The 57,671-nt window shown below is 36.6% G+C and carries 56 protein-coding genes and 1 riboswitch (2 of these 57 cut by a window edge); of the genes, 21 read left to right on the top strand and 35 right to left on the bottom strand.

Going from position 1 to position 57,671, the window contains the following annotated elements; all coding sequences use genetic code 11:
• Nucleotides 1–577: the 3' end of a translocation protein TolB gene (locus tag AC2CGN_RS20395; protein WP_484515900.1), read on the top strand. The gene continues 638 nt to the left of window position 1, outside the view; 577 of the gene's 1,215 nt are visible here — the last part of the coding sequence; its start codon lies beyond the left edge, outside the window; its stop codon occupies nt 575–577.
• 195 nt (nt 578–772) lie between these two features.
• Here the strand turns inward: AC2CGN_RS20395 and AC2CGN_RS20390 are convergent, their stop codons facing one another.
• The 4 genes from AC2CGN_RS20390 to AC2CGN_RS20375 all read right to left on the bottom strand — a co-directional run bounded on the left by AC2CGN_RS20390 (nt 773) and on the right by AC2CGN_RS20375 (nt 4,954).
• Nucleotides 773–1,144: a hypothetical protein gene (locus AC2CGN_RS20390; protein WP_484515898.1), complete on the bottom strand. Its 372-nt coding sequence runs from the start codon at nt 1,142–1,144 to the stop codon at nt 773–775.
• A 470-nt stretch (nt 1,145–1,614) separates the two neighbouring features.
• The gene (locus tag AC2CGN_RS20385) at nt 1,615–1,917 is read right to left on the bottom strand and encodes a hypothetical protein (RefSeq protein ID WP_484515896.1); all 303 of its coding nucleotides are present in this window, start codon (nt 1,915–1,917) and stop codon (nt 1,615–1,617) included.
• A 938-nt stretch (nt 1,918–2,855) separates the two neighbouring features.
• Nucleotides 2,856–3,491 carry a hypothetical protein gene (locus AC2CGN_RS20380; protein WP_429983065.1) on the bottom strand — a complete coding sequence of 212 codons (636 nt, stop codon included), beginning with the start codon at nt 3,489–3,491 and terminating at the stop codon, nt 2,856–2,858.
• Between the two features lie 281 nt (nt 3,492–3,772).
• A complete protein-coding gene (locus AC2CGN_RS20375; RefSeq protein WP_429988102.1) occupies nt 3,773–4,954 on the bottom strand; it encodes an MFS transporter in 1,182 nt (393 codons plus the stop codon).
• Nucleotides 4,955–5,321: 367 nt separating this feature from the next.
• On the opposite strand from AC2CGN_RS20375, the gene AC2CGN_RS20370 reads away from it, so the two are divergent.
• Nucleotides 5,322–5,507, top strand: a complete 186-nt coding sequence (locus AC2CGN_RS20370; RefSeq protein WP_286924823.1) for an SE1561 family protein — start codon at nt 5,322–5,324, stop codon at nt 5,505–5,507.
• A 62-nt stretch (nt 5,508–5,569) separates the two neighbouring features.
• Here AC2CGN_RS20370 and AC2CGN_RS20365 read toward each other — a convergent pair whose 3' ends face one another.
• Nucleotides 5,570–6,367 carry a YwqG family protein gene (locus tag AC2CGN_RS20365; RefSeq protein WP_484515893.1) on the bottom strand — a complete coding sequence of 266 codons (798 nt, stop codon included), beginning with the start codon at nt 6,365–6,367 and terminating at the stop codon, nt 5,570–5,572.
• 971 nt (nt 6,368–7,338) lie between these two features.
• Here AC2CGN_RS20365 and AC2CGN_RS20360 point away from each other — a divergent pair.
• Nucleotides 7,339–8,874 (top strand): fumarate hydratase, encoded by a 1,536-nt coding sequence (locus tag AC2CGN_RS20360; protein WP_484515891.1) that lies wholly within the window; start codon nt 7,339–7,341, stop codon nt 8,872–8,874.
• Between the two features lie 335 nt (nt 8,875–9,209).
• Nucleotides 9,210–11,114 (top strand): heavy metal translocating P-type ATPase, encoded by a 1,905-nt coding sequence (locus AC2CGN_RS20355; protein ID WP_484515889.1) that lies wholly within the window; start codon nt 9,210–9,212, stop codon nt 11,112–11,114.
• Nucleotides 11,115–11,160: 46 nt separating this feature from the next.
• Here the strand turns inward: AC2CGN_RS20355 and AC2CGN_RS20350 are convergent, their stop codons facing one another.
• Both AC2CGN_RS20350 and AC2CGN_RS20345 read right to left on the bottom strand, forming a co-directional pair.
• The gene (locus AC2CGN_RS20350) at nt 11,161–12,102 is read right to left on the bottom strand and encodes a YihY/virulence factor BrkB family protein (RefSeq protein ID WP_484515887.1); all 942 of its coding nucleotides are present in this window, start codon (nt 12,100–12,102) and stop codon (nt 11,161–11,163) included.
• A 24-nt stretch (nt 12,103–12,126) separates the two neighbouring features.
• On the bottom strand, nt 12,127–12,453 hold the full coding sequence (locus AC2CGN_RS20345; RefSeq protein WP_286924815.1) for a YtxH domain-containing protein: 327 nt from the start codon (nt 12,451–12,453) through the stop codon (nt 12,127–12,129).
• Nucleotides 12,454–12,747: 294 nt separating this feature from the next.
• Here AC2CGN_RS20345 and AC2CGN_RS20340 point away from each other — a divergent pair, with 294 nt between their 5' ends.
• Nucleotides 12,748–12,969, top strand: a complete 222-nt coding sequence (locus AC2CGN_RS20340; RefSeq protein ID WP_283869628.1) for a DUF1128 domain-containing protein — start codon at nt 12,748–12,750, stop codon at nt 12,967–12,969.
• 61 nt (nt 12,970–13,030) lie between these two features.
• On the opposite strand, the gene motB is transcribed toward AC2CGN_RS20340, so the two are convergent.
• Nucleotides 13,031–13,804, bottom strand: coding sequence for a flagellar motor protein MotB (gene motB / locus AC2CGN_RS20335; RefSeq protein ID WP_429988105.1), 774 nt, complete (start codon nt 13,802–13,804; stop codon nt 13,031–13,033).
• Complete coding sequence (gene motA, locus AC2CGN_RS20330; protein ID WP_429983071.1) at nt 13,788–14,591, bottom strand: flagellar motor stator protein MotA; 804 nt, start codon at nt 14,589–14,591, stop codon at nt 13,788–13,790. Before motA ends, motB begins: the two co-directional genes overlap by 17 nt.
• A 194-nt stretch (nt 14,592–14,785) precedes the next feature.
• Between motA and AC2CGN_RS20325 the strand changes: the two genes are divergently transcribed.
• The 3 genes from AC2CGN_RS20325 (at nt 14,786) to AC2CGN_RS20315 (ending at nt 17,043) form a co-directional block, all read left to right on the top strand.
• Nucleotides 14,786–16,021 (top strand): aminopeptidase, encoded by a 1,236-nt coding sequence (locus AC2CGN_RS20325; RefSeq protein ID WP_429983072.1) that lies wholly within the window; start codon nt 14,786–14,788, stop codon nt 16,019–16,021.
• Between the two features lie 140 nt (nt 16,022–16,161).
• Nucleotides 16,162–16,296, top strand: a complete 135-nt coding sequence (locus AC2CGN_RS20320) for a hypothetical protein (protein ID WP_283869632.1) — start codon at nt 16,162–16,164, stop codon at nt 16,294–16,296.
• Between the two features lie 177 nt (nt 16,297–16,473).
• Complete coding sequence (locus tag AC2CGN_RS20315) at nt 16,474–17,043, top strand: beta-class carbonic anhydrase (RefSeq protein ID WP_054771975.1); 570 nt, start codon at nt 16,474–16,476, stop codon at nt 17,041–17,043.
• An 87-nt stretch (nt 17,044–17,130) separates the two neighbouring features.
• Here AC2CGN_RS20315 and AC2CGN_RS20310 read toward each other — a convergent pair whose 3' ends face one another.
• Nucleotides 17,131–17,718, bottom strand: a complete 588-nt coding sequence (locus AC2CGN_RS20310) for a GNAT family N-acetyltransferase (protein ID WP_286924811.1) — start codon at nt 17,716–17,718, stop codon at nt 17,131–17,133.
• Between the two features lie 140 nt (nt 17,719–17,858).
• Entirely contained in the window at nt 17,859–18,686 is an 828-nt protein-coding gene (locus tag AC2CGN_RS20305; RefSeq protein WP_484515883.1) for a polyphosphate kinase 2 family protein, read from the bottom strand.
• Nucleotides 18,687–18,884: 198 nt separating this feature from the next.
• Between AC2CGN_RS20305 and AC2CGN_RS20300 the strand changes: the two genes are divergently transcribed.
• Nucleotides 18,885–19,598, top strand: coding sequence for a hypothetical protein (locus AC2CGN_RS20300; RefSeq protein ID WP_484515881.1), 714 nt, complete (start codon nt 18,885–18,887; stop codon nt 19,596–19,598).
• A gap of 19 nt (nt 19,599–19,617) precedes the next feature.
• Here AC2CGN_RS20300 and map read toward each other — a convergent pair whose 3' ends face one another.
• Nucleotides 19,618–20,373: a type I methionyl aminopeptidase gene (gene map, locus AC2CGN_RS20295; protein ID WP_286924808.1), complete on the bottom strand. Its 756-nt coding sequence runs from the start codon at nt 20,371–20,373 to the stop codon at nt 19,618–19,620.
• Between the two features lie 198 nt (nt 20,374–20,571).
• Nucleotides 20,572–21,132: an energy-coupled thiamine transporter ThiT gene (thiT, locus tag AC2CGN_RS20290; RefSeq protein ID WP_484515879.1), complete on the bottom strand. Its 561-nt coding sequence runs from the start codon at nt 21,130–21,132 to the stop codon at nt 20,572–20,574.
• A 118-nt stretch (nt 21,133–21,250) separates the two neighbouring features.
• A riboswitch (TPP riboswitch) is annotated at nt 21,251–21,358 on the bottom strand.
• A 125-nt stretch (nt 21,359–21,483) separates the two neighbouring features.
• On the opposite strand from thiT, the gene AC2CGN_RS20285 reads away from it, so the two are divergent.
• The 7 genes from AC2CGN_RS20285 (at nt 21,484) to AC2CGN_RS20255 (ending at nt 28,533) form a co-directional block, all read left to right on the top strand.
• Nucleotides 21,484–21,816, top strand: a complete 333-nt coding sequence (locus AC2CGN_RS20285; RefSeq protein WP_484515877.1) for a magnetosome magnetite crystal formation protein family — start codon at nt 21,484–21,486, stop codon at nt 21,814–21,816.
• A 245-nt stretch (nt 21,817–22,061) separates the two neighbouring features.
• Nucleotides 22,062–22,187, top strand: a complete 126-nt coding sequence (locus AC2CGN_RS20280) for a hypothetical protein (RefSeq protein ID WP_286924805.1) — start codon at nt 22,062–22,064, stop codon at nt 22,185–22,187.
• A gap of 227 nt (nt 22,188–22,414) precedes the next feature.
• Nucleotides 22,415–24,181 carry a helix-turn-helix domain-containing protein gene (locus tag AC2CGN_RS20275; protein ID WP_484515875.1) on the top strand — a complete coding sequence of 589 codons (1,767 nt, stop codon included), beginning with the start codon at nt 22,415–22,417 and terminating at the stop codon, nt 24,179–24,181.
• 111 nt (nt 24,182–24,292) lie between these two features.
• Nucleotides 24,293–25,606 (top strand): GntP family permease, encoded by a 1,314-nt coding sequence (locus AC2CGN_RS20270; RefSeq protein ID WP_429989533.1) that lies wholly within the window; start codon nt 24,293–24,295, stop codon nt 25,604–25,606.
• Nucleotides 25,607–25,651: 45 nt separating this feature from the next.
• Nucleotides 25,652–26,395 (top strand): (Fe-S)-binding protein, encoded by a 744-nt coding sequence (locus tag AC2CGN_RS20265; RefSeq protein WP_429989532.1) that lies wholly within the window; start codon nt 25,652–25,654, stop codon nt 26,393–26,395.
• Nucleotides 26,386–27,810: a LutB/LldF family L-lactate oxidation iron-sulfur protein gene (locus AC2CGN_RS20260; protein ID WP_429983081.1), complete on the top strand. Its 1,425-nt coding sequence runs from the start codon at nt 26,386–26,388 to the stop codon at nt 27,808–27,810. Before AC2CGN_RS20265 ends, AC2CGN_RS20260 begins: the two co-directional genes overlap by 10 nt.
• Nucleotides 27,811–27,813: 3 nt before the next feature.
• A complete protein-coding gene (locus AC2CGN_RS20255) occupies nt 27,814–28,533 on the top strand; it encodes a LutC/YkgG family protein (protein WP_484515872.1) in 720 nt (239 codons plus the stop codon).
• A 131-nt stretch (nt 28,534–28,664) separates the two neighbouring features.
• Here AC2CGN_RS20255 and AC2CGN_RS20250 read toward each other — a convergent pair whose 3' ends face one another.
• From AC2CGN_RS20250 to AC2CGN_RS20210, 9 genes are all read right to left on the bottom strand, one after another.
• Nucleotides 28,665–31,745 (bottom strand): SbcC/MukB-like Walker B domain-containing protein, encoded by a 3,081-nt coding sequence (locus AC2CGN_RS20250; RefSeq protein ID WP_484515870.1) that lies wholly within the window; start codon nt 31,743–31,745, stop codon nt 28,665–28,667.
• Nucleotides 31,742–32,899, bottom strand: a complete 1,158-nt coding sequence (locus AC2CGN_RS20245; protein ID WP_429988115.1) for an exonuclease SbcCD subunit D — start codon at nt 32,897–32,899, stop codon at nt 31,742–31,744. The genes AC2CGN_RS20250 and AC2CGN_RS20245 overlap by 4 nt, the downstream gene beginning before the upstream one ends.
• Before the next feature lie 172 nt (nt 32,900–33,071).
• On the bottom strand, nt 33,072–33,974 hold the full coding sequence (locus tag AC2CGN_RS20240; RefSeq protein WP_484515868.1) for an SGNH/GDSL hydrolase family protein: 903 nt from the start codon (nt 33,972–33,974) through the stop codon (nt 33,072–33,074).
• 33 nt (nt 33,975–34,007) lie between these two features.
• Nucleotides 34,008–35,237 (bottom strand): aminopeptidase, encoded by a 1,230-nt coding sequence (locus AC2CGN_RS20235; RefSeq protein WP_484515867.1) that lies wholly within the window; start codon nt 35,235–35,237, stop codon nt 34,008–34,010.
• A 5-nt stretch (nt 35,238–35,242) separates the two neighbouring features.
• Complete coding sequence (locus AC2CGN_RS20230) at nt 35,243–36,388, bottom strand: DEAD/DEAH box helicase (protein ID WP_429983087.1); 1,146 nt, start codon at nt 36,386–36,388, stop codon at nt 35,243–35,245.
• Between the two features lie 216 nt (nt 36,389–36,604).
• A complete protein-coding gene (gene cuyB, locus AC2CGN_RS20225) occupies nt 36,605–37,306 on the bottom strand; it encodes a cysteate racemase (protein WP_484515865.1) in 702 nt (233 codons plus the stop codon).
• A complete protein-coding gene (locus AC2CGN_RS20220) occupies nt 37,303–38,535 on the bottom strand; it encodes a carboxylate--amine ligase (protein WP_484515863.1) in 1,233 nt (410 codons plus the stop codon). The genes cuyB and AC2CGN_RS20220 overlap by 4 nt, the downstream gene beginning before the upstream one ends.
• A 68-nt stretch (nt 38,536–38,603) precedes the next feature.
• Nucleotides 38,604–39,590 (bottom strand): C39 family peptidase, encoded by a 987-nt coding sequence (locus tag AC2CGN_RS20215; protein WP_429986160.1) that lies wholly within the window; start codon nt 39,588–39,590, stop codon nt 38,604–38,606.
• A gap of 264 nt (nt 39,591–39,854) precedes the next feature.
• On the bottom strand, nt 39,855–41,351 hold the full coding sequence (locus AC2CGN_RS20210) for a class I adenylate-forming enzyme family protein (RefSeq protein WP_484515860.1): 1,497 nt from the start codon (nt 41,349–41,351) through the stop codon (nt 39,855–39,857).
• Nucleotides 41,352–41,596: 245 nt separating this feature from the next.
• On the opposite strand from AC2CGN_RS20210, the gene AC2CGN_RS20205 reads away from it, so the two are divergent.
• Nucleotides 41,597–42,211: a metallophosphoesterase family protein gene (locus AC2CGN_RS20205; protein WP_484515907.1), complete on the top strand. Its 615-nt coding sequence runs from the start codon at nt 41,597–41,599 to the stop codon at nt 42,209–42,211.
• Nucleotides 42,212–42,252: 41 nt separating this feature from the next.
• Here the strand turns inward: AC2CGN_RS20205 and AC2CGN_RS20200 are convergent, their stop codons facing one another.
• From AC2CGN_RS20200 to AC2CGN_RS20175, 6 genes are all read right to left on the bottom strand, one after another.
• Nucleotides 42,253–44,004, bottom strand: a complete 1,752-nt coding sequence (locus tag AC2CGN_RS20200) for a protoglobin domain-containing protein (protein ID WP_484515859.1) — start codon at nt 44,002–44,004, stop codon at nt 42,253–42,255.
• 315 nt (nt 44,005–44,319) lie between these two features.
• A complete protein-coding gene (locus AC2CGN_RS20195; RefSeq protein ID WP_286924787.1) occupies nt 44,320–44,901 on the bottom strand; it encodes a DUF305 domain-containing protein in 582 nt (193 codons plus the stop codon).
• 172 nt (nt 44,902–45,073) lie between these two features.
• On the bottom strand, nt 45,074–45,259 hold the full coding sequence (locus tag AC2CGN_RS20190; protein ID WP_484515857.1) for a cysteine-rich CWC family protein: 186 nt from the start codon (nt 45,257–45,259) through the stop codon (nt 45,074–45,076).
• Between the two features lie 73 nt (nt 45,260–45,332).
• Nucleotides 45,333–45,530 (bottom strand): gamma-type small acid-soluble spore protein, encoded by a 198-nt coding sequence (locus tag AC2CGN_RS20185; protein ID WP_429986165.1) that lies wholly within the window; start codon nt 45,528–45,530, stop codon nt 45,333–45,335.
• 15 nt (nt 45,531–45,545) lie between these two features.
• Nucleotides 45,546–45,755 (bottom strand): hypothetical protein, encoded by a 210-nt coding sequence (locus AC2CGN_RS20180; protein ID WP_286924784.1) that lies wholly within the window; start codon nt 45,753–45,755, stop codon nt 45,546–45,548.
• 43 nt (nt 45,756–45,798) lie between these two features.
• The gene (locus AC2CGN_RS20175) at nt 45,799–46,032 is read right to left on the bottom strand and encodes a hypothetical protein (protein WP_286924783.1); all 234 of its coding nucleotides are present in this window, start codon (nt 46,030–46,032) and stop codon (nt 45,799–45,801) included.
• A 119-nt stretch (nt 46,033–46,151) separates the two neighbouring features.
• Here AC2CGN_RS20175 and AC2CGN_RS20170 point away from each other — a divergent pair, with 119 nt between their 5' ends.
• Nucleotides 46,152–46,646 (top strand): L,D-transpeptidase family protein, encoded by a 495-nt coding sequence (locus AC2CGN_RS20170; RefSeq protein WP_484515854.1) that lies wholly within the window; start codon nt 46,152–46,154, stop codon nt 46,644–46,646.
• 53 nt (nt 46,647–46,699) lie between these two features.
• Here the strand turns inward: AC2CGN_RS20170 and AC2CGN_RS20165 are convergent, their stop codons facing one another.
• Complete coding sequence (locus AC2CGN_RS20165; protein WP_376781210.1) at nt 46,700–47,467, bottom strand: DUF2935 domain-containing protein; 768 nt, start codon at nt 47,465–47,467, stop codon at nt 46,700–46,702.
• 165 nt (nt 47,468–47,632) lie between these two features.
• Between AC2CGN_RS20165 and AC2CGN_RS20160 the strand changes: the two genes are divergently transcribed.
• Nucleotides 47,633–49,306: a ribonuclease J gene (locus tag AC2CGN_RS20160; RefSeq protein ID WP_286924780.1), complete on the top strand. Its 1,674-nt coding sequence runs from the start codon at nt 47,633–47,635 to the stop codon at nt 49,304–49,306.
• Between the two features lie 48 nt (nt 49,307–49,354).
• Here AC2CGN_RS20160 and AC2CGN_RS20155 read toward each other — a convergent pair whose 3' ends face one another.
• Complete coding sequence (locus tag AC2CGN_RS20155) at nt 49,355–50,035, bottom strand: restriction endonuclease subunit S (RefSeq protein ID WP_286924779.1); 681 nt, start codon at nt 50,033–50,035, stop codon at nt 49,355–49,357.
• Nucleotides 50,036–50,213: 178 nt separating this feature from the next.
• Here AC2CGN_RS20155 and AC2CGN_RS20150 point away from each other — a divergent pair, with 178 nt between their 5' ends.
• Nucleotides 50,214–50,603, top strand: a complete 390-nt coding sequence (locus tag AC2CGN_RS20150; RefSeq protein WP_286924778.1) for a helix-turn-helix domain-containing protein — start codon at nt 50,214–50,216, stop codon at nt 50,601–50,603.
• A gap of 26 nt (nt 50,604–50,629) precedes the next feature.
• Here AC2CGN_RS20150 and AC2CGN_RS20145 read toward each other — a convergent pair whose 3' ends face one another.
• Together AC2CGN_RS20145 and AC2CGN_RS20140 are read right to left on the bottom strand one after the other, a co-directional pair.
• Nucleotides 50,630–51,427, bottom strand: a complete 798-nt coding sequence (locus AC2CGN_RS20145) for a DUF7225 domain-containing protein (RefSeq protein WP_484515851.1) — start codon at nt 51,425–51,427, stop codon at nt 50,630–50,632.
• Between the two features lie 378 nt (nt 51,428–51,805).
• Nucleotides 51,806–52,684, bottom strand: a complete 879-nt coding sequence (locus AC2CGN_RS20140) for a radical SAM/SPASM domain-containing protein (RefSeq protein ID WP_429983100.1) — start codon at nt 52,682–52,684, stop codon at nt 51,806–51,808.
• 191 nt (nt 52,685–52,875) lie between these two features.
• Here AC2CGN_RS20140 and AC2CGN_RS20135 point away from each other — a divergent pair, with 191 nt between their 5' ends.
• On the top strand, nt 52,876–53,241 hold the full coding sequence (locus AC2CGN_RS20135; protein ID WP_484515849.1) for a hypothetical protein: 366 nt from the start codon (nt 52,876–52,878) through the stop codon (nt 53,239–53,241).
• 88 nt (nt 53,242–53,329) lie between these two features.
• Here the strand turns inward: AC2CGN_RS20135 and AC2CGN_RS20130 are convergent, their stop codons facing one another.
• The 3 genes from AC2CGN_RS20130 to AC2CGN_RS20120 all read right to left on the bottom strand — a co-directional run.
• Entirely contained in the window at nt 53,330–54,733 is a 1,404-nt protein-coding gene (locus AC2CGN_RS20130; protein ID WP_484515847.1) for a SpoVR family protein, read from the bottom strand.
• 47 nt (nt 54,734–54,780) lie between these two features.
• The gene (gene yhbH / locus AC2CGN_RS20125) at nt 54,781–55,938 is read right to left on the bottom strand and encodes a sporulation protein YhbH (RefSeq protein ID WP_429986169.1); all 1,158 of its coding nucleotides are present in this window, start codon (nt 55,936–55,938) and stop codon (nt 54,781–54,783) included.
• Between the two features lie 164 nt (nt 55,939–56,102).
• Nucleotides 56,103–57,671, bottom strand: partial view of a PrkA family serine protein kinase gene (locus AC2CGN_RS20120; RefSeq protein WP_429984018.1) — the 3' portion only. 327 nt of this gene lie beyond the right edge of the window; only the last 1,569 of its 1,896 coding nucleotides appear in the window; the start codon falls outside the window, past its right edge — the gene reads right to left on this strand; its stop codon occupies nt 56,103–56,105.

Below are 57,671 nucleotides of genomic sequence, written 5' to 3'. Positions count from 1 at the left end.
CTTTCTATTAACACCAACTGCGTCTTGGTCTAATGATAGCAATACATTAGGTGTACTTTCATCAGTTGGAGATCACTTTCAAGTTATAGGGAAAATGCTTGGGTATGAAAAATGGATAAAGTGGGCTCCTACAAGAAATCAACTAGCCTTCATATCGGGTGAAGGAAGATTTTTTGTTGTAAACAAAAGTACAGCCGTTACCGAGATTCCTACATTGAATAAACAAAAGGACTACACACCTAAAGGATACGTAGATCTAGATTTAGAATGGCTTTCTCCAGATGAAATAATTGTTGCTCGGGCGAAAGAGAACAAAGCGTGGAAAGTGGGACCGGTTCCAACTATGTTTACAGCGTTGTATGTAATTAATCTTGAATCAGGAGAACAAAAGCAGCTTACATTTCCAAACAATAAAATAGATAATACACCTCAAGTAGTTGGTTCAACTATTACTTGGTATCGAACATCCGAAAAAGAAGACCAAGGAGATGTTTGGATTAAAGATAGTATGGATGCTCAAGAACATCGGTGGTTAAAAAATGTAGACTCTCCACCAACCTTTTTCTATAAAAAGTAACTGGAACAAGGAATTCCGTTAGCTAAAAAAATCATTAATGCAAGGTCTAGGCCAAGACTTTAATGATTTAACAAGAGAAGATAAACCTTATGAGATTCTCTCGCTAACCTAATTTTCCAAAATGCGGTAATGTTAAAATACAGAGTTAATTCTACACTTGTAGATTAGCTCTGCAAATTTGTTTGATACTGTAGCCTAACTAATTTTTCTTGCTTTAATAATTTGGAGTATTTCATTTTCAAATTTTAATTTGTGAAGCTTGTGGATGAATATTTCAAACACCGTATAAGTTAACGTATGAGTTTGAATATAAATAATAACATCGTGAAAACCATTTTCTTTCGCTTTCATAATAATTTCTTTAACTTCGGGGAGATCCCTTACTTCACTATAAAATACTTGCCATATATTTTCTTGATCTTCACATACAATAGGACGTGTAGCAAAATATTCATATTCACTCAAGAAGTTCTGAGATATCTCTACTGGTTTTAGATCTGCTATCTCCTCCTTCGAAAGTATATAAACCCCATTATCATAATAAGAATATTTAAACTGCCTAGTCATAAACTTCATCCTCTCTTGTTTTTCAAAGGAATTATATTCAACTAAATTTCAAAAAACCACACACAAGAGAATGAATTACAAAATATCTACACAGCATAGAATGTTCTGCTGAATAAGTATAAAAAATCGTAATTTAAAGTTTGATGTTATGAGAGCTGAGTAAGAATAATTACTAATAGACAATAGACAGTATGTGAATACACCCTATTGCTAAAATGTTCGGTATTGTACGTAGTCAGGAATTTAATTTTTCGGTAATAAGCTTATCGAGGTATCCCTCGATAAGCTTATTACCGAATTAAAAACCCTCAAAAAGCCTAATACCAAGGGTTTCCTTTAAAATTAAATTTGATTAATTTTAAATCAGAAAAATGTTTCGGTAATGTAAGTAGATATAATCCATTAATTTCGGTTATGTAAGTAGTTCTGTTAAGAGATAAACAAAAAAACCGTTGTATATATACAACAGTTTAACTTGTCTTTTGTTTTGATATTGAGTCCACCACGGTTTCAATTTCAACATAAGGGCTAAGGCGATATTCAATAGCGAAATGTGTTCTTTTAAAATCAAAGTCGATTTTCTTTATAGATTGAAGGAGAATTGACCGCTTTTCCTCATTACTATAAAGATGAAAATCTTGTTTAAACCTACCTATTAATTCTAAAGTTAAAGCATCTTCCTCTAAAAGCTCCTCTATTCTGGAGAGGGTCTTTATATATAGCGACTTTGCCTGTTGTTTAAATTTAAGTTGATAGTTAATAGCTTCATTCATCACATCATAGTGCTCTTCATTTCGATGTAACGAACTCTCTTTATATCGAAGATTTTGAATATCATTTGCTAATTCTTGAATTGTTATTTCGGTGAGTCTCTTAACATTTGATTACTCACAGTAAACGCCTCCTTTAACTATTATTACCATTGACATTACCATACCATGAATACTACATCAAACATAATTTACAACTATAATTAAATGAATTTTCATAAAAACTTTATGCGCGTCAGATGACCGTAAACTGTCCCTAAGACCACTCGTTCAAGACGCTAGCTTAGTGGATATCTCTTACTACTCGGTTGCTTAGAAGATATATCAGTCTCATGTTACACGACTTGAAGCGGTTCATTCATAAATGAAGGGCAAGTTAAACCTTCAAGCATGAAGCTGTCAGTATCACCTTCGATATACTTTAGGAACAAGTCTTCTGCACTAGGTGGGTTTATAATGGAGAAGGGCAATTTGATAGAGGGGTAACATTAATAAAGAGCGGTTTTTATTTACCGCCCTTTTGCTTAAGTAGTTATAGTCGCCTATTGTATTGTGTCTGCAAAAAGTACTCAACACAGGTGGAATGTGAGGCTAAGCTTGTGTTGAAAAAAAGGTCAAAAAGGACGTCTCAGAATTTGAGACGTCCTTTGTTCACTGATGCACAGCTCAAGCTGCCTGGTGGATGATGGACGGTCCAGAAAAATCAACACCTTAACCAAAAACCCAGGATTTAAAAGATTTTTATGCTTTAAATTTTTAACTTTGAGCTAAAAAGCTTTGAAACGTGAACTTTGTGTTTTTAATTTTAATCTTTGTGCTTTTATTTTAGATTGTTTAAAGTTCCTTTGTAATAAGACATGTTTAAGGTTTCAACTCGCACACATGCCTTGAAGCGCGAGCGATTTTTCGTTTTCCATTTTCGCTAGACCATGCATATTACATTAAGCTTGTACTTCAATAAAAGTTGTGGCATTTGATTCTGATAGCACAGCGTCTACCTCTGATTCAAATTCCTCAATTCGACTATTTAATGCTTCAATTTTCTTTTTAACATTCATCGGATCAATTAACTCATATTCGTTTCTTTTCATAAATGTCTCTGTATGTAGTTTTACCTCTTCTGGTGATTGTTTATCTTTATTACCTAATATATTGATTAAATATGTTTCAAGCTTTGCAGGTAGCGCATCATTTTCTTTAGCAACCATATTGATTGCTGAACGGTATTGCTGCTGCATCACTTCTAATAATTTCTTTTCAAATTGAATAGACTGCTTTCGTTCTATAGCCTCTGCCACAGTCATTTCCTCTTTCCCTACAGTCACCTTTGTTTTAGCATTGGATTCTACAACTAAGGATTTAATACGGTTGCGATAGTCAATTAAACTGACTACTTTATCGTATGAGGATTGCATCTGTTTTTCATATTCTTGAATCTCAACACCATTAATCTTGCTATTGCTTTTACGATTAGCTAAAACTGCACTAACTTCATTTGTTGCTGCTTCTATACGATGATTGAGCATCTTTAATTCTGTTAATGCCCGGTGAATGGACAATTTTTTATATTCAGTCATGTTTTATTCTCCCTATAAATTGTAATCAACGCGCAATGTTCTTCTATTATATCCAGTTAGCTAATTAAAGTACAAATATTACCTTTATTTTAATATTTGATTTTATGATTCCTTATCTGTATAATATCAATCTAGGTGCCAAACCTAAGTGATTCGGACGGAACATCCTTATCACGCAAAAAACGCCAATACAGCACGGATTTGCTGGGCGTTTTTTGTTTTATGAGCGGGAAGATGAGCCCCGCTCTTTTTCTTTGTAATTTCCTCTACCTGTTTTTTACCTATATTGTCGCAGAACGCTTATTTTTACTTCCACCAAATATCATTAACACGATGGCTACCACAAGTAATAGCATTGCCACTAATAATAAGAAGCTATAATTCTTTACATATTCTATATATACCCCGCCAAGAAACGGTCCTGTTAAACTTCCAATGCTTAGAGCAATACCACACAATAGATTTCCAGTTGGCAGTAATTCCTTTGGTGTTAAATCAGCCATATATGTAATTCCTAACGAAAACATCGAGCCTACCAATGTACCTGTAAGGAAAAATGCGATGGCTACGGCAATTTGTGAATGCTCTAAAAAGCTTGCAATTCCAAAAATAACAGCTCCGCCAAAAGAGCCTATCATCAATACCTTTCTACGCCCAACCTTATCACCCATTGCGCCAAGAGGCACCTGTGTTAAAATTCCTCCAAAAGTAAAGACGGATAAAATAATAGGAATCATACCAACCTCAAAACCTTTACGTAAAGCATAGACTGGGAACAAAGCATTTAAAGAAGATTCTAAAAACCCATAAACAAATGGACCTAAAAACGCAATCCATCCAAAAACAAAGGCCATTTTATAACGCTGCCAGCCTCTTGCATGTATATCTCCCGTTAAACGCTCTGGTTTCTCATTTTTCAATAAAAATACAAACGACCATGCCAATAAGCACAGAATCGAGGAGACTATAAACGGCAATGCTTCTGTAATTTGAATAAGCTTTACCATTAACGGTCCGACTGCAAAACCTGTACTAAAGGACAAGCCGTAAATAGCCATGCCCTTTCCTAAGCTTTTATGATCTGCTGTGCTAGTAATCCACGTTTGTGTCGCATAATGCAATGCATGATCTCCTACCCCAATAAGTAATCGAAGGATAAACCAAAAGGTCACACTTTTCCATAGAGGAAATGCGAGGAGCGATAGAAACACCAATGCCCCACCTATTAAAATAATTGGTTTATAGCCCCATTTTCTTAGAGGCTGCTCAATAAACGGGGAGATTAATAAAGTTCCTATGTATAAACCTGTTGCATTCAATCCATTCAATGCAGAGGATACACCATCCCGCTCGAAAATAATTGAAATTAGTGGTAATAGCATCCCTTGTGAAAAGCCCGATATTGAAACTATTAACACTAGAATGGCAAATCTTTTTTTGCTGTAATCTGAGAAGTACGTCATCATTTCCTCCAACATCAAGTGATTCTTCCAAAGAACAGCATACCAAAAAGCCTTAGCGCTCACCACATGTGATTTTACGCTAAGGCTTAACGAATACTAATTTTCATTTAATTGTATAAACACGAATTTCAGCATTTACTTTCGCCGAGAACTTGTTTAAACTCCCTCCTTTTCGAGTTAGAGTTCGAAAGATTGTGATGATCACTCCTTTACGATTTCTTAATACAACTTTAACACAGGTATTCAATATTGTAAATATTCTGTCTATTGTTTTTTTAAATTAATCGTTAAGTCCTAGGTGTTTACCTAAACATTGAAATTTAGACCTAAATCAGCTACGATGAAGGGGATGAAATGAGGTGTACGAATGTCTAAGCCAATAACTGATAAAAAGCAGCAAGTGAATTACTTAAGAGAACGTCTTGAAATATTTTTAGAAGTATTAGATGCAATTGATCCTGAAACAACTGAATTAGAGGACATTGATCGTTTAATACAAATGATGGATGATTTAGAAGACAAAATGGAGCAATTTAACGTTCGTGAACAATAGCCCAAGCATAGAATAAGTTTAGCGCGAAAAATCAACGTTTGATTTCTCGCGCTTTTAGCTGTCTAATGACAGTCCCAGTTATACAAAACCTTACTAAAATCCTTCTTTTGAAGCTCCTCCTCCGTGATGAAAAAATTCCCTACACCACAATCGCCCCACATTATATGATCACCGACACTGTCAATTTGTAGCAACAAAACTGTAGATTGTTGGTAATCCCCATATGCCCTTGGATCGTCCTGTGTGAAAAATGGATAGCCACCAATTTTATGACCATCACCACTTAATGTTTCGTAAAAAGCATCCTCTAGAGCATCATCTTCTATATTATCTAAAATACTTGCGTAATGGTCATCACTTCTAAAATCATCTATTGATAAAGGTTCATAGGTGGGTTCAAAGGTCAATGCCATCTCCTTTTCAACAGGAAAGTACATGTCATCCTTTTTCGCTTCCAGAAACGAAAAATCTTGAATTAATTGTGATGCATCATTGATGATCCGTTCATGATAAATAACACGAAAGCCTTTTTGGTTTTGACCATTACCAAAGTCCATTCCTAATACATCGTCAAAGGAATCAATAAAAAATTGTAAAATTCCCTCCTCAGGGAATTTCGATAAATGATTAGGTACTTCTTCAAAATTAATTTGCGCTAATAATTTTAATGGCTGTCCATCAGAATTTTTAGGATATTCCATCGACAATGGAAAATATGGATTACCTGCAAACTTACTTTCAAATAATGATGTTTTTCGCATTGTTGTTTCAATATTTATAACCGGCTGTAATGTTTCTTCTATAGTTTTTCTATATACTTCAAATGCTTCAGGTAACATAAGAGCACTCTTTTCAGACACTAAATTCCCTCCTAAAGTTGATTTATCCTTATTATAGAACAAACGTTCCTGTTTATCAATCTAATTCAAGAGAAAAAATACTAGGTTAAATGCATTTCATATACATAACCTGTTTCGTATGGAATTTGATTAGAGACTCGGATTTTTAATCAAGTCTTCCTGAGTTTTGATCACCTTCACTCTTTTTTGATCAGGTACTCCTTATTATTGATCACCTTCTCCTTATTTTTGATCAGGTTCTCTAGATTGTTGATCACCTTTACCCTTTTTTTGATCAGGTCCTCCTTATTATTGATCACCTTTTCCTTATTTTTGATCAGGTTCCCAAGATTGTTGATCACCTTCACCCTCTTTTTTGATCAGGTACTCCTTATTATTGATCACCTTCTCCTTATTTTTGATCAGGTTCTCTAGATTGTTGATAATCTTCACCTTTTTTTGATCAGCTCCTCCTTATTATTGATCACCTTTTCCTTATTTTTGATCAGGTTCTCTAGATTGTTGATCACCTTTACCCTTTTTTGATCAGGTACTCCTTATTATTGATCACCTTCTCCTTATTTTTGATCAGGTTCTCTAGATTGTTGATCACCTTCACCTCACATTTGATCAAGTTCCTAGATTGTCGATCACCTTCACCTTTTTTTGATCAGACCCCCTAGATTGTTGATCATCTTCACCTTTTTTTGATCAGACCCCCTAGATTGTTGATCATCTTCACCTTTTTTTGATCAGCTCCTCCTAATCATTGATCACCGTCACCTTTTTTTGATCAGACCCCCTAGATTGTTGATCACCTTCACCCTTTTCTTAATTAAATCCACCAGATTGTTGATTACCTCCCCCTCCCTTTTTTGATGACAACACCCTTTAATTCCTACCTCTAAAAGATGGGCTCTTTTTTTCATTAGTTGAAAAGAGTATAATGTAACGTGGAAATAATCAAATTTTCTATGGGGGGCAATACAAAAATGAATGTACAAACTTTGGAGAAAAGTCTATACAATTTAATTACTGAAACATCTACGAACCTACCGAAAGACGTGCGCCGTGCTATTAAAAAAGCCAAAGAGGCAGAGAATGCTGGCACTCGTGCAGCAATGAGCTTAGACACAATTGCAAATAATATTATTATGGCAGAAGATAATGTATCACCTATCTGTCAGGATACAGGTCTACCAACATTTAAGATCTACACTCCTGTAGGCGTTAATCAATTAGAAATCAAAGCTGCTATTAAAAAAGCAATCAATGATACATCAGCTGATGCAAAGTTACGTCCGAATGCAGTTGATTCATTAACTGGGGCAAATAGTGGTAATAACCTTGGAGAAGGTTTACCTGTTATTAAATTTGAACAATGGGAAAATGACTACATTACGATTAAATTAATTCTTAAAGGTGGCGGCTGTGAAAACAAAAATATTCAATACAGCCTTCCTTGTGAACTAGATGGTCTTGGCCGTGCTGGTCGTGACTTAGATGGCATCCGTAAATGTATTTTACACTCTGTCTATCAAGCTCAAGGTCAAGGCTGTTCAGCTGGTTTCATCGGTGTAGGTATTGGTGGAGACCGTTCTTCTGGTTACGACTTAGCGAAAGAACAATTATTCCGTCATGTGGAAGATACAAATCCAAATGCTGATCTTGCCAAATTAGAAGAATATGTTGTAAAAACAGCTAACACATTTGGTATTGGCACAATGGGCTTTGGTGGAGAAGCAACATTACTTGGCTGTAAAATTGGGGTTATGCACCGTATCCCTGCATCATTCTACGTATCAGTCGCTTATAACTGCTGGGCTTATCGTCGTATGGCTGTGGACATTGACCCACAAACTGGTGAAATCATTAAATGGCACTATCAAGAAGGCGAAAAAATTACATTTAAAGATGAAGTTGCAGCAACGACAGAAGATACGACTACAGATGTAGTGGAACTTACTGCACCGATTACCGAGGAACAAATCCGTACTTTAAAGGTTGGAGATGTTGTATCTATTACTGGTCGTATGTATACAGGTCGCGATGCCATTCACCATCATTTAATGAGCCATGATGCACCTGTTGATTTAAATGGACAGGTTATTTACCACTGTGGTCCTGTTATGGCTAAAGACGAAGAAGGCAACTGGACAGTAAAAGCTGCTGGCCCAACTACTTCTATTCGTGAGGAGCCATATCAAGGTGACATCATGAAAAAATTCGGTATCCGTGCTGTTATTGGTAAGGGTGGTATGGGACCAAAAACACTTGCTGCATTACAAGAGCATGGCGGTGTATACTTAAACGCTATCGGTGGAGCGGCTCAATACTACGCTGACTGTATTAAAGGTGTAGACGGCGTTGATTTAATGGAATTTGGTGTACCAGAAGCTATGTGGCACTTAAATGTAGAGAACTTCACTGCTGTAGTTACAATGGACTCCCATGGTAATTCTTTACATGCTGATGTAGATAAATCATCTTTAGAAAAACTTGCTTTGCATGCAGAAAGAGTATTCTAATAGCAAAGTGAAGCATCCACTGCTGTAAAAATTAACATCATAATAATCGAATGCGGTATTTCTCCAAAGGTGAGACATTTTACCGCACCAATTTGAAAAGCACAGAATATTCCTAGTGAATAGACTGTGCTTTTTGTTTGCTTAAACTTTATATTTTTTTATTGCCAGATAAAAATTCATTTTAAAACTTCTGGCTTTCTTTTCCCAAAAACCTTTGTTATAATAATTCTAAATTATAAAGGAGTTAAATGAAATTGTTTTTCATTTAAAAACTTTACGAAATCATTATATTATAAGGTTTTTGATATTGATTTTCATTATCAGGAGGGATAAGAATGGAATACTCTAATCGAGAAAATATAAATCTAATTGAGAAAGTGAAGGAGCATGCTGAATTACTTGCTGCCCTTATAGCAGGCTTGTTTATCTTACTTGCATGGCGTTTAGATACTAGCGGGCAAACTACGGCTTCTGTTATTTTGTATATTGTTGCATTTTGCGTTGGGGGATTTGCTAAGGCAAAAGAGGGTATTGAAGAAACAATCGAAGATAAGAAATTAAATGTTGAATTACTAATGATATTAGCAGCAATTGGTTCAGCAGCAATTGGTTATTGGACTGAAGGTGCCATCCTTATTTTCATATTCGCAGTAAGTGGTGCTCTTGAAACGTATGCCATGAATAAAAGTAATCGTGAAATTTCGGCACTTATGAATTTACAACCTGAAGAGGCTTGGCTTGTACGTGGTGGCTTTGAACCAATGAAAGTCTCTGTCTCCACATTACAAATCGGAGATCACCTACTTATAAAACCTGGTGAACGAGTACCCGCAGATGGTGTCATATTTAAAGGGCAATCTTCTATCGATGAATCAGCAATTAGTGGCGAACCACTTCCAGTTGCAAAACGTGAAGGCGATGAAGTATTTGCAGGTACGGTTAACTTAAATGGCGCTATTACAATGGAAATGACAAAGCCGAATTCAGAAACATTGTTCCAAAAAATTATTCAGCTTGTACAAAGTGCTCAAAGTGAGAAATCTCCTTCTCAACAGTTTATTGAAAAATTTGAAGGGACTTACGTAAAATTCGTTTTACTTAGCGTGGCGTTAATGATGTTCTTACCTCACTTTTTATTAGATTGGGATTGGTCTACAACATTCTACCGTGCAATGGTGCTATTAGTAGTTGCATCACCATGTGCTCTTGTAGCATCTATTATGCCTGCTACTTTAGCAGCTATTTCAAATGGTGCCAAAAACGGCATCCTATTTAAAGGCGGCTTACATTTAGAGCACTTAAGTGTATTACGTGCAGTAGCAGTTGATAAAACAGGAACATTAACACAGGGGAAACCTGTTGTGACCGACTTTATTGTTCGTGAAGGCATAGAACGAGAAGAGGCATTGTCTGTCCTAGCGGGTATCGAATCACAATCAAATCATCCGCTAGCACAAGCAATCACTTCCTTTGCTAAAGCCGAGGGAGTAATCATCTCTTCTCAAGTGGCAATTAAAGATATTCCGGGTTGGGGTATAAAGGGTTATGTAAATGATATGGAGTATCTCGTTGGGAAACCTGATTTTGTGGGCGCAGAAGAAGCAAATTCCTTTGCAGATGGAGCTACAGCAAAATTAGCTACAGAGGGTAAAACCGTAATTTTCATTCGTGATAAAGACGGTATTGTCGCATTAACAGCCCTTAAGGATACTGTTCGTGATGAAGCAAAAAAAGCTGTCGCATTACTTAAAGAGCTTGGTATTAACGTCATCATGCTAACAGGAGACAACGAGAAAACAGCCAAGGCAATTGCTAAAGAATCGGGTGTGACTGAATATGTTGCAGAATGCCTTCCTGAAACAAAGGTTACTGAGATGAAACGACTACTTTCGCAGCACCAATTTGTAGGAATGGTCGGGGATGGCATTAATGATGCACCAGCATTAGCAACAGCCACTACAGGTATCGCTATGGGAGAAGGCACGGATGTAGCCTTAGAAACCGCAGATGTCGTCCTTATGAAAAATGATTTATCGAAAATTGCTTATGCAGTACGCTTATCCCGTAAAATGCAGCGTATCGTCAAACAAAATATCTTTTTCTCTATTGGCATTATCGTGTTATTAATTGCCTCAAACTTTTTACAAGTTGTTGATTTACCATTAGGTGTAATTGGACATGAGGGTAGTACCATTTTAGTTATTCTAAATGGCTTACGCATGCTTAATAAAAATGTTTAAATAAACAGCCTCGTAATCACTTTTGTGATACGAGGCTGTTTTCATGCTAGCTATCCATTAGTGTATTTTGTTTGAGATATTCCTTTTGTAAAGCCTTTTTCTGCATAGTTGCATTGAGAACTCCACCAAAAATCAATATAATACCTGTGAAATATAACCAGAGCATCAAAATAATAACTCCACCAATACTTCCATATGTAGCAGAATAATTTGCAAAATTACTAATATAAAACGAGAAAGCATACGTTACAGCTAACCAAGAAAAGGTTGAAAACAAGGCTCCTGGCCAAACGCTCATTAACCTCAAGCGCGGGCTTGTATTAGGAACAAATCTGTAGATTGCCATTAATACAAGAAAAATTAAAAGAGGTGGCGTCGACCATCGTAACCTATGCCATATTGTTTCAAACTGCTCCTCAATACCAACAATGGAAAATAGGAAATGTCCAATTTGCTGTCCAAATACAGGTAATAAAAGTGCTACAGCGAATACAAAAACAAGGGCTATCGTGAAAATAAGAGACAGTCCTCGATCCAGTATACTCCCCCTACTCTCTTCTGTCTCATAAGCCTTATTTAACGCTCGAATCAATGCATTAATGCCTTTGGAGGCAGACCATAATGTACCCAATACCCCAATGGATAATAAACTACTATTACGATTGTTTAAAATTTCGTTTAATGTATTCTCGATCAGTCTATATACTTCATCTGGCATGACATTCACTAAAAACGAATACACCTGCGTCGTTTCTAAATTTAAATATGGTAGTAAAGTGACTAGGAAAATCAGTAGTGGGAAGAAAGATAGTAAAAAGAAATAAGCCAACTGGGCAGCAAGAGCTGATATTTCAACCCGTTGTAAGCGTAGTAATAAATCTTGCAGAAAGCCCCTAGAGGTTGTCATATCTACACTATCCTCATCTGGCTTAACAAATGATTTCACCACACCAATTGCTGTATGTATGGACGTTTTATTCTTTTCCATACAATTCCCCTCCTATCAGACAAGCTATTCTTTATGAGGTAAAGAAAAGGCTGATTTTGTATCATTTATCATTTCCTGAATTGTGGAAGGTAGCTCCTTAAATTCATCCACTTTTTCAGCTATTGTGTTGACATTTTCTGATACACTTTCACAAAGTACTTTTGCTGCCAATACCTTTTCCTCAACTAAAACCTGTAATTCATCGCGATTAGCCGCATAATACGAAATTGCTTCCTTCATCTTTTGTGTAGAAGCTATTGTTTTTTCGCGAGTAGTACGATCCAGCATACTTAACGCAGCACCAACTACCGCGCCTGTTACAACAGAAATTAATAATTTACTTTGACCCATAATAAAAACCCCCTGCGTTTGTGTAAATGTATATTCCCTAAAATTTCTTCAGTAAACAATAAACAAGCTTATAGCCATTATCTATAGTTGATTTTCGTTCCCACTAAGCATTTTCCATAGATACATTCAGCTTCATAATCACCTTATCCTAATCCTTAGAGCCAATAAACGACTTACTGCCCTTATTCTACCCAATAACAGTCTATTTTTAAAGCAATGCCCAAATACAGTGTTGACATTTTTTTTATTCAATGAAATGATATGTGCGAGGATGACGAAAGGAAGGTTTCAAAAATGGATTTATCGGTACCGTCAAAAGAGAACGTTATTTATATGGTTGACCAAATGAAAGACAAGCTACGTATGGTAAATGTTGATGCCATGAAATCAGAAAACTTTGATGAAGCAAATTACGAAGACTTAGTTTATTTATACGAAATGGTGATGAAACGGGAATCCTTTAGCCCAAGTGAGATGCAGGCAATTGTTGCTGAATTAGGATCGTTACGCAAATAATAATTTTTAGAGAGAAAAAGCTATTAGCAAAGGATCAAAGCCTTTTGCCAATAGCTTTTTTCTATTGTGTACTTTTTGCTTCTGAACCATCCTCAGTAACAAATGGTAGTATTAATACTTCAACTCGGCGGTTTTTCGCACGCCCTTCTGCAGTATCATTTGGCGCAATAGCTCGGTTTTCGCCGTAGCCTTTAAAACTGAAATTTGTAGGATCTAACTTCGAATTGCTGATCAGTAAAATATTAAGGAAGTTTATTGCTCGCATTCCCGATAATTCAAAGTTAGAGGAGAAGGCAGGTCCAGCTGGAACATTATCAGTATGACCAGTAATAACTATATTACGCGCTGGATCCGATACTAATACGTCCGCAAGCTCCTTAGCAATCGGTTTATATTCTGGTTTAATGGTTGCTTTACCTGAATCGAATAGAATACTATCACGAATTGTTACAAGCAGACCTTCATCCGTCATTTCTGTTGCAAATTGACCTTCCATCTCATGAACAGCAATAAAATTTTCAACACTATCTTTAATTTTAGCTAGCTCCTGCTGATCCTTTAAATAGGCTGAATTCTGCTGTATTTGTTGTGGCGTTTTATCACTTTCTGCATTCGGAGTTTCTACTGGCGAAGGCTGCTCTAAAAAGCTTGTACCGCCATCGAATACCTGATTAAAAACTGCTGACATTCTTTGCAATTTCTCTTGATCTACGGAACTAGATGCAAATAGTATAATAAACACAGCTAATAGCAATGTTAAAATATCTGCATATGGTACTAACCAGGACTCATCAATATGATCCTCATGCTTTTTTTTCTTAGCTTTCTTTGCCAAGACCACCCGCCCCGCTTTCACCCGAAATTTGACGACGTTCTTCCATCGTTAAATAAGAAGCAAGTTTTTGTTCAATAACACGTGGAGCCTCCCCTTCTAAAACCGAAAGAATCCCCTCAATCATCATTCTTTTTTGTTTAACTTCTACGGCAGATTTACGTTTAAGCTTATTTGCAAATGGGTGCCATAAAACATAACCAGTAAAAATACCTAATAATGTAGCCATGAAGGCAGCGGAAATAGCGTGCCCCAGTTTTTCGATATCATTCATATCTGCGAGTGCGGCGATTAACCCTACTACCGCACCAAGTACCCCTAAAGTCGGGGCATATGTACCTGCTTGAGTAAAAATTGCAGAACCACTAGCATGACGATCTTCCATTGCTTCAACCTCTTCCGTTAAAACATCACGGATATAGTCAGCATTTTGCCCATCAATTGCTAATGTAAGCCCATTTTTCAAAAATGGATCTTCAATCTCTGAAGCCTTACTTTCGAGTGCCAATAATCCTTCACGACGAGCTAAATCTGCCCATTGTGAAAACATCTTAATAATTTCTATATCATCCGCTAATTTAGTTTCTTTAAAAAGAATCTTAAATAGCTTTGGTACTCGCTTCAATTCCTTCATAGGGAAGGCGATTGTTACAGCGGAAATAGTACCGAAGATGATAATTAGAATGGCTGCTGGGTTATAAAATGCACCTAAGCTTACTCCCTTTAGCACCATCCCTGTTAATAGCGCTATAAACGCAAGTATTAACCCTACAATCGACGATATATCCATTCTAGAACCTCCAAATCTACTATTAATGTTATTTTCGTCTATTTTCCATATTTTTAAATATATAATATAGTATAAATGTATTTCACTAATTTTTCGATGTAATAAATGCTTTTTATTCACTTTAAAGCCATATTTGATTATATTGAATTAAGAATAGTACACTAAATTGTCTTTTTTAGGAAGGAGCTAAGAATTTGTTATCATCTTTTAACACAAAATTACTAAAATATGCCGAATTAGCTGTGAAAGTAGGAGTAAATATCCAAAAAAATCAGTACCTCTATATAAGCTGTTCGACCGATAATTTAAAACTAGCACAAATAATTACTAAATTAGCTTATGAAAATGGTGCAAAACAGGTATTTGTTGATTTATCTGACGATGAGCTCGTACGTACCCGCTACGAAAAGGCCCCAAAAGACTCATTTGATTTTTTCCCACCATGGAAGGTTCAGGAGCGTGAGTGGCTTGCAGAGAACGGGGCTGCCTTTTTAAGTATTACTTCTCATAATCCCGACTTATTAAAGGGTATCGAGCATGAAAGAATTATGGCTTTCCAAAAAGCCTCAGGAAAAGCATTAGCTAATTATTATAGTTGGTTACAGGCAGATAAATTCAGTTGGACAGTTATTGCCGCTCCCTCAAAACAATGGGCAGCAAAGGTATTTCCTCATTTGTCAGAAGACCAACAAATGAATGCTCTATGGGAAGCGATTTTTGACGCTACACGTATCAATCTCGAGGATCCAGTTGCTGCTTGGCTAGAGCATGATCAGCAATTACATAGCAAAGCTGATTATCTAACTAGCAAACAATATAAAGCATTACACTATTTGGCGCCAGGGACAGATTTGACGATTGCCTTACCGTCAAAACATGTATGGACGGGCGGAAGTAGCGAAAACATACAAGGGCAAACTTTTATGGCAAATATGCCGACTGAGGAAATTTTTACTGCACCTCTTAAAACAGGTGTAAACGGTTATGTATCAAGCACTAAGCCTTTGAGCTATGGCGGAAATATTATTAATAATTTCAAGCTAACATTCAAGGATGGCCGAATTGTTGACATAGTAGCTGAGCAGGGCCAGGAAATTTTAACCTCTCTTATCGAAACAGATGAGGGTGCACATTATCTTGGTGAAATAGCATTAGTGGCACATAAATCACCTATTTCACAATCTGGTTTATTATTTTACAATACATTATTCGATGAAAATGCCTCTAATCATTTAGCTATAGGTAATGCCTATGCCTTTTGCATTGAGGGTGGCAAAGAAATGTCCTCTGAAGAATTACTTGCAAAGGGACTTAATCATAGTTTGACACATGTGGACTTTATGATTGGCTCTGAGCAAATGAATATAGAAGGAATCACTAAGGACGACCAAAAAGAACCTATTTTCCGCAATGGTAATTGGGCAATTTAAGTGATTCATTCCTACTAATTTTTTTCTAGGTAAGGGATGTTATTGATGTCATAAATTATCCTTAGATTTTCCTAGTAACCTATTGTATAATTAATTTAGATAATATACTTGATTATTTCTAGTAAGGAGGAACTTTTATCATGTTTTTAACGACTGTACTAGGCTTTTCAGCCGTTTTATTAATCGCTACAGGATTCTTCATCCATTATCTACAAGTTGGTTTAGATTCTAAATCTTCAGTAACTGTAGATCCAAAACCAAAAGAAAAATATTAATGTCATAAAAACAGCTACATTCTAGTAGCTGTTTTTTTATGAACTTTTCTTTTGAATCGCTAAATAATTTACTAAACTTCTTTCTTTTTCGTAAAAATTGCGTGAATATTGTCATTATTATTTGCATATTTAAAGATTTGCTCTAAAATATTTTTGTAGGGAAGGGAGCAAACTTTCATGACAATGTTACAAGATATTCTAAAATTTAATGTAGATTTTGTTCAAGAAAAAAAATATGAGCCTTTTATTACAACTAAGTATCCTGATAAACGCATCGTTGTCTTATCTTGTATGGATACTCGTCTTGTTGAGCTATTACCTAAAGCGATGAATTTACGAAATGGTGATGTAAAAATTGTTAAAAGTGCAGGCGCATTAGTTAGTCATCCTTTTGGTGCAATTATGCGTAGTTTACTTGTAGCGGTTTATGAGCTACAAGCAGATGAGGTGTACGTTGTTGGGCATTATGACTGTGGTATGAGTGCAGTTGATCCTGAAGCAATGCTTAGCAAAATGGTGAATCGCGGAATTAGCCCAGAAACTATCAAGATGATGGAATACTCTGGTCTAGATTTAAAGGAATTTTTACGAGGCTTTGGCGACGTAGCGACAAGTGTAAAGAAAAGTGTTGATACTATTCGCAATCACCCATTAATGGTTAAGGATGTTCCTGTCCATGGATTAGTCATTGATCCAAATACAGGTCGACTTGATTTAATCGAAGATGGTAGTCTTTATCAAGGCTAAACACCATTTTCACATCCAAATAAAGGATTAATAGTCAATGCAGATAAAAAGAGTCTATCCTTCATTGTTTGAAAGATAGACTCTCTTTTATTCATCCTCTAAACAAGCATACATGTAATGATCTACCCATTGACCATTGATGTACAAAAGCTTCCTTAACAATCCTTCACGTTGAAATCCTGATTTTTCTAAAACTCGAATAGAAGCATTATTTTGTGTTGACACATAGGCCTCTACACGATGTAAGCCTATTTGGTCAAAAGCAAAACGTACGACCATTTTAACAGCCTCTGTTACAATCCCTTTCCCAATATAAATCTCATCCATCGCATAGCCAACAAAAGCACTTGAGTAAGGTAAACGTTTGACTGCGTAAAGCGCAATATGCCCAATTAGATTATTAGTACCTAGCTCGTAAATACCAAAAGTAAATTCTCTTTTTGAATCCATTAAGTATAGACTTTCTTGAATTTTTTTATATTGAGCATCAACTGTATAATATTCAGGTCGTTGTAACGGCTCGTATGTAGACCAAAAGTATTTATTACGGCTTACGAGACCAGTTAAACTTTGTGCATCTTTTTCTTGGAATGTGCGAATGTAGCATTTCTCTCCTCGAATTGATACCACATTTCCACCCTTTTTCCTTAATAAATTCCAAATTTTAAGCACCATTTCTCCACACTAGCCTTCCGATAATTGTCTTACTTGGACCATGCTTCACTCAAAAATAAGTTAGTCACTTTATTGTATGTAAAAAAAGATGCTGCTACAACTAAAACAGCTCGTATTGTTTGCACAGCATCTTACCATCATTATTTTGTTTTCTTCTTATTTTTCGATTGATCATTTAGTGTTTCAAGGCTTGAAGATTCCTCATCTTCTAACTGAGCCTTGTCTAAAACATTTGTTACATGAAGCCCCCGCTTTTGTGCTTCGCGTTCAATATGCGCAATAGTTTCTTGTAGCACCTGCACACGTGCATATTTTTTATCGTCCCCTGCAACTAAAATCCATGGCGCATTCTTTTTGTCTGTTTTCTCAAACATATCATTCGCTGCTTCTACATACTGAAGCGACTTTTCGCGATTACGCCAATCTTCTTCTGTTAATTTCCAAGACTTATAAGGGTTTTGCTCACGTTCAGTAAAACGTTTGAGCTGCTCTTCATCTGAGACATGAAGCCAAAACTTAATAATTATGTAATCCCCTGCTGTTAAGATCTTTTCAAAGTTATTAATTTCCTCATAAGCTCGAGACCATTCATTCTTTGTTGCAAAGCCTTCAATTCGTTCCACTAAAACTCGTCCATACCAAGAACGATCGAAAATAGCGATTTGTCCATGCTGTGGAAGCTTTCTCCAAAATCGCTGTAAATAGTTGTAGCGTAGTTCATGGGGCTGAGGAGCAGAAATCGGATGTACCACATAGCCTCGCGGATCAACACGTTCAATTAGACGTTTGATGGCCCCTCCCTTACCTGCTGCATCCATACCTTCAAATACTAAAATTAGCCCAATTTTATTTTTTAATAAAAATTGTTGTGCATTTAACATTTCATATTGGAGTACTTTTAATTTCTTTTTATACATTTTTTTATCGAGTTCAATAGATAAATCTAAATCGGTTAAATTTTGAGCCATTAAATTTCACTCCTTCTATTTGGATTAATCCTATTGTACTAAAGAAACATTTAGATGCCTATACAAATGGTAAATTGTAGATAATTTCAGCAAAACAACGCGATACATTGTTGGGAATTTCCGTTATAATGGGAAGAGTGCAGTCCTATACTTATTTGTCTTTTCCCTATACAATTTAATATGAAGGGAGAGGAAAACATGCCTCAATTTTTTTTGATGACAATCACTTATATTGTCTCAGTCATCCTAACCTTTTCATCCTTTTTCATGAAAATAAATGGTCAATCTTCGTTAGACATCTCTAATCGTTTTCCTGTTGTATTTGCACCTTTTAATGTTAGTCATGTAATTTGGATCGTCATTTATATGTTACTTGGTTATTGGTTAGTCATGAATTTTAAAAAGACAACAATTAAACAGACTGTTCTTTTTAGCAGCATATGTATATTGCAGATTTCCACGGTAATCGTGTGGCATCAGGAGTTATTTATCGCATCTCTTGGCAGTACATTACTTTTAGTCTTCTGTTTGTTTTCGCTGTACAATACATATCCTCTTTGCGACAAGTCATTGACAGGACGCATCCCTTTCTCTATTTACTATGCATGGTCGACATTTATGTTGATGACAGATACAAGCTTTACATTAACAGCTTATGGATGGAACGGCTTTGGTCTTAGCAATCCTCTATGGGCAGTCATCTTATTGACAATTGGTGTTGCCATCGCATTACATATGCGCTTCCATCATTTCGATATTATGTATCCATCTGTTTTTATTTGGGCTTATATTGGAATCGCGTTACATAATGGTTTAGAAGAGCTACTTGTAACAACAGCTGCATTATTTTTATGTGGTGTACTATTAGTCGGTATACTTTTCATAAAAAAGAATCCTGCCACCCAAAAATAATTGGGTAGCAGGATTTTTATTATGCCTCATCTAATGAAGTTAGAATAATTGGTTTGTCTTTTGTCACAATGATCGAATGTTCAATTTGGGCAACAAGTGATTTATCTGGTGTAACAAATGTCCAGCCATCACCAGCTTCAACAATATGCTCTGCCTTTGCTGAGATAAAAGGCTCAACCGCAAGTACCATGCCCTCTTTCATAATGGTAGAATCCCATGCATCATAATAGTTTAAAATATGATTTGGCTCATCATGTAAGGAACGACCTAAGCCATGACCTGTTAGGTTCATAATCACCGTTAAGTCATTGGCATATGCTTCACGCTCAACTGCTTTTCCAATTTGATTTAATTTTGACCCAGCTTTTACTTTTGTCATTGCGCGATCGAAGGCACTTTTTGCCACACGACATAGTTTTTCTTTATCCTCATAGCCTACACCCACGACAAATGAAATTCCTGTATCTGCAAAGTAGCCATTTAAAGAACCAGAAACATCAATATTAACAATGTCTCCCTCTTGAATTACGCGTTTTCCTGGAATACCGTGAGCTACTTCCTCGTTGACACTGATACATGTATATCCTGGGAAGTCATATTCTCCTTTAGGTCCAGAAATCGCACCTGCCTCAGTAAACATACGACCGGCAATTTCATCGAGTTCAAGTGTTGTTACACCAGGTTTTGTCGCAGCCTTCATTGCTTCACGAATTTCGGCACAAATACGACCGATTTTTTTAAAGGCTTCAATCTCTTCTTGTGTTTTTACAATCATTTATAACGTCCCTTTCATCTAATATCTACACTTTAATATAACATAACTTGTTTGACATAAAACGCTAAACGCTTTAAATATTGTATGCCCTCATAAATTGCAAAGTGCTGAAATGTAACAATATTTTACAGCGAGTAAAATTTATAATAGCCAAATCTAAATACAAAAAACCCTCCACTACTGTGAAGGGTAGAGTATTTATGATTTTCGTTGCATTAATTGTGGTGCTGCTGTAAATAATAGAACACCGACAATGGCAGTTAAAACTGTTGCTGGTAACATATATGTTCCATTATAAATAATTGAATAAATCCATGCATTTTGATCGCCAGCATACTCTGAGAAAAATACCGCGCCAGCAACGGTATGTGCTGCATAGCGTAAAAAACCTGCCAATACAGTTCCTACAATAATATATAGCGCCATTTTCGTTTTGTTTAGATTATTGGCAGCCTCAAGCACTGGTCGACGAACAATTGCTACCAAGCCGACTACCGTAAAGGCAAAGCCATAATCGAGTAAGCCCTGAAACCAATGCACAATTGTAGCACCAAACATTGTTTGCATAACACCAATAAGAAAGCCCGTTGTCAGTCCAGGCAAAAGCCCCCAACGGAAGGCTATTAAAATTATTGGTACCATCACTAGACTAACAGAGCCACCTTGTGCCCATACTTTAAAGGAAATCTGATCTAGCACAAGACCAATTGCTGCAAATATCGCAATCTCCACAAGCATTAAAAGTCTTTTTTTGTCCATTTTATTCTCTCCTTTGTTCCGATGTAGGATACAAGAGCAGGAATAGAAATCAAATTACTTTTTGACTCTATCTGGCAAAAAAAAACAATGCCAGGACAGAGCCTCACATCGTACAAGTGTCGGTTTCTATCCACATCCCTACGCAAGTGTTAACTTACAGGTTCAAAGAGTGAAGGCATTACGTGCCCAGTCTCAGCTGACATCATCAGCTCCCCTTGTGGTCGTTACATCTTTTTTATTTGAACAACCTCATTGTACGCAAATACGGATATGATTACAACTCTAATTTCACAATATTTTTTGAAACTTTGCTGTTTTTCATGCGTAAATATTAAAAAAGGAGGTACAACTATGGAGAACCAAAAAATTTTATCTGCCTTTAGTTATCTTAGCGTCTTTTTCGCACCCTTTATTGTGCCGTTAATTGTTTACTTTGTTTCTAAAGATAGTGAAGTAAAAAGACACTCTATTCGAGCACTTATTTCGCATTTAATCCCAGTCGTATTTGGTATCATCTTCTTTGCTGTTTTTGTCTTCTCAACTATATCCTTTAACACTTTTGACCCTGGATCAGGTAGTAATACATTTATAATCGTTTGGTTTGCATCATTTGCCATTTACTTACTCGTCTCATTAGGGATTGTTATTTGGAATATCGTGCAAGCGGTTCGTGTTATTCGTTAATGTTTCATTTCTAACATCAATTTCGCCTTGGCGTAATTGTGTCTGGATTTTAAATTGTGCCTGCACAATTCATTCCTTTGAAAATCCGTGACATCCGCCGGAGGCTTTATCTTCGTTCAGTAGGTGTTTGGACACCCATTGAAAAGAAACCAAAACCGCATTCATCTCACCACCTATAGAGGTAGGAGTCTTCTGCTGAATGAAGATAAAAAGGTAGAACTAATAGTAAAAGGAGCTGTTATTTTATGAAAGTATCTAAAGTTGTCAAAACCGCCGTAAAATTAGCACCTATCATTATACCCATTGTAAAAAAAGTAATTGCCGCGAAGAAAGGAGCCCCTTATTCTTCCAAAGACAGCTATAAAAAATAATACCCCTAAACTCATTTTAAGGTAAATATCTAAATTAAAAATCTGCTCTCTTTTACTGGTAAGCGTCATTCCAATCCCTTAGGATTTGAAACGCTTACTTTTTTATGGCAGATTTTTTTATGCCTCAAATAACTGTATTCTTATACTTGGTATAGCAGATTTATATTAAAATAGGGTTTAGCACTACAGATGAGGGGTTGTTTATAATAAATAGCGAAAAACAATTAATGAGCTTGGTTAATGCAGCACAGGTCCTAACTTCAACACTCGATATTAACCAAGTATTAGAAAAACTGATGAGTGAGGTGCTCCATGTAATTGAAGGTGCTGATGCAGGGGTATTGTTTATGTTGAATACAGAAACTAATCGTCTTGTTGCCAAGCATGCCATTGGCTATGACCTGGCTTATTTAAAAAAGATTCACCTTGCCTCAAATGAAGGGATGACTGGAAAGGTATTTTCCCAAAAACAAGCGTTTAGATTCCACTCTAGCAGCGATGTTACAGAAAGCATGGCGGATTTATTTCCACAGTATGAAGAAAACTATACAAAAGCAGTTGGTGATTTTACTTACCCCAAAAGTGCTGTTTGTGCTCCACTTCTTGATAAAAGTAACTCATGCATAGGGGTATTAACAATCGTCAATTTTTCAGGAGATACACAGTTTGAAAATAGCGATTTAACGATGTTACAAGCATTTGCAAACCAATCCTCTATTGCGATAGAAAATGCAAAATTATTTACTCAAAACGAACGCTCTAAGCGCATTTATAATGCTTTAACACGGGTTTCCTTAACACGGGGTCGACTAAGCGATATGATTGATACGCTTGCATCATTACTTGGCCAGTCTGTAGCCATTATGACAGATTTTTACGATTTACTTATCGCATCTTCGCCTACAACTAAGTTTGCTACTGACATTTTAAAAGAACAAAAATCAATGCATCTTGATAAAGTTGTACAGCAATGTGAACGACATCAAGTATACATACCAATCAAAGATGAAACTTATGTAAGTTATTTGTTTCCTATTCATACAGAGCGAGGTGTTATAGGAGTACTATTAATCGTTATGAATCATCATTTACAGATGGACCCTTTAGATTTATTTGCAGTGGAGCAGGCAAGTGCACTATTTGCCTTACAGTTAGCAGAGGAAGAAAAGGAGCTAGAAAATTCCTTTAAATATGATGGATATTTGCTACAACAGCTTTTAAGCTCAAATTTCAATGCCTTTTATAAACGTCAAGAAGCTCATCAAACTTCTCATTACTTATGTGCTACTCTACAACTTGATGGGAGTACATATCATGTTGCTCAAACAAAAAGAATGCAGCACCAATTTAGTAAACTTCTATATCGTTTAACTCGCTTATTTTCCTTACCAGTTTTTATCTCGGAGCATGATTTACACTATCATTTTTTATTTATGAACAATTTGCGAGTTTCAGTCGAACAGTTTAAAGAGCGTATTCAAGATTTTTTTGTACTCCTCGAAAAGGACTCGACAAAGTACAATTCACTATCGTTTATAGTTGGTCTCGGAAGACACTTTGACACAATTGAAAACATTTTCAGTTCTTATCGGGACTCCACAAAGTGTATTGACTATTTGCAGACATTAGAACAGGCACCATTCATCATATCCTATGATAAGCTTGGGCCTTATACACTTTTTTTAAATAATGACCCACAGGAAATGGCTGAGTATGTAGGACTGAAGCTTGGCCCAATTATTGAATATGATAATCAACATAAAACCGATTTGTTATATACACTAAAGCTATTTTTTGAACATAATCAAAATCGAAAAAAAACAGCCGAGGCTTGCTTTGTACACCTAAACACCATTAAATATAGACTCCAGACGATTTTTTCATTAATAGAGATTGACGAGCAAAATGGCAAAACTATGTTCGAATTAAATCTTGCTATCTATATGTTTTCATACTTACAAAATATAAAATTAGCCAAAACAGACAAAGGATAGGTCTTATCTTTGTCTGTTTTCACATAGTATTTTCATAGTATTCATTGTTATACTAAACCCTACTTGTTGAATTTTCTGAATATTTTTATTAAGCAGGAGGGCTGTCTAGGTATGGAAATATGGAGTTTATTTACAATTATTGCATCGCTGGCTTTATTAATATTTTTAGCATTACGTGGCTTTAGTATCATTATTATTGCCCCAGTAGCCAGTTTAATCGTCATCATTTTAAATCAAATGCCTATTTTAGAGTCATTACAAGGCAACTATATGAGCGGGTTTATAAATTTTATGAAAAACTACTACCTCATCTTCTTATTTGCCGCAATTTTCGGAAAATTTATGGAGGAAAGTGGTGCTGCACGTTCAATAGCTGAAAAACTTTTAAATATTATGGGTCGTCATAGTAAATTTAACGCGCTAATGGCAGTCGTAATCATTTGTGCTTTTTTAACATTAGGTGGCATTAATACATACGTCGTAATTTTCGCCATTTTACCTATTGCTAAACCATTATTTAAGGCTATGAATATACCTTGGCATTTATTTACGGGAGCATTTTTCTTCGGAATGGCAACATTTACAATGACCATGCTACCTGGTTCACCATCTGTACAAAATATCATTCCAACAAAATATCTAGATACAACAGCTACTGCAGCACCTGTTGTTGGGATTGTTGCTACAATCACCATCATTCTTTTTAATTGCTTCTATTTAAAAAGACAATTATCTAAAACAGAGGCACGTGGTGAAACATATGAAAATATGAAAAATCCTGAAAAACAAGATTCAAAAGCATTTGAGGCAAGTGAGAAAAGATATCCGCCATTTGTCTTAAGTATTTTACCACCCATCTTCTTAATTGTTACGTTAAACGTTTTTAAGGTTGATATCCTTTATACATTGATGCTTACTGTGCTTCTCTCTATTATGATTTTTTGGAAATTCATAGACAACAAGCTCCAAGCAATTAATGTGGGTGCAACAAATACCGTTCTACCAATTGTCAATACAAGCGCTGATGTCGGGTACGGTACAGTTATTGCAGCAACTGCAGGCTTTGGTGTAATTACAGAAATGCTTGCCAATATCCCTGGAAGTCCTTTAATTTCTCTTTATGTCGCTATTGCAGCACTTGCAGGGATTACAGGTACTGCCTCTGGTGGACTTGGAATTGCAATGGAAACACTTGCTCAGACCTATTTAGATTTAGGGGTTGATCCAGAGGCACTTCATCGCGTTGCGACAATTGCCTCCGGTAGTTTAGATTCATTACCGCACAATGGTGCCGTTATTACTGTATTGGCTGTTATAGGATTAACACATAAAGATGCCTACAAACATATATTTTTTGTTTCAGTAATTGGGCCCATTATTGCAGCAATACCGGCATTAATTACTGCGATCATACTTTATTCTTAGGTCCATACGCTCGATTATTAATTAAACCGTAGGAGATGAACAAACATGAAAGTCTCACTTTTCGCAACATGTTTAGTAGATATGTTTCAAACAAATGTGGGCAAAGCAACTGTAGAACTTCTAGAACATCTTGGCTGTGAAGTCATTTTTCCAAAGGAACAAATTTGCTGTGGACAACCTCCTTATAACGCAGGCTATGTTAATGAAGCAAAGGAAGCCATGAAAAATATGATAAAAGCATTTGATGGTGCTGAATATGTCGTCTGCCCTTCTGGTTCTTGTGCTTATATGTTCCGAGAATATGAAAAAGTTTTTGTGAATGATGTTGAATGGGCATCTCGTGCAAAACAATTAGCTGAAAAAACGTATGAGTTAACACAATTTATCGTAGAGGTTCTTGGTATAACAGATGTGGGTGCTAGCTTCAACGGAAATGTGACCTATCACATGTCATGCCATATGACACGTTTACTTGGAGTAAAAAGCGCACCTTTAATGTTACTAGAAAATGTTAAAGGCTTAACATATACTGAGCTTCCTAACAAAACAACTTGCTGTGGTTTTGGTGGAACTTTCTCTGTAAAAATGACACCAATTTCAGAGCAAATGGTTGATGAAAAGGTACAACATATCATTGAAACTGGTGCCACTTATTTAGTTGGTGCGGATGAAGGCTGTTTAATGAATATTCGTGGACGTGCAGAACGATTAGGTGCCCATATACAGGTACTTCATATAGCTGAAATTTTGAATTCTCGAAAAGCGGAGGTGCATACATCATGCCAATGAAGGTCGGTAATGAATCATTTAATAATCGTGTTGGTGAAGGCATTCAAAATACTTTTATGCGCAGTGCCGTTTCGGGTGCACAAGATCGTTTGGAAACAAATCGTCAATTAGCTACTGAGGAGCTTGGTCATTGGGAGGAGTGGCGTTCTCTTGGTGAAGAGATCCGTCAGCATGTACTTGCAAATCTTGATTATTATTTAACGGAGTTAAGTGAGCAGGTTGCTGCACGAGGTGGGCATGTTTTCTTTGCGACTACTGCTGAAGAAGCCCAAGCTTATATTGCTAATGTCGCTAAGGAAAAAGAGGCTAAAAAAATTGTCAAATCAAAATCGATGGTAACAGAGGAAATAGACTTAAATCATTATTTAGAAGAGCATGTTGGCTGTCAGGTTGTTGAAACTGATTTAGGGGAATATATTTTACAACTAGATAATGATTTACCCTCACATATCGTGGCACCCGCCTTACATCGAAAGAAAGAACAGGTGCAGGAAAGCTTCCAATTTCATCACCAATATGAAGGCTCTGAACGTCCTGAGGAGCTAACAAAGCATGCCCGTAAAATGCTGCGTGATGATTATTTATCAGCTGATATCGGTATTACGGGTTGTAACTTTGCGGTGGCTGAAACTGGTTCTGTTTGCATCGTAACAAATGAAGGAAATGCTGACTTATCAACAGCACTACCAAAAACACAAATTACCGTAATGGGGATGGAAAGACTTGTCCCAACATTTGAAGAGCTCGAAGTACTAGTCAATATGCTAACAAGAAGTGCAGTGGGCCAAAAGCTTCCTAGTTATGTAACTGTTTTAAGTGGACCTCGTCAAGATGGTGATGTAGATGGACCAGAAGAGTTTCATTTAGTTATTGTTGATAATGGACGGTCTGAAATTTTAGGTAGTGAATTTCAAGCAATCTTACAATGTATTCGCTGTGGTGCATGCGCTAATATTTGTCCTGTTTATCGACATGTAGGTGGTCATTCATACGGTTCAATATACTCCGGACCAGTTGGGGCAGTCTTATCACCTTTGCTGGGTGGCTATGATGACTATAAGGAGCTACCATTTGCTTCAACACTTTGTGGTGCTTGTACAGACGTTTGCCCAGTAAAAATTCCGTTACATGAATTACTGCATAAGCATCGACAAACCATTGTAGAAAAAGAAGGTCGTGCCCCTATATCAGAGCGCTTCCTTATGTCTATTTTCGGAATTGGTTCCTCATCAAGTGGTATGTATAAATTCGGATCTAAGGTTGCATCGAGTGTTTTAAAGCCATTAACAAAAAATGACCAATTATCTAAAGGCATTGGTCCATTAAAAAGTTGGACAACTATTCGTGAATTCCCTGCACCTAAAAAAGAGCGCTTCCGTGACTGGTTCGAAAATAGACAAAAAGGAGATGAGTGAGGAATGGTAGGCAAAATTCAAAATCGCGAGACATTTATTCGTCAATTATCCTCTAGACTTCAACGATTATCTACTCCTGTGCATGTAGAGCGTCCTCAGTGGCGGTATTCACCACAACATAAAACATTACAAAACTTATCTCAGGATGAGCTGTTGGTCACATTACAAAAACAATGCACACGTATCAATACGAACTGCGTCGTCACATCCTCTGCTGATTTAGCTATGACACTGGAAAAAGTCATTGACAATTATGATGGTGGGCCAATTATGACTTGGCAGGATGAACGATTTGACGCATTTGGTCTGACAGAGCTTTTTTCAAATACATTACCTAAAAAACAAATCGAACTACATACTTGGGACCCAACAATCGGCAGAGATAATATAGCACTAGTAGAGAAGGCCAATATAGGAATTACAATTAGTGATATTACACTTGCGGAATCCGGTACAGCTGTACTTTTTAGCAATCCACATCATGGTCGTACTGTGAGTTTCTTACCTACCAAGTCTATTATCCTAATACCAAAAAGCTCGATTGTGCCTCGAATGACACAGGCAGCTATACAAATTCGGGAGCGTCTACAAAATGGAGAAACTCTCGCCTCTTGTGTTAATTTTATATCTGGTCCTAGTAATTCTGCTGATATTGAAATGATTTTAGTCGTTGGAGTTCATGGTCCAATTTACATGACCTATATCATTATCGATGATTTATAGAATCCATTTCGTCTTGACGTAATTGTAGCCGCCGCTGCCGCTACGCTTTCGCGCAAAAAACATCTGCCGCTGTCGATATAAAAAACATTTGCTAAATGAAGATAAAAAAAGAGGCGTATCGTTTTACGCCTCTACTTCACTTCAAAATAAGTTTGACTATGACCATTCATTGTTTTTTCAACATGTAACACAGCTGGCATTGTAGCTTTTAACTCTGCAACGTGAGAAATAACGCCAATCATACGTCCAGAATCCTGTAAATCAATCAATGTATCAATTGCTTTATTTAAGGCTTCTTCATCAAGTGATCCGAAGCCCTCATCGATAAACATTGTTTCAATATGAATATTCCCCTGAAAGCTTTGAATGACATCTGCCATACCAAGGGCAAGACTTAATGATGCATTGAACTTTTCTCCACCCGATAATGTTTTCACATCGCGTAATTGATCTGTGTAGGCATCATAAACATCTAGCCCTAGACCACTTTGCTTAGCATGCTTTTCTAATCGATCAGAACGTCGAAGCTCAAATTGTCCATTGGATAAATGCTGTAAACGTACATTTGCTGCCTCTGTGATTTTATCTAAATAGTTGATTTGGATATAACGCTCAAAGGATAACTTTTTCGTATTCTGACCATTTAACATGGCATAGAGTTCCTTCACTCGTCCTGCTTCCTTTTCAAGTAAACGAATCTCTTGTGCTGTTTCTTCGATTTTTTCAACAAAGTCTTCACATGCTTTTGCAAATCCTTTCATTTGCTGTAACACTTTAAATGCTTCCTCATATGTTACACGGTATATCTCTAGCTTTTCTTCCATTAACGCTAAATCTTGCTTCTCCTTTCCTTGAAGATGTTTAGCTCCTTCAGTAATTTGTACCTGCAATGTGTGTACTTGTAGCGTATAATCACTACAAGCCTTCCGTAGAGCCTCTACTTGAAACTCACTACGCTTCGCAGCGGCAAATTCTTCAAAATTTTCAAAGCCTGCGATTTTCATACTTTCTGAAAATTGCTCACGCCTTTCATCCATTTTCTGCTTGAATTCCTCGAAAGCCTGTTTGGTTATTTCAACAGCCTTTTTAGCACCATTTACCGCTTCCTTTGAAGTTTGTAGGCTTTGTTGGCTGGTATGCCAAGCAGTTTGTAATACGACCTTCTGTGAAGCGATAGCCGCAATTGCCTGCTTTAACGACTGTAATGTCTTAATATTTTCAGGGATATGCTTTTGCTGTTCCTCCACAATTGCCCGTTGCTTTGTTAATTCCTGCATCTGGTCAGCTAAATATCGCTCTAACTTTATGTGCTTTTCTTGTAGCAACTCCAGACTTCCACGTTGTTGCTTTTGTTTCAAGCGTACATCAACTAATTGCTGATTGACTATTTTTAAAAAGGTAATTTGTTGCTCTACATATTGTAAGGAAACTACTATTTGCGCTTGATTAGTTTGATCGATATGATTAGTCTCCAGCTGCGCTAGTGCCTCTTGTAAAAGCTGCTTAGTGGAGTTCAATAAAGCTTCTTTCTCCAAAAACTTACGCTCATTAGTTGTTGCCTTTACCCGTAAAGCTTCCACCTGGGCTAACTCAATACTCTCCAATTGTTCTAAATGTGTTTTGAAGTGTGTTGTACTACCGCAAACTGGGCAAGGCTCCCCATCTTTAAGCTGCCGAGCTAAGATACTTGCTTGGCTAGTAATCCATTGCTGTTCTAGCTTTTGAAGAGCTTGTTTACTTTCTTGGTTACGGACATTAGCAGTCATTACATCCTGCTCAATTGTCTCAACTGCTTTTGTATACTTTTCAACTTGCGCTAGTAATGATACTTGTTCCTTTAGCTTGGGCAGTTGCTCTAAATAACTTTCATATGGTTCTAGCTGTTTTTCATATTGCTCAATTGTTGTTGTTAATTGCTGTAATTGCAGTTGTTCTTTTTCCAGCAATGCAACATTATCTGCTAGTGACCGTTTGGCTGTAACGACATATTGCTCAGCTAGTTGCATTTGCTGAAGATTATGCTCATATGCCTCAAATTTCGGTAATAATGCTTGGAGCTGTATTTCTTGCTGTAGTATGCGCTGTCGTTCAGGCTCTTTTGCCTCTTCAGCGTTAAACTTTTCTTGTGCAACTATCAGCTGAGCCTCTGCATTTTGCTGTTCCATCAACGCTTGTTGATAGGATTGTTCTTTTCTATTTAACTCATTGCGTAGATCGATACATTGTTGCTCAACTAACACTAGCCGTTCTGCTTTCTCTGCCAAAGCAATCTCACGTTCCTTAACAGTATATACATCCTGTTCTTGTAGCAATGCTTGCAGTTGGTTTTGACGTTTGGATTGCTCTTCAAATTGTTCATTCAGTGTTTTTGCCATACTATAATATTCTTGTTCTTTTTGATGATGAGCATAGGCTTCCTCATAGCGCTGTTGCTCTACTTGAATACATTCAATATAATAGGCATGTTCCTCTTCCAGTGCCTTTTTCACTTGATGCATGTTTTCGGTATTATCATTTATACAAGTAAATAAAAAAGAAGGTCGCTGTGGTAAGGCTCCTGCAATTTGACCAAGTAAATGCTTCTTTAATTGTTGAGCTCGTAGTAAATCACTCTCTGCTTCTTTTCGTTTGGCATCTAGTTTTTTAGTCATTGCACCGAAGCGATCTGTTTTAAATATTTTACGTAATATAACCTCTTTGTTTGTAGAATCAGAGGTTAATAGCTTGCGAAACTCTCCTTGTGGCAGCATGACAATTTGGCTAAACTGGTCCTTTGTCAGACCTATTATTTCCTGTAGCTTTTTATCTACCTCAAGTGTTTGCTGCTTTTCTACAATACCAAAATCAAGTTTACCTTCTTTGACTTCAGCCAATTCAATTTTCTTACCTGTAACACTTTTATTTTTTACTTTGATATGGCCAGGCTGACGTAAAACATGATAAATCCTGCCATCCATTTCAAAAGTGAGCTCTACCGCAGTATAAATATCATCCTCTGCGAAACCACTTCGTAGCATTGCTGTATCCTGACGATCCTCACCGCTACCTGATCCATATAGCGCATAACAAATAGCATCGAAAATAGTCGTTTTCCCAGCACCTGTTTTACCAGAAATCGCAAATAAACGATGGTCACCAAGCTGTTGAAAATCAATTATTTCTGTGTTTTTATATGGACCGAATGCAGTAATTGTTAACTTCAATGGCTTCATTTTACTGTTTCTCGCTCCTCATCTAATAATTCCTGAAGCATCTCTGTAAAAAGACGCTCTGTATCCTGATCTGGCTGTACACCAATGATATCTGTAAAAAATGAACGGAATAAATCAATGTCATCTACCTTCTCGGACTCGACTGCTTGAATTTCATGTAGTATTTCTGGGCGCATGACTTTCCGTTCGATATGCATTGCATGAGGAAATACTGTACGAATACGCTCCATCGGTGAAGCCACTGGTGTCGTATCGGTTAAACGGACAAATACATAATCTTCATTTGGCGGTAATGCTAATAAATCATCCATCAAGCCCTCTACTATACGTAAATCTCGCCTTGGTAGAAGCTTTCGTTTTGTAACAGTAATATCTCCCTGTGCATCTAGTTCAACGATTAAAAAGCCCTTCTCATGTAAATGCTCAGACAATGAATATTTCAATGGAGAGCCAGCATAGCGAATTTTTTCATTCAACACAAAATGTGCTTTATGTAAATGGCCAAGTGCCGTGTAATGAAAAGGCTTAAATAACGCCGCATCTATACAATCAGAGCCACCTATTGATAGCGGGCGCTCTGAATCACTCGTATTCGCTTCCTCCTCACCATACTTTGTTACAAAGGCATGTCCTACAAACACATGACGCTTTCTTGGATCTAAGCCCTGTCCAATGTGGTCAATAATTTTTTGCATCGCATCTTGGTGAGAACGAATTGTATCATCTTCTAAAATTGTACGAACTGACGAAGGCTCCGCATATGGCACAAGATGAAAATGTACATCGCCAAAATCATCCGCTACAATAATTGGAGCATGTTCCTTCGTAAATTGACCCTTCATATGTAATCCACTATCACGCATTAGACTACTGCCAAAATTCAATCGACCTGCACTATCATGGTTCCCGGCAACCGCCAACACAGGAATTTTTTTTTCAAGCACAATCTCTGCTAAAATATCATTCAGTAAATTAACAGCCTCTATAGGGGGCATTGAACGGTCATATAAATCACCTGCTATAATGATAACGTCAGGCTTTTCTTCATCAATGGCTTGCATAAATTGCTGTAAAATATAGCGCTGATCCTCCGTCATATAGACTCCCTGTACGAGCTTTCCCAAATGCCAATCTGCTGTATGAAATATTTTCATTCTTTGCGCCTCCAATCTATCTTCATTTTATCACGACTGTTAGAATGTTTGATTTACCTTTTATTAGTATTGTTTTATCCTTTATTTCTCCTCTTCTATTCATTGATTTGAAAGTTTTATCCGTTACCACATGAAAAAAAGAGCATCTCCATCGATACCCTTTTAATTTTTATTAAATTGCTCTCGCCTTATCTATAAATGCTGCATAACCGATAAATCCTTGTATAGTACGTGCAATAGAATCAGGTTTCTTCTTCTCTTCTCTTATTGGCATAGACTTTGTTTGTTTTTCTAAGATGTCATTAAATGAAATAGGATGAGACTTAGGCAACTCAATGGCGGAAATCGTTAATGCATCGCCTCCACTATATTCATATAGAAATGCATTGGCCATTTGACGATAGCCCTCAAAATTTGGGTGTACATCAGAAATATTCGGTAAAAAGCTTGTAGCATTTAAGCCAAAAGCATCAAACACATTTACATAAACTGCTCCAGCCTGTTCAGCCTGCTGTTGTAAAATTGTATTTAGCTTTATTAGCTGTCTATTTGTGCCTTCTTTTTGCGTAGCATGCACATTAGGATATGCAAAATAATAGCCCATTACATAGACTTTTGCTTTAGGTGCCCGTACCTTCAATTCCTCTAAAATATCTACCATATTTTTTCTGGCGATATTTAATGCATAATCTGTTTGTAGCTGTGAAAAGGCTAATGTACCAGCAGTTGGATTGACCTGAACAAGACGCAGTAAATCGTTGGCACCTGCCGAAATTGTAATGAGCGTAGCATCTGCTAAAAGGTCACTTGCTTCCTTAGATTTTATCCGTTTCAGTACATCTGTTGTTGTAAAGCCTGGGAAAGCAAGCTCCTTGGTAAAGTTACTTAATTGCCCAGTCATGCCCAACCTCATGGCAATAAAATCACTATAGCCGTGGTCAATCTCTTGATAGGGTGTTTGACCGGCTGCCAAGGAATCTCCAATAGCCACGTAATTTTCACTTTGAGCAAAGGTAGATGAAGCACCAAATATCATTGTATTTATAACTATAATAAGACTTAGTAAACGCTTCATCTGCTCAACCCCTTCCCCTTATATCAACAGAATTTAAAAAGCCCAGCTACCTTTGCGGAAAATTGGCTCCACAGTACCATCTGGTAAAATACCGTCAATATCCATCTCTCCACTGCCAATCATAAAATCCTCATGTGTGACAGAAATATTTGCACCTAACGCCTCAAGCTGTCCATTTTCTAAATCTCTGCCACCTTCTAGGCAAGTTGGATACGCCTCACCGATGGCTAAATGGTTGGATGCATTTTCATCAAATAAAGTATTAAAATATAAAATCTCAGAAGCTGAAATTGGAGACTCATGTGGTACTAGCGCTACTTCACCTAAATAGCATGAGCCCTCATCTACCTGTATAAGCTCCTGTAATAAATCATGACCTACCTGTGCCTCGGCCTTGATAATTTTTCCTTCTTCAAATGTTAGTTTAAAGCCATCAATAATATTACCTTGGTATACTAATGGCTTTGTATTGCTCACATAGCCATTTACACCTTGTTTTAATGGTAACGTATATACCTCTTCTGTCGGCATATTTGCAATAAAGACCGTATCATCTGGTGTTTTACTACCTCCAGTAAGCCATTTATGCTGCGGAGCTAATGCAATTGTTAAATCAGTACCTGGTGCTGTATAGTGAAGCTTTGCGTATTTTTTACGATTAAGTAAAGCAGCACGAGACTCTAAATTGGCAACATGTTCGCGCCAATTTTCAACTGCATTGCCCTCTCCAATATGAACCGTTTTAAAAATTGCCTCCCATAGAGCTGGCACCTGTTCCTTAGTTGATAAATTCGGAAAAACCTTCGCGGCCCATTTCGGTGATGGAACTGCAACGATAGACCATGCGATTAAATCCTTCATAACAGCATTGCGATAATTTTTCAGTGCTGCTCCTGATACTTTTTGATGTGTTGCAAGACGCTCGGCTGGAATACCTGTTAATTTATCTGGATCTGCAGCATCAATCCATAATAAAGCACCCTTGCGTTCAATTAGCTCATCACGCATCTTCACTACCCATTCAGGGAAACGATTGAATTCTTCCTCTGAGGCATGCTCGAAATAAGCTCGATCCATTACATCATCAGAAAAATTTACGTGAACACGTCCTGCTCCAGCCTTATAAGCCTCTTTCACTACTAAGCGCGCAAAATCGAGTGCTTCTACTGAAGTATACACTAATAAGTATTGCCCTGGCTGGATATTAACACCAACTTTTACTGCAAGCTCTGCATATGCTTGTAATTTTTCTTCAAACATCATATTCGTTAACCTCGCTTTTGTCCAATTGTTTTTGAATTTCCTTCTACTAGCATGCCATTATGCCATATCTTTTGTACAGATTTGCCTGGAATTTCTCTTATCCATTTTTTATACGCTTTTTCATCTCGATAAGCTAATAACGTTAATACCTCGCCATCTGCTCCAGCACGTCCTGTACGTCCTGAGCGATGCAAGTATTGCTCAATCGTTCTTGGTACATCAACATGAATAACATGTGTTAAACCTGCAATATCTAAACCTCGTGCAGCAATATCTGTAGCGATTAAAATACGTGCCTCTCCTTTGCGGAATGCATCTAATGCCTTTTTACGCTCTTCTTTTTTCATGTCAGAATGTAATGTCACAATAGGTGCAGAACGATATTGTAGCTTCGTTTCTTTCATTAATAATTGATCGATATTGTTTACAAAAGCTAATGCACGTAGCCCTTCTGTATGTGATAAGCGACGTAGGAAATCAGTTTTATCTCGCTCTTCAAGCTTGATAAAGGAATGCACAACCTTTCCAACCTTCACCATATCCTCAGGCTTTATTTTAAAGCGCACTGGCTCAAACATCATGCGACTAGCCACTAACTCAATCTCCTCAGTGATCGTTGCCGAAACCACCACTACTTGTCGCCCATATGCAGAGCCTTCGATAAAGGATTTTACAACCACACGATATTCTCGACTAAGCAACTGGTCGCATTCATCTAGAATAATTGTTTCTATTTCTTTAAGCTTTAATTTTCCTGCTCGTGCTAGTTCATTTAAACGACCAGGCGTTCCAACTACGATTGTCGGCTTTTTCTTTAGCTTTTCAATTTGACGTGCAGCATTTGCGCCACCAATTAATTGCTGAACTGTAATATCTGAGCCTGCTGTCCATTCACGGATAACCTCTACAATTTGCATAGCCAGCTCCTGTGATGGGGCTACAATAAGTCCTTGAGTTTGTTTTTTTGCACCCTTTACTTTATTTAATAAAGGAAGAACATAAGCTAATGTCTTCCCCGATCCTGTTGGCGATTCTGCCACAATATCTTTCCCTTCAAGCATGGCTGGAATCATTTCCTCTTGAATTTTCATCGGTTCTTCAAAGTTCCATTTTGCTTGTAATGCTTCATTTAATAAGTTTATAACTGACATGTTATTTCCCACCTTCTATCTGCTTGACACTAGTTTAACACACTAAGCATTTTCCTACTTCATATGTACGATAACCATTTGCTAATCGTTTCAAAAATTCAGTATGTGATACCTAATAACTAAAAAATCTGCACGCCTCTTGCACGGAATGTAAGCCTCTTGCACTTCATGGAAGGCTTGGGGCTTATCCGCGAAAAGCGAGCAGATTTTTACTAGTTAATCTACTAATTCATAGCCACATGACAAAATCGCACATTCTGCCAGAACAATTAATGAATCAATATATTTATCATTTAGTTTTAAATCTCTATTTACAATCGATAATTCTGTACAGCCTAAAACAATACGATCACAATTAAGTGCTAGCATCGCTTCTTCTATCGGTCGCCATTCCTCTGATGAGACATCCTTTCCAGCCTTAACAAAGTCGTAAATAATTGACATCACTTTTTCCTTGATTTGCTCATCTGGAACAACAGGTGTTAGACCATATTCCTCTAACGCACTTTGATACATGCGCGACGTTAAAGTGCCGGTTGTTGCTAAAATACCAACACGTTTTGCGCCTAAATTATAGGCACGCTTCGCAGTTTCTCGTATCATATGGAGCACTGGAACTGGGGAGCCTTCCGCAATTTCATCATAAAAGGTATGCGCTGTATTACACGGAATAGCTATTATATTGGCCCCGATTGTAGCAAGCTTTCTTGCATCATCTATAATTACTGGAACAGGATTTTCTTTTGTTTGATCTAATATAAAAGCCGTACGATCAGGAATGTTTGTATCATTATCAATAATTGTATGCAGATGCTCCTGATCCTTCGTTGCCTTTGTACGTCTTACAATCATTTCACCGATAAACATTGTTGCAAGTGGACCAACGCCACCAATAATACCTAAAGTTTGTTTTTTCATGAGTTAGACAGACCTTTGTTGTTAAAATATTTCTTATATTTTCGATAAAAGCTTAGATTATCGAGCGTTATGTTCAACCAACGCCTAGCATTCATATCCTTATAATTGAAAATGGAGTCAGTTGCTAGCCCTTGTCGAATCAGGCTCTTTGCTTCAATCACAAGTTGCTCATTTTGAACATATTTAAAAAGTACACCATTTGGCACAATTGTCCAAAGATGCTTGTTTTGCACATAAGTCAGCTGTAGCTTGCTACCACGGATAAAATCATCCGCAACATATTGCATTAGATTATAGCCACTTGCTGTCACATAATAATTTGAAAGCTCATTATGTAATTCAATACTTAAAAGCTTATATTGCCCGTCACGTTCATCATACTTCATATCAAACGTGGCAAAGCCCTGAAATTGGATTTCCTCCAAAAATACTTTGACTTGATTCATTAAATCCCTATCATATATCGTCATAATCGCTACATAACGACCTATTCCATCAGGAGAATGCTCCTCTAAAATGGGATTTCCGATAGCTAATAGCTTCGCTTGTCCGTCTTGCCCAACATAGGCATTGACGACACGCATATTGGCATCCTCACCTGGAATATATTGCTGTACCATCAAGTCATCTCGGTAGGCAGATTCCTTGTAAATAGCCTGGAAAATTGCATCCTTTTCCTCAGTATTATATGCAATATATACCTTTTTCTTACCTGGAAAAATACATGTAGCATACTTTGTCATATTCATTGGTTTAATGACAACTGGATACTCAAAGGGAATTTCAAATTCTTCATAGTCATTGACCGTACAAACATGCATAGCAGGATATTGAAAGCCAAATTTTGCTGAAAGCTCATACATACTCTCACGCGTTAATAGCTGGTTAGCTAGTGGCGCATCTACATAAGGTATGATAAAAAGCTCTGCTAGCTCCTCTTTATGTTGCACTATTTTTTTTACATAAAACTCATCACAGGCCAACAACAATAGTTTTTTATCAGCAAATTCCTCTGCGATTGCCTGTAAAGCCACGACAAAACGTTCTTCAATATTTAGTCTTGGTATTTCACGAAATGTTAATAAATCACTCTGTTGTATTTTCGCCATATTTGTATGATTTACTGCAAGTGGTTTTACACCATAGGATTCGTAAAATGCTCTAGCCATGCCATAAGCATTCATTTCATCTCCTAATAAAACCGGTAAAAAAGCATGGGTAATAGCCATTCTACTCAACTCACTTTAGCTTTTTTTCTTAGTGTAACATACTGCTACTTTATGATGCTGCTAAGAAACTATTTATGCAATGCTACAGCTTGTTCTCCTAGCTCTTTATAGCTTTTGAAAAATTGATCGACATTATATGTAACATAGCCTTTTAATGGGTCCATGACAACTACTTTGTTGCCTAAATGTCCTGTTAAGACGACCGCATGCAAGTTCATATATGCTTCACGCGGCATTGTTTCACCTTTATAGATCCAGCCCTTAGCTGCATTTGTGTTGGGCTTCGATAAATCCAATGTAACCCAAGTCACAACGGGCACACCCTCACGAACAAGCTGTAAAATTTCGTCCTGTGAGGCTTTACTCATATTTGTGACACGTAAATTTGCCTGTTTATCAGCTATTGCTGCCTCTGCCGCTTTAACAATTGGAGCTGCAAAGACATACATACCGTTTGCTTTATCTCTAGGATCACCTGCAAAAGCCTGATGTGGATTTGGACCAAATCGTTGCCCATCTACAGTAGAAATTTTTTGCTTCGGTAAATACGTATCAGCCATTTCAAGCTTTGTAACATTCACACCATAATAATTTAAGACGGCTGTTAACGATGTAATTTCGCAGCCATGTGGTAGCTCAGGATTTTGCATAACAACTGGTACATCCAATTCCTGCTCATCTCTTGAAAAATGTGTTTGTAGTCGATAGTAAGGCTTTGTTGAATCGTACGTAAAATTTTCAATTGTCGTATAGCCATTATTTTCAGTACTATTTTCAAGTGTAGTTGCAGCAATGGCATACTCCTGTCCCTCTATTAACTTTGAAAAGGTTGCCTCTCCCTCATCAGAGCCAATTACATCCTCTACTATTTTTCCCGTCTTCACATCAGTAACCGTTATATATAGATTCGGGATGGGTGCACCACTATTAAACTCTACCGTTAAAACTGTTAATTCACTCTTTTGTTTTTCCTGCTGCGCAAATTGATGACAGCCTGAAAGTAACATAATGATGATAATACCTATTAGTAAAAAGCGTTTATACCCCGTCCACAAGACAAATTCCGCTCCTATTCTATTTTGAAGACCACCACTTCAAATCTATATTTCAATTTGTCGTAGACTCTATTATACGCTAATTTCATAGTCGTTCCTATTCTATCTTTCTTTAATGAACCTACGTCAAAATGGTCAAGGAAATCTGTGACCAACTCGCTTTTCTACACAAGGTAACCAAAGCTAAAGGCTCCAATAGCTAAGTGTTTTTAAAGCACCATCATACACAGAGATTTCCTTTGTCCATTTTAACAATCATACTATTTAATGCGTACTTACCTTAGGCCGCAAAGTATGTTTTAAAACTTTTCCTGAGGCATTACGAGGTAGCTCTGCTAAAAATTCAATCTCATAAGGTACTTTATATTTTGCAAGCTGCTTTCGGCAATAGGCCAATATGGACTCCTCGTCAAGAGCTTTGCCTTCCTTTAATACGACAAATGCCTTTGGTACTTCTCCATATACCTCATGTGGTAGTCCAACAACCGCTGCCTCTAAAATTTCTGGTAACTGATATAAAACCTCTTCTACCTCAATTGGATAAATATTTTCACCACCACGAATAATCATATCTTTTTTACGATCAACAATGTAAAGATAGCCATCTTCGTCAAACCGGCCTAAATCCCCTGATAGAAGCCAGCCATCTCTAATCGTTCTAGCTGTTTCTTCCTCGTTTCGAAGATAGCCTTTCATTACCTGTGGACCTCTTACACAAATTTCTCCTACCTCACCCGCCGGAACAGACTCTCCAAAGCTATCTACTACACGTACCTCTGTTTGAGCCAATGGCTTTCCTACTGATCCAATTTTTGTTAAAGCGTCCATATCTAAAAGAGAGGTAGCTGCAGGTGAATTTTCAGTTTGACCATAAAGATTTTGTACCTTGACATTTGGAAATGCCTCTTTCACTTGCTTCACAAGCTCATATGGCATTGGAGCTGCCCCATAACATAATAAACGTAAACGCTTAAATGTATGTTCCATAAAGCTAGGTGTATTTAATATTATTGTATACATTGATGGAACACCGAAAAAGATTGTCGCCTCAGTCGTGGCAAGTTGCTTTAATGTATTTGCTGGTGAAAAGGCTTCTTCAATGATAACAGTACCACCTTGATAAAACATCGGCATTGCAAATACATGAAGTCCTGCACAGTGAAATAGAGGCGTGCAAATAAACATTCTATCTTCCTTCGTCATATTCATTGAGGATGACCATATCTCTGCCGTTGAGACAATATTTTGATGTGTTAGCATTACTCCCTTTGGCTTACCTGTCGTCCCCGACGTATACATAACAACAGCAGTATCACCATTCACCAATTTGACAGAACGTAGCTGTCCAGTGTAATTCTCTAAAATTTTTTCCATTTCCTTAAACCCAACAGCATGTGAAAAGGAATATGGAATATCTCCTAGTATTTCACTTAATCGCTCATCATAAATGAGTCCTTTTGCTTCTGAATGATTAAAAATAAATTCTACTTCTGGAGCGGCTAATTTTGTATTAATGGGCATAACTACAAATCCCGCTAATTGAACGCCGATATACGCAATTAAAAATAAATCAGAATTCAATGTGTATAAGGCAATTACATCGTCTTTCTTAAAACCCTGCTCTTGTAAATAAGCTGCAAAGGTTTCTGCACATTTGAAAAATTCTTGATAGGTTAGCCTTTTTCCATCATATAACGTTGCAATTCCTTCAGGTTGTTGCACAGCATAGTTTTGTAAAATATCTGTCATTAGCATTGTCATTATAAGCCCCCTGAATTTTTTATTTTTAACTTCAAAAACAAATTACCTTAATAGACCTTGGAACTACATAATTTTCAGAAAATTATGATTATATTCTATCAGGCTATTAAAAATGTGGCAATTTTTCTACCTATTCGAAAATATGAACAACATGCTTCAAAATATACTTAGACATTTTACTTTTCTATCAATTTCTGTTAGGTGTATGATATTTATACAATGTTTTTAAGAAAGGCTTGGTTAAAATGCAGTACGCACTTTTAGGAGATTTACATTCTAATATAGAAGATACAAGGGCGGTATTAGCCCATATCCAGGAAACTGCCAAAGATGCCAGAATAATAGGTTTAGGGGACTTATATGAATGTACTGTAAGTAAGAAAAAGGCACAAATAGTATCTGGTTTATCCCTTCAAAAAGCTGCCATTGTCAATAATGACTTTGAAAATTTACTAACATTTCCTTCGATTCGTGGCAACCAAGAGGAACGCATTACACATGTAACGGGCATTGAACGATTTACAGAACTACCTGAAACAATGGAAATTGAAGGGGCAGTACTAATGCATGGACATCAATTTAAATGGAGCGTGTCATGGCAGCCAACATTCCCTTCAGTTAAAAAATCACTCCTTTTCTTTGGACATAGCCATGAATCTGGTCTTTATCACGGCAATAAAAAACTATCTATTCGAATTCGCTTTGGTCAACCTATCGTGTTACAGGATAAGCAATATGGCATCAATGTTGGCTCTGTTGTTGATCATCGTGAGTGGTGTCTCTATGACAGCGAAAAACGAACAGTAACATTTATGTGTGCATCTGTACTTGAAAATGAAAGTGCTTCATCATCGTGTTAGATAATAGAAAGGGCTCTCCCGTATAGGAAGACCCCTTTGTATTAATGAATATATTGTTTTTTCTCGTTCATTAAAATGTCCTTTAGCTCTTTAAGTTTGTCGATGACTATATACGATTCATTGGTAATTTCAGTTAAGTAAGTTTCAGCCACTGCTTTATTACCTCGATTGTACTCTTGCACCGCCCTTTTTGCTAATTCATGAACATGGATAAATGGACGCTCTAATGCAATGTATGCCTGTTCGTAACTCAACAACTTTTTCCCTGTACCATAGTACCATTCTCCAAGTCGAGATTCATTTGGGGAACCAACATCTTGCTCCGTCATTTGTTCAAAGCCTAGCAATAAATTATAAATTTTCCAGCGCCATAATAAATGGTCTGTAATTGCCAGTTCAATAATATCCTCTTGGCTGATGATAAAGTTTTTCGAAATAGTAGATGAACGATAGCCATCAATCATTTTACTTAGCTTATAAATCGCAGAACCCATATCAAACACAATCACCTTACTTTTTTGCATACTTTCCGTTATATTACGATTGCGCTCTGAAATTTCTGATGATGCTTCTGCCTGTGCTCTAGTAGTTGTCGCAATTTCCTCAAAGCGTATTCCCTGCTGCTGAAGATTTTTATTTAATTCTGTAAGTGTTTGTGAAATTTGCAGTGTATCTGTAACACCCTGATGTAAATCCTGTGAGAATTGATTTGTTAAGGTGTTAATATTATTCGTAATAAGTAATAGCTCCTGAATATCAGTATGAATGGATTTTACCGATGTACTTGTATCATCTGCTAGCTTTCGTACCTCTTCAGCTACTACAGCAAAGCCTTTACCAGCCTCACCTGCACGTGCAGCCTCAATCGAAGCATTAAGTGCCAATAAATTTGTTTGATCGGCGATTCTTTTAATTAGCTCCATTAGCTTCGCTACACTGTTAACCCGATCAACTAAGCGAGCAATATCGTCTTGCATGGACTTATGACCTTCATCTGTTGACTGTAAAATGGCAGAAACTTGTTGCAGTGACTCTAAATCTCCGTTTAATTTTTCCAAAGCCTGTTTTGTATGAGTGGAGACATCCCCTACTGAAGCTGCTATTTCCTCAATACTCGCATCTAAATCATGCATGGAGTTGTCCACCGCAATGATTTCCTTTTGTTGGGTTTCTTGAAATTCAATAAGCTCTTTAATGGAGTCTAATTGTGTATTATATGTAATGATCTCGCCTAAGCCATTGACAACTGAGCCTCCTTGGATTTCAATGTATGTTTCAAGAATAATTTGCTGGTCAATCGTCACTAAACTATCATAAGACAGTAATACATCCAGCATTTTATCCTGATCACGGGATAATTCCTTCACAATCAACGGGATAATTAGTTGATTTATAAGCGTGTAGGCCGAAATCATCCAGTTTGGCAAAACACCAATCCGTGCATGAACATAAGCAATTTTCCGTCTTTTAAAGACATAGTCTAAGTCCAATTCATCATCAAACAAGCTGATAAAATGAGAGTCGAATAAGCCTTTTAAGCGCTCCACAGTTGAATGCGTATTGATAACATGATTAAATTCGGGAATTTCTAATAAACGATCATAAAAATTATCCAATATTTCCTTCCTATTATTTTCGTAAATTTTTCTTAAAAAGCTTACTGATTCTCTTCTAATTCTAGATAATGCGAGGAAATCTAGTTTTTCTTTAAAACGCTCATTTGCCTCAATGTCTGAATTTTTTTCAGCTGAAAAATAATCATAGTCTAGATTAATTTTCTTCCTTTTGAACATAGTAGTCCACTCCCCTAAATTTTAAATACAAGCATTCAAATCTATAAGTCGTTAAGCTATTTTTTCAATTCTTATCCATAACTTGGTTCTTTTCATCCATTATTAATTACCATAATTATGAATGAAAAATTAGCATATACATTTTACCAATAATACAAAAACTAGCATACAATCTCTATAAATTCTTTACACTTTCTTATTTTCTTGTACACCTTATTGACAATTTTCATTTTGTTATATTTATTTATTCAACAAAAAACGCCAAAATCATCTTTTGATCTTAGCGTTTTTTTCGATAGATTATTTTCGATAAAGTTAACAATTCTCACAATCCTGCAATGCATCTAGCAGTTTTTCCATATCACAAATCTGCTGGCACATTGTATCAATCATACATCGTAGAATAGGTATTAATTCTTGGCAAATACAGAATCTCAATACATTCTGTGCCAATCGTACCCCACCCTGATGATGAACAATCATTTCCCTTAGATAGTTGATATTAATATTATTAGAGACTGGTGGTGCACACATCGCCTGGAACATTGCTTCGGTAATTTCTTTGTAGGCACACATATATTCATACAATTCATACTCCGAATTTTGGACGATACAGCATCTATTTTGTATCGCTTCCAAGCATTCTAGCGTCTCTGTGCTTGTTTTAATAATTTCTAATGCGAGATTTTGAACAGGTATATTTGTCGTATAGCGTAAAACATTTTCTGACATCTTAATGGCAGCTACTTGATGCGGGATAATTTGTTTAATAAAATTTTCAGAGATACTACATGTAATGGTCACATAGGTCATACCCTGCATCATTTTATCGAGGATTCGTTGATATTCCTCTAAATATGCCTTTGTAACATTACTGAGTTCAATTGATTTAGCCATTAGACACACTCCTTTCAGAGTAATGTATGCCTGAAAGGTTGATGTGCGGTAGACAAATGTACCAATGAATAATCATTAGTTCCCTTTTACAAGTGCTTTTATTATTTTAGCATGTCAGGAGTATAGTATGGCTCACCAAATGTTTTTGCTACACCCTCCAATACGCCCAAACCTATTTTGTATTTTTATATGTATCCAAGCACTTTTGACAAATACATTTGCGTAATTCCTGTGGCACTGCTTGAAAGATTTCTTCAGGAAAATACACTGCCATGCACCAACAATCTTTTTGCCCATTGACTATACCGCAGTGATTTTCTTTCCCACATAATGGACAATTGTTTACTTCAACTACCATTGGGCAAATCACCTCCTTATCATTACTCTACATAATAACAAAAGAGGAGTACTACATACCCCTCTAGATCTGCTTATTGATTTTTTCCCTGAATCTGTTGCTTTACCTCTGTAACGTCTGTATCACTATACTTCGCTGTACCGTGCCCACCATTCTGTGCCAAAAGCCTTTTTGCCTCATTGTAAGATAAGCCTGCCTCTGCATTTTTTCTTTTGACATCATGAATATCGGTACCAGCAACAGTATACTTTGCTTCATTTTGATTATTCATGACTTCTATGACCTCCTATAATTCATCTGGTTGCAATTCAATTAGTTCGTCACCTTCACGTCCCACTCTTTTATTTAGTTCTTCAATCGGTATGGCGTCTACTGTTTGCATATCTTCGTGCAAATCAAAAATGCTAATCCTATCGGAATCAACCATATCAGGCTTATCCTTACTTGCTAAATGCATAAACATCTTTTTTTCATGTGGTATATTGTCTTTATCCATTATTCTCACTCCTTTAACACTAATGTGTGTAATGGTGAGAATATTATGTGTTTTTCATTTTTATACTTTTATCAACGCGATGATATTCAGAAATTTGTATAACTCTCACATGCTTTGTATGCAGTTCATGATATATTCCCCTACTATCTGTAAAGGTTATATATTGATCTCGTTCACTTCGTACCAACGCCTCTGCCTTTTCCTGAGACTCAATATGAATAAATCTCCTTACATAATGCACTTCATCAAAGAAATAGGTTATTTTATACTCTTTCATTTGGCTATAGCTCCTTGACTACTGGATTTACTGCTTATCATATCCCAATATGTACTTCTTTATCGGATTTTTTCATACCGTTAGCATATCTTATAGAAAAACATGAGGAGGTGATGGCATTGGTCCATACAGTGAAAACGGGAGAAACATTGCCTCAAATAGCGAGAGATTATCGTACATCCCTTTCATCTATCATTGCAGCCAATCCAGGAATCAATCCATATGCACTTTATATAGGACAACAAATAATCATCCCTGGCATTCCTAGTGCCAATACAATTCCCTATAAAATTGAAATATCAACAGATAATCGCTGGCTTCGATTATATAAAAATGATGTTCTGCAAAAACAGTATCCCATTGCGGTTGGTAGAATGCTACATGTTACGCCAGTCGGTAATTTTATTATCATAAATAAAGCTCCAAACCCTGGTGGTCCCTTCGGCACAATGTGGATGAGTCTTTCTAAGGATCATTATGGTATTCATGGAACAAACGACCCTAGTTCTATCGGGCATGCCGTATCACATGGCTGTATTCGCATGCATAATCAAGATGTTGAGGAGCTAGCGAGCATTATTCCAATCGGTACGAGTGTATTTATTCATCCTTAAAAATTTAAAAAGGCTATCTCTTCTTTCCGTAGTCAGATAGCCTCTTGCCCTAGTTATTCTACCTCTCTAGATTGAGTTAGCTTCGATAAATAATATTGCTCCTCCCTCAGCATATGGTCCGCCATAAGTGCTGTAAACGTTCCTAATACTTCTGCACTTAATTCCATTTCCTCTAACTCACGTAAAAAAGTTTTAAATAAAGTCATTTCTAGCTCTACTTCTTTATTAAAGCGATTTAATGCGGGAAATGTTTCTATATTAGAACGTAAATAACCAGTAAGCTCTACTGCTTTTAAATAAAATTGATCAAAATGCTGTGTAAATTCATGACTTTTTTGCTTCAGTCTTTGTTCCACCCCGTCCAAATCATCATGAATGGCTCCTGCATGTCCTGATGCATCTAAAAGCCAGAGTAAATGATGATGCAGTTCATGAAAAATAGGTGGAACTTCTCCTTTCTTAAGATAGCTTAGGACAATTTGATATTCCTCTAATTCATTGACCATATGATTTATAAAGGTTGGTGGTAGATGAATATTAATATTTCCTACTAATTGCTTTCTGAGGATATGAAATTTAAATTGCTTTAGTTGCTCTACTGCTTCATCAACAGTAACTGAAAAGGATACCGCATTATTGGCATCTATTGAATTCACATAAGCAAGCAGTTGTGTAAATTGTTGGATAAATGAACTCGCCTTTTTAATTTCCTCTGTTTCTGATGGATATAATGAATCATGAATGAATTGAGAATGATCTTTTAGTATTCTCAGCCAAAACCGATGCTCAAATACTGCATGCTGTAAGTAATTCGACAACATTACATCTCCTTTATTCTGTTCGTTGCTCTATTCTATTCTTCTTAAAAATCTAATATTAATGATTGGATGAAAGTTTGTCCCTCTAATTGTCTTTTCGTATAGGATGAAACGCTTATAGCTATACTACATAATGCTGAAGCAACAAAAAGAATTGGAGGGATACGCTTGTCCACAAAAAACAATTTATTATCTATTTTTGCTTTAGGTGGCATTAACGAAATTGGCAAAAATATGTATGTAGTACAGTATGGAAACGAAATGCTAATCATTGACTGTGGTGCAAAGTTTCCAGACGAAAGCTTGCTGGGAATTGATTTAATCATCCCTGATATTACGTATTTACAGGAACACAAAGAAAAAATTAAAGCATTGATTGTGACACATGGGCATGAGGATCATATTGGAGGAATTCCTTACCTTTTAAAAAAGTTGAATGTTCCTATTTATGCCACACGATTTACGCTTGGGTTAATCGAATTAAAACTAAAAGAGCATAAGCTTTTACGAGAAACCGATTTAATAGAAATCCATTCTGATTCATTATTAAACTTTGGACAAGTTGATGTTAGTTTCTTCCGAACAAATCATAGTATACCTGATTGTCTAGGAATCGTTTTCCATACTCCTGAAGGTAATGTAGTACACACTGGTGATTTTAAATTTGATTTAACGCCTGTTAATAATCAGTTTGCAGATATTCATAAGATGGCTGAAATCGGCACAAATGGCGTATTGGCTCTAATCTCTGAAAGTACCAATGCCGAAAGACCGGGGTTAACACCATCAGAAAAGCTTGTCGGTGATCATATTGAAGAAGCATTTTTACATGCCGAACGTAAAATTATTATTTCTACATTTGCCTCAAATGTGAATCGTATTCAACAAATTGTCAATGCCACTATCGCTACAGATAGAAAGCTTGCATTGCTAGGTCGTAGCATGGTAAATGTGGTGGATGTAGCACTTGAGCGGGGGTATTTAAACATTCCAGAGGATATGTTAATCGATGCTCGTGAAGTAAAATATCACTCACCTGAGGAAGTAGTCGTACTATGTACTGGTAGTCAGGGGGAGCCATTAGCAGCTCTATCACGGCTAGCAAGTGGTAGTCATCGTGAGGTAAAAATATTACCTGATGACACAGTAATTTTAGCCTCATCCCCTATTCCAGGAAATGAGAAGGGTGTATCACGCATTGTCGATAATTTATTTCAGCTTGGCGCAAAGGTTATTTATGGCTCCTCCAGCCATACAGGTATGCATGTTTCAGGACATGGCTATCAGGAGGATTTAAAACTAATGCTCACTTTAATGAAGCCTAAATTTTTCATTCCCATTCATGGGGAGTTCCGAATGTTACACCAGCATCGCTTGCTAGCAGAATCTGTTGGTGTCAAAAGAGGACATACCTTTATTATGAAGAACGGGGATGTTGTTGATATTGAAGATGCAAAGGCTAGACAAACCCGAAAAATTCCGTCCGGAGACACATATGTAGATGGCATTGGTATCGGTGAGGTAGAAGGCATTGTCCTGCGTGATCGTAAACAGCTTTCCGAGGATGGAATGCTAGTCATCGTTTTAACACTTAGTAAGGCTGATGGAACATTTATTTCAGAGCCAGATACAATTTCACGAGGTTTTGTTTATGCAAAAGATTTTGAGGAACTTTTAACAAAAGTTAATTTTCTTGTAAAAGAAACAGTCAATGAGCTACAAGAGGAAGGTAGACAGCAAATTCATGTCTTAAAGAGAGAAATTAAACGCGCTATTGGTCAATATCTTTTTACACAAACAAAAAGAAAACCAATGATACTGCCTATTATTATTGATATATAAAAGTCGGTGCGAGGGTTCAACTTCTCTCGCTCGCACCACTTATTTATGCTACTGAATGCTGAATGTTTTAAAAAAGTCTGTCTCCTGTATGTCCTTGACTAATTCGCCCTTAAAAATTCTATATAGCAAAAGATTGTAAAGGTGCTGAACCTGATTAAATCCATGACATACATTTTTGGCGTGCCCTTCTATCGGTACGGAGAAATGGTGGAAATACTGTGGTAACCCATCTATTTGGGTCAATAAAAAGTCTTTATTGTTTATTAAATGCTGCACTTTATTTAAAATTTGTACCATACTATATTGAATCTCGACATTCGGAATTTTAAGGGAAATTTGATGTAGATGGTACCATTCTTTATTTACACGATACCAGTTCAAAAAATGGTATAAATAATCGCTTAAAATAATCGATTCATCTGGAATAATCGCTATGAGATCCTTGGCAATCCATACTTCTTCTTCACACTGATACACTTGCTTATTGGTAGCATTTAAGTTAGTTTTCGTAAGTATGATAGTTTTCGCGGGGACTGTTGTACACTTAAAATATTTTTCATATGTACGATCAATTTTCGGTAATTCAGCAATTTTACCATTTAGTATTAGCTGCTTTAAGAATTTTGCTGAAATGAAGGGAGATCCTCTTTTTGAGAAATATTTTTTCTTCGGTACTATTTCGCCAGTCTCTATTATAGCTACCTCATCTAATCGATAACATTTAACCATGCTTGAATCCTCCAATCTAACATACATGGAAACTCATTTTTCACATGCCACTTGCCTTAATAAGAGCTTCCTTTTATCAATTGTACCATTTTAATGCAACATAATCTCTATTATACCAATATAATAGTATATGCATTTTTAAGGTTTTTCACTAGCTTTTTACATAGAGGTGATTCATATGTCAGACTTTTTAAAGCTAGTAGGTGAACAACTCCGTATTATCAGAGTGTCCAAGGGACTTAGTCAGGAAGAAGTGGCAGAAAGAACGGGAAAATTAGGTTTTAGCAAAGGTAGAGTTTCAAATATTGAACATGGGCAATCAAATATTACATTGAGTACTCTAGAAACACTAATGAAAGCGTTAGATATTGCCCCTGAGGAGCTTTTTAATTTCCAAAAATTATCTGGCGTTACTGATATTGAAGAAAAGAACCTCATGCTTGATATCCATCGTTCATTATTAAGGGAGCGTAATTTAGACGAAGTAAAATACGTAGTACGCATTACGAAGGATTTTTTAGATACGATTGATTCACAATCAAAGAAAAACAGCTCCAATGGTCAATAACATTGGGGCTGTTTTTAACAATAAGGTTAAAAATTCTTTTTTGAAATTTCTTGATACACTGTCTTAATTCGATTAATATCTACCTCATACTTATTTTCATACTTTCTAGCAATATTTTGTATTGGCTCCTTAGGTCCATAATAAATAGTATTAAAATCATCATTACTGTATTGTACAACAAAAATTTCATCAAATGCGTCAAATGTATTCTGATTTAAGGTAATAAAACCTGTGCTTTGTGCTGTGGTTTTTACACTAATTTTTTTTCCATTACTGATGACATCAAACCCATGTTGATTCGTCTGTTTAGAGAGACTGCCCATCGTAACGATTGCACATAAAAATTCACCAATTCGTCCAATTAAATGACGTAATTCTGTAGGTTTACAGCCAAGGAGACTCATTTCATACTTTAGGATCTCGTTATAATCCTCATATAATTTAACAATTTGACTGGTACTAATAATATTTAATGACTCAGGTGTAGTATTAATGTTAATAGGTTTATCATATAGAACCTTTACACCGTTTCGCCACTCTCCAACGATTAATTCACCATTCTGTTTTTGTGGCTTATGAAATATAAGGCCAGTATATGCAAAATTTTCTCCTATGTATTTGTATGTGCTTTTTGTAATGTATTGAAATAAATGCTTTTGGAAAAGGATTCCTTTGTTATACCGATTGTAACAATAGTCCGATAAAATAACACTTCCTGGATTTGTATTGAATTTTCGTTGTAACTCTTCTTTTACTTGTGCAGTTGTTACGATTTGATTCACTTTATCCGCCAATAATTCTTTAATTTGCTCATAGATGGTCATAGCGAAGATTGCCTCCTTTTTCTAAATCCTCTTTATTTTATCAAAAGGCATACCCTTATTTTGTCCATATAAAAAAATCCATTTAGCTAAAGCCAAATGAATTTAATGTTGTAAAAAACTATAATGTCTATGAAGTAACGAAGCCTAAATAATAAATGTTTATATAAAATTAGAATAACAGAGGCTCATCGCACACCCCTAGGAAAGAAAGCTATGACGAATATTCTATTAAATAAAAAAAACCTTCTACCTAGCACAAATACAAGTCAATCATGCACATATTCTTATTAATTCAGCAATTCCCCCTCAAAACACAGATTTCCTTATGCATTCGACAAAACAAACCCCAAGTCCTGAATGGGAATTATATTGTAGTTTTTATTCCATACCGAATTTTTGGCGGTATCCGCATTTTCTACAAAGCTCCTCGACCGCTTCTCTCCGTGAAAATCCATCGACAATATTATTTGCACGTTCTCCTTCCACAATTTCACCAAAGGATTTCTCATGCACATTCCCTAAATTAATGACACCCTCACCATCTAGACAGCATGGCACAACCGTACCATCCACTAAAATAGCAGCCTGGCTTCGAAGTGCATGGCAAAAACCCTTTCCTTCATCCTCAGGGGCAAGTAAGCTTGGCCATCTAAATTCATGATCCTGATTCAAATAAATATTAGGAGCAATTTTTACACCTTTACCAGGCTGCACTTTTTCTTCTATGTGATAGTCTAGATGGTATTCATTCTCTAGAACTTCCAATGTTTCACGGTTTCTACGGGCAGCAATATCAGAGACATGGTCTTTTTGTAAATTCCATAAACGGTAGGAAATAATTGTATTGTATTCTCGCGCAGCACGAACAAAATCCAATATATCTCCTAAATATTTTTCCCGATTTTCTGATCCCTCATGTCCATCAAAGCTATGTAAAGAGAAATTGATTTGACGTAAGGCTGGTTTTCCTAGTAGCTTTTCACGATTCTTTTTAATCAGCGTCCCATTTGTTGTAATATTTACTTTAAAACCTTTTGCATGTGCAGCATCAAGCAGCTGGTCAATTCGGGGATGTAACAGTGGCTCTCCCTTTACATGCAAATAAATATATTTTGTGTGTGGACGTATTTCATCCAGTATGTGATTAAATTGTTCTACTTTTATCAGACCCTTTGCACGGGCAGTTGGCGGACAAAAACTACAGGCTAAGTTACAGACACTTGTTATCTCTATATAAACCTTTTTAAATGTTCTCAAAGTTGATTCACCGTTCCAGTTCTTTAAATATTCAAATCCTTTTTTATTTTAACAAATTTAGATGATAAGGGGCAGCTTTCAGTGTTGTCTTGTCCTCTATATTATTTATTCATTGTATGGCTACATGTACAAGTAAGTTCGAAAAATATTAATATCTTAATAATGATACTAAAATGAAGGGAGTGAAAACTATGTCTGATCATAAACGTGATAATGAACACTCAAAGGATCCAGCCAAAAATCATATTACCATCAATTTTACTTTTAATATCGGGAATACGGATATCCACTTTGAACAAAGGGCTGAGGGTGGTGGGCAAATCAATAAGGATGTAGGTACTAATGCCAACCAAGGCGGTCAAAATGCAATTAACGGCAGCACTAGAAACGTAAACTCTCAATTCGCCGATGGAAATGGTCGCAGCGGTATAGCTGGGAATGATAATGATGAAGCAGGAGGACAACAAGGAATAAAAGTAAGGGATAGTCTCGTTATTGACAGCGATATCCATTCATCCTCTAACCATAGTGAAAGTAATGAAGAGGAGATTGAATAAGAATAAGCTTTAATATACTGAACAATAAAAGCTTCTATTTGTTTGTAGTATTTCAACAAATAGAAGCTTTTGGTTTGAAAGAGCCTGCTCATACATTTCGTTTATAATTCTTTGTGCCATCATAAGAATATAATACAGGCTTACCTTCAACATATGTTTCTAAATGAACAGGGCGGCCCCAAAGCTGATAAATATACGGTAGGACATTTTCTAAATAATGTGGATCTAGCTCCATTCCCTCATAGCCATGTACTAAATAAAGCTCTCCATTTCGAAGATAATCTCCATTTTTGACGACAATATAAGGAAATCCTCCATTAACACGCATAGAAACGAGCTGATCCCTTACCATCTCATGTTCCTTATCTGTAATACGGTATTCATTCCCCTTTTTCTGGAACAAATAGAGATCCTCTTGTTTTGCTAAATCCTTTGTTAAATAGTTGCGAATAAAGGAGATATCCGATTCTATCTCCCTTACCTCAAACATTTTCTCCCTACCTGAATGCGGTTGAATACCTAGCTTTTTCATATCTTCTGTTGGATGATTATAACGATTTTCAATATCCTCAAATATTTTCACACCTAGATAATAAGGATTTATAGACGTCTTTGAGGGCTGCACTACGCCCGCATTTAATTTTGCATATTCAATTGTTTCCGCTGTTGTGAGTTTAAGCTCTCGCATAATGCGCTGATGCCAATAGGAAGCCCAGCCCTCATTCATAATTTTTGTTTCTAACTGTGGCCAGAAATAGAGCATCTCTTCTCGCATCATCGTCAACACATCCCGCTGCCAATTTTCTAGCTCACGGCTATGCTCCTCTAAAAATAATAATAGATCCTTTTCTGGCTTTGGCGGAAATTGCTTTATTTTCCGACGAATTGGACTTGATTGTTTTTCCTTATTGTCTAAATTCCACAAATCATCATAAGGCGATTTTGTGGGGATAATTTCCTCTTCAAATTCTTCCTCTGTATCCCAGGATAGCTTTGGACGTAAAATAGATGGATCGATATGCTCCTGAATTGCTAAAACTGCATCCAAGAACTTTTCAACCTCATCCTTGCCATAGTCTCTTTCATAGCCAGCAATCCGTTCAGCTGTGGCCGTCATGCTCTCCACCATATCTCTTCTAGTATTAGAGAAGCGTACATTATTTTTAAAGAAATCACAATGTGCCAACACATGAGCAATAATTAGTTTATTCTGTGTTAAGGTATTTGTATCAAGCAAAAATGCATAGCATGGATTCGAATTAATCACTAGCTCATATATTTGACTTAGTCCTAAATCATATTGGAGCTTCATTTTATGAAACTGTTTCCCAAAGCTCCAATGTGAAAACCGTGTAGGCATACCATATGCGCCGAAGGTATAGATTATATCTGCTGGACAAATTTCATAACGCATTGGAAAAAAATCTAAGCCAAAGCCTGAGGCAATTTCGGTAATTTCATCAATCGCTCGATGCAGCTCATTCATCTCCATTTTTTCTGCCCCCTCCTTTGAACATATAGGCTTGAAACGTTTCTGATTTATTCCTCATCTTTTTTGAAAAAGCTCTTTAAGGCATCATACACATCGCCTTTCTTTTTCAAAATATGATACCTAAATTTCGGATCATCTATCTTTTTGTAGGTGTACATTAGTGTAGAAAAACGATTATGCTGATTCACTTCACCATATCCAAACATACTCGAAACTTCCATTAACTCGTTAACCAGCTTCAAGCATTTTTCATTATCCATTGAAATGTTCTCACCATCTGAAAAATGCACTGGATAAATATTGTAGCGAGAAGGGTTATACTTTTCTCGAATTAGCTCCAGCGCTTTTATATAGGCTGATGAACATATAGTGCCACCACTTTCTCCCTTTGTGAAAAATTCTTCCTCCGTAACCACTTTTGCCTCTGTATGATGGGCAATAAACTCAATTTCCACTGTTTCATACTTAGAACGTAGAAATTTCGTCATCCAGAAGAAGAAGCTTCTCGCACAATATTTTTCAAAGGAACCCATCGATCCACTCGTATCCATCATCGCCAGGACAACTGCCTTGGATTCGGGCTTCTCAACCTCATCCCATGTTTTAAAACGTAAATCATCATTATGAATTGGCGTTATTTCTGGTTTTCCTTGCATCGCATTGCGCTTAAGTGCATTTAGAATTGTGCGTTTTTTATCAACATTTCCCATAAGACCTTTTTTCCGAATATCGTTAAATTCGATTTTTTCAGTTTTAATATCTGCTTTTTCTTTTTGTTGTAGATTAGGTAGCTCTAGCTCATTAAATAAGACTTTTTGGACCTCTTCAATGCTTACCTCAGCCTCATAATAGTCTTGACCTGGCTTATCACCAGCTTCCTTCCCTTTACCAGCAGCTTGATTGCCTCTGCCTGGCTCGCGAGCAACTACATCCCCTACATTACTGTCTCCTTGTCCTTGCCCAACATGCTTTGAATTATCATAGTTATACCGAATTTTATATTCATCCAGTGAACGGATAGGAATTTTTATAACATCACGGCCATTGGACATGACTATACTTTCCTCACTAACTAAATCAGGCAAATTATTCTTGATTGCATCTTTTACCTTTTCCATATGACGTTGCTGGTCCTGGTGCCCTTTACGATGGAGGGACCAATTTTCCTGAGAGATGACAAAGCGTTTGTTTTCGTGTTCAGTCATTTTTATCCTCACCCATCTGCTCAAATTCGCTTTTTCTATACTATGCTAGAAATCCTCTTTCTTGAACATTTTTCGAGAAATCAATTATGTTCGTTTTTTTTAGTATGAAGATAAAAGGAGTGGCCCTTAAATTGGGACACTCCTATTACTCCTATCAAACTTGCTTATCGATTTAACAGACTACCTACATATTGCAGCAATTCATTAGCAGATGCTGTATTATAGCCATGCTCATCGACTAATCTTGCAACAACCTCATTAATTTTCTTAAGCTGTGATTCATCCGGCATTTTTGAAGATGTTGTAATTTTCACGACATCTTTTAAGTCTGCAAATAATTTTTTCTGAATCGCCTCTCGTAATCTTTCATGAGAATTGTAATCAAAACGCTTACCCTTTCGAGCATACGCAGAAATCCGAATTAATATTTCCTCACGGAATGCTTTTTTTGCATTTTCTGAAATACCAATTTGCTCTTCAATTGAGCGCATTAATTTTTCGTCAGGATTCATTTCCTCCCCAGTCAATGGATCTAAAATTTTATTTTTATTACAAAACGCCTCTACATTATCAAGATAATTGTTCATCAATGTTTTTGCCGATTCCTCATACGAATAGACAAAGGCCTTTTGTACTTCATTTTTAGCAATTTCATCGTACTCACGACGAGCAACCGCAATGTAATTCATATATTTTTCGCGATCCTCTTGAGAAATGGAAGCATGTTGATCCAATCCATCTTTCAGTGCCCGTAAGACATCTAATGCATTAATAGATGGTATCTCTTTGCGAATAATAGCCGAAGAAATACGATTAATGATATAGCGTGGATCAATACCGTTCATGCCTTCATTTGGGAACTCTTTTTTAAGCTCCTCTAAGTCAACGGAATTAAATCCCTCCACATTTTCTCCGTCGTACAGGCGCATTTTTTTTATAAGATCCACACCTTGCTTTTTCGGTACTTCTAGTCTTGTGAGAACCGAAAAGATTGCTGCGGCCTTTAATGCATGTGGCGCAATATGCACATGGGACATATCACTTTCTTTTATCATCTTTTCATAAATATGCTCTTCCTGGCTAACTTTCAAGTTATACGGAATTGGCATAACAATAATACGGGAATGTAGCGCCTCATTTTTTTTATTGGAAATAAATGAACGATATTCCGTTTCATTTGTATGCGCTACGATTAGTTCATCAGCACTAATTAATGCAAATCGACCTGCTTTGAAATTCCCTTCCTGTGTTAAAGATAATAAATTCCATAAGAATTTCTCATCAAGCTTTAACATTTCCTGAAATTCCATCATACCTCTATTTGCCTTATTTAGTTCCCCGTCAAAGCGGTAAGCTCGAGGGTCCGATTCTGAACCAAACTCTCCAATTGTGGAGAAATCAATACTACCTGTTAAATCTGCAATATCCTGTGATTTAGGATCTGATGGTGTAAATGTACCAATGCCTACACGTTTGTCTTCTGAAAAAGTTATACGTTCAATCATCACATTTTCAATACGCCCATCGTATTCTTTTTCAAGACGCATCGTATTTAAAGGTGATAAGCTTCCCTCAATTCTTATGCCATACTCCTCAAAAAATTCATTACGCAAATGATGAGGAATCAAATGTAGCGGATCCTCATGCATTGGACATCCCTTAATTGCATAAACTGCGCCTTCATCTGTTCGCGAAAAATGCTCAAGCCCGCGTTTTAACAAGGTCACGATTGT

This window comes from Lysinibacillus sp. DFXJR4 (assembly GCF_057196045.1).
The sequence above is the reverse complement of the archived record's forward strand: the minus strand, read 5'-3'. Positions and strand labels throughout refer to the sequence as shown.

Excerpts from the sequence above, each read along its gene's own strand:
- AC2CGN_RS20240 (WP_484515868.1), bottom strand. The coding sequence starts at position 33,974 with ATGAAGCGTTTACTAAGTCTTATTATAGTTATAAATACAATGATATTT.
- AC2CGN_RS20150 (WP_286924778.1), top strand. The coding sequence starts at position 50,214 with ATGTCAGACTTTTTAAAGCTAGTAGGTGAACAACTCCGTATTATCAGA.
- AC2CGN_RS20345 (WP_286924815.1), bottom strand. The coding sequence starts at position 12,453 with ATGGGTCAAAGTAAATTATTAATTTCTGTTGTAACAGGCGCGGTAGTT.
- AC2CGN_RS20310 (WP_286924811.1), bottom strand. The coding sequence starts at position 17,718 with ATGGTGCTTAAAATTTGGAATTTATTAAGGAAAAAGGGTGGAAATGTG.
- AC2CGN_RS20250 (WP_484515870.1), bottom strand. The coding sequence starts at position 31,745 with ATGAAGCCATTGAAGTTAACAATTACTGCATTCGGTCCATATAAAAAC.
- AC2CGN_RS20175 (WP_286924783.1), bottom strand. The coding sequence starts at position 46,032 with ATGAAAGAGTATAAAATAACCTATTTCTTTGATGAAGTGCATTATGTA.
- AC2CGN_RS20375 (WP_429988102.1), bottom strand. The coding sequence starts at position 4,954 with ATGACGTACTTCTCAGATTACAGCAAAAAAAGATTTGCCATTCTAGTG.
- AC2CGN_RS20370 (WP_286924823.1), top strand. The coding sequence starts at position 5,322 with ATGTCTAAGCCAATAACTGATAAAAAGCAGCAAGTGAATTACTTAAGA.
- AC2CGN_RS20235 (WP_484515867.1), bottom strand. The coding sequence starts at position 35,237 with ATGATGTTTGAAGAAAAATTACAAGCATATGCAGAGCTTGCAGTAAAA.
- AC2CGN_RS20245 (WP_429988115.1), bottom strand. The coding sequence starts at position 32,899 with ATGAAAATATTTCATACAGCAGATTGGCATTTGGGAAAGCTCGTACAG.
- yhbH (WP_429986169.1), bottom strand. The coding sequence starts at position 55,938 with ATGACTGAACACGAAAACAAACGCTTTGTCATCTCTCAGGAAAATTGG.
- AC2CGN_RS20340 (WP_283869628.1), top strand. The coding sequence starts at position 12,748 with ATGGATTTATCGGTACCGTCAAAAGAGAACGTTATTTATATGGTTGAC.
- AC2CGN_RS20190 (WP_484515857.1), bottom strand. The coding sequence starts at position 45,259 with ATGGTAGTTGAAGTAAACAATTGTCCATTATGTGGGAAAGAAAATCAC.
- thiT (WP_484515879.1), bottom strand. The coding sequence starts at position 21,132 with ATGGACAAAAAAAGACTTTTAATGCTTGTGGAGATTGCGATATTTGCA.
- AC2CGN_RS20360 (WP_484515891.1), top strand. The coding sequence starts at position 7,339 with ATGAATGTACAAACTTTGGAGAAAAGTCTATACAATTTAATTACTGAA.
- AC2CGN_RS20320 (WP_283869632.1), top strand. The coding sequence starts at position 16,162 with ATGTTTTTAACGACTGTACTAGGCTTTTCAGCCGTTTTATTAATCGCT.
- AC2CGN_RS20200 (WP_484515859.1), bottom strand. The coding sequence starts at position 44,004 with ATGTTCAAAAGGAAGAAAATTAATCTAGACTATGATTATTTTTCAGCT.
- AC2CGN_RS20180 (WP_286924784.1), bottom strand. The coding sequence starts at position 45,755 with ATGGATAAAGACAATATACCACATGAAAAAAAGATGTTTATGCATTTA.
- motA (WP_429983071.1), bottom strand. The coding sequence starts at position 14,591 with ATGGATATATCGTCGATTGTAGGGTTAATACTTGCGTTTATAGCGCTA.
- AC2CGN_RS20230 (WP_429983087.1), bottom strand. The coding sequence starts at position 36,388 with ATGTCAGTTATAAACTTATTAAATGAAGCATTACAAGCAAAATGGAAC.
- AC2CGN_RS20300 (WP_484515881.1), top strand. The coding sequence starts at position 18,885 with ATGCCTCAATTTTTTTTGATGACAATCACTTATATTGTCTCAGTCATC.
- AC2CGN_RS20270 (WP_429989533.1), top strand. The coding sequence starts at position 24,293 with ATGGAAATATGGAGTTTATTTACAATTATTGCATCGCTGGCTTTATTA.
- AC2CGN_RS20145 (WP_484515851.1), bottom strand. The coding sequence starts at position 51,427 with ATGACCATCTATGAGCAAATTAAAGAATTATTGGCGGATAAAGTGAAT.
- AC2CGN_RS20380 (WP_429983065.1), bottom strand. The coding sequence starts at position 3,491 with ATGACTGAATATAAAAAATTGTCCATTCACCGGGCATTAACAGAATTA.
- AC2CGN_RS20135 (WP_484515849.1), top strand. The coding sequence starts at position 52,876 with ATGTCTGATCATAAACGTGATAATGAACACTCAAAGGATCCAGCCAAA.
- AC2CGN_RS20205 (WP_484515907.1), top strand. The coding sequence starts at position 41,597 with ATGCAGTACGCACTTTTAGGAGATTTACATTCTAATATAGAAGATACA.
- AC2CGN_RS20265 (WP_429989532.1), top strand. The coding sequence starts at position 25,652 with ATGAAAGTCTCACTTTTCGCAACATGTTTAGTAGATATGTTTCAAACA.
- AC2CGN_RS20260 (WP_429983081.1), top strand. The coding sequence starts at position 26,386 with ATGCCAATGAAGGTCGGTAATGAATCATTTAATAATCGTGTTGGTGAA.
- AC2CGN_RS20385 (WP_484515896.1), bottom strand. The coding sequence starts at position 1,917 with ATGAATGAAGCTATTAACTATCAACTTAAATTTAAACAACAGGCAAAG.
- AC2CGN_RS20185 (WP_429986165.1), bottom strand. The coding sequence starts at position 45,530 with ATGAATAATCAAAATGAAGCAAAGTATACTGTTGCTGGTACCGATATT.
- AC2CGN_RS20275 (WP_484515875.1), top strand. The coding sequence starts at position 22,415 with ATGAGCTTGGTTAATGCAGCACAGGTCCTAACTTCAACACTCGATATT.
- AC2CGN_RS20130 (WP_484515847.1), bottom strand. The coding sequence starts at position 54,733 with ATGGAGATGAATGAGCTGCATCGAGCGATTGATGAAATTACCGAAATT.
- AC2CGN_RS20165 (WP_376781210.1), bottom strand. The coding sequence starts at position 47,467 with ATGTTGTCGAATTACTTACAGCATGCAGTATTTGAGCATCGGTTTTGG.
- AC2CGN_RS20255 (WP_484515872.1), top strand. The coding sequence starts at position 27,814 with ATGGTAGGCAAAATTCAAAATCGCGAGACATTTATTCGTCAATTATCC.
- AC2CGN_RS20350 (WP_484515887.1), bottom strand. The coding sequence starts at position 12,102 with ATGGAAAAGAATAAAACGTCCATACATACAGCAATTGGTGTGGTGAAA.
- AC2CGN_RS20155 (WP_286924779.1), bottom strand. The coding sequence starts at position 50,035 with ATGGTTAAATGTTATCGATTAGATGAGGTAGCTATAATAGAGACTGGC.
- map (WP_286924808.1), bottom strand. The coding sequence starts at position 20,373 with ATGATTGTAAAAACACAAGAAGAGATTGAAGCCTTTAAAAAAATCGGT.
- AC2CGN_RS20305 (WP_484515883.1), bottom strand. The coding sequence starts at position 18,686 with ATGGCTCAAAATTTAACCGATTTAGATTTATCTATTGAACTCGATAAA.
- AC2CGN_RS20280 (WP_286924805.1), top strand. The coding sequence starts at position 22,062 with ATGAAAGTATCTAAAGTTGTCAAAACCGCCGTAAAATTAGCACCTATC.
- AC2CGN_RS20195 (WP_286924787.1), bottom strand. The coding sequence starts at position 44,901 with ATGGCTAAATCAATTGAACTCAGTAATGTTACAAAGGCATATTTAGAG.
- AC2CGN_RS20285 (WP_484515877.1), top strand. The coding sequence starts at position 21,484 with ATGGAGAACCAAAAAATTTTATCTGCCTTTAGTTATCTTAGCGTCTTT.
- AC2CGN_RS20210 (WP_484515860.1), bottom strand. The coding sequence starts at position 41,351 with ATGACAATGCTAATGACAGATATTTTACAAAACTATGCTGTGCAACAA.
- AC2CGN_RS20315 (WP_054771975.1), top strand. The coding sequence starts at position 16,474 with ATGACAATGTTACAAGATATTCTAAAATTTAATGTAGATTTTGTTCAA.
- AC2CGN_RS20390 (WP_484515898.1), bottom strand. The coding sequence starts at position 1,144 with ATGACTAGGCAGTTTAAATATTCTTATTATGATAATGGGGTTTATATA.
- AC2CGN_RS20220 (WP_484515863.1), bottom strand. The coding sequence starts at position 38,535 with ATGGCTATTACCCATGCTTTTTTACCGGTTTTATTAGGAGATGAAATG.
- cuyB (WP_484515865.1), bottom strand. The coding sequence starts at position 37,306 with ATGAAAAAACAAACTTTAGGTATTATTGGTGGCGTTGGTCCACTTGCA.
- AC2CGN_RS20355 (WP_484515889.1), top strand. The coding sequence starts at position 9,210 with ATGGAATACTCTAATCGAGAAAATATAAATCTAATTGAGAAAGTGAAG.